General features: G+C 69.2%; 54 protein-coding genes, 1 tRNA gene and 1 pseudogene (1 of these 56 cut by a window edge). 35 read left to right on the top strand and 21 right to left on the bottom strand.

The window, feature by feature from the left end:
- Positions 1-626: the 5' portion of a PadR family transcriptional regulator gene (locus EGM46_RS02755; RefSeq protein ID WP_125098626.1), read on the bottom strand. Its footprint begins 52 nt before the window's first position; only the first 626 of its 678 coding nucleotides appear in the window; the start codon lies at positions 624-626; the stop codon falls past the left edge of the window.
- 146 nt (positions 627-772) lie between these two features.
- Here EGM46_RS02755 and EGM46_RS02750 point away from each other — a divergent pair, with 146 nt between their 5' ends.
- The gene (locus EGM46_RS02750) at positions 773-1,969 is read left to right on the top strand and encodes an aromatic ring-hydroxylating dioxygenase subunit alpha (protein WP_125098625.1); all 1,197 of its coding nucleotides are present in this window, start codon (positions 773-775) and stop codon (positions 1,967-1,969) included.
- Positions 1,962-2,999 (top strand): PDR/VanB family oxidoreductase, encoded by a 1,038-nt coding sequence (locus EGM46_RS02745; RefSeq protein WP_125098624.1) that lies wholly within the window; start codon positions 1,962-1,964, stop codon positions 2,997-2,999. The genes EGM46_RS02750 and EGM46_RS02745 overlap by 8 nt, the downstream gene beginning before the upstream one ends.
- Positions 3,000-3,059: 60 nt before the next feature.
- Here the strand turns inward: EGM46_RS02745 and EGM46_RS02740 are convergent, their stop codons facing one another.
- From EGM46_RS02740 to EGM46_RS02720, 5 genes are all read right to left on the bottom strand, one after another.
- A complete protein-coding gene (locus EGM46_RS02740) occupies positions 3,060-4,646 on the bottom strand; it encodes an acyl-CoA synthetase (protein ID WP_125098623.1) in 1,587 nt (528 codons plus the stop codon).
- A 76-nt stretch (positions 4,647-4,722) separates the two neighbouring features.
- Positions 4,723-5,175, bottom strand: coding sequence for a MaoC family dehydratase (locus EGM46_RS02735; protein ID WP_125098622.1), 453 nt, complete (start codon positions 5,173-5,175; stop codon positions 4,723-4,725).
- A 37-nt stretch (positions 5,176-5,212) separates the two neighbouring features.
- Positions 5,213-6,421, bottom strand: coding sequence for an acyl-CoA dehydrogenase family protein (locus EGM46_RS02730; protein WP_125098621.1), 1,209 nt, complete (start codon positions 6,419-6,421; stop codon positions 5,213-5,215).
- Positions 6,418-7,311 (bottom strand): amidohydrolase family protein, encoded by an 894-nt coding sequence (locus tag EGM46_RS02725; RefSeq protein ID WP_125098620.1) that lies wholly within the window; start codon positions 7,309-7,311, stop codon positions 6,418-6,420. Before EGM46_RS02725 ends, EGM46_RS02730 begins: the two co-directional genes overlap by 4 nt.
- Positions 7,312-7,329: 18 nt before the next feature.
- Entirely contained in the window at positions 7,330-8,256 is a 927-nt protein-coding gene (locus tag EGM46_RS02720; RefSeq protein WP_125098619.1) for an SDR family oxidoreductase, read from the bottom strand.
- A gap of 90 nt (positions 8,257-8,346) precedes the next feature.
- On the opposite strand from EGM46_RS02720, the gene EGM46_RS02715 reads away from it, so the two are divergent.
- Complete coding sequence (locus EGM46_RS02715) at positions 8,347-8,829, top strand: MarR family winged helix-turn-helix transcriptional regulator (RefSeq protein WP_125098618.1); 483 nt, start codon at positions 8,347-8,349, stop codon at positions 8,827-8,829.
- A 38-nt stretch (positions 8,830-8,867) separates the two neighbouring features.
- Here EGM46_RS02715 and EGM46_RS02710 read toward each other — a convergent pair whose 3' ends face one another.
- Complete coding sequence (locus EGM46_RS02710) at positions 8,868-10,109, bottom strand: MFS transporter (RefSeq protein ID WP_241156140.1); 1,242 nt, start codon at positions 10,107-10,109, stop codon at positions 8,868-8,870.
- A 174-nt stretch (positions 10,110-10,283) separates the two neighbouring features.
- Here EGM46_RS02710 and EGM46_RS02705 point away from each other — a divergent pair, with 174 nt between their 5' ends.
- The 8 genes from EGM46_RS02705 to EGM46_RS02670 all read left to right on the top strand — a co-directional run bounded on the left by EGM46_RS02705 (position 10,284) and on the right by EGM46_RS02670 (position 17,397).
- Positions 10,284-11,264: an ABC transporter substrate-binding protein gene (locus EGM46_RS02705; protein ID WP_125098617.1), complete on the top strand. Its 981-nt coding sequence runs from the start codon at positions 10,284-10,286 to the stop codon at positions 11,262-11,264.
- Positions 11,265-11,362: 98 nt separating this feature from the next.
- Entirely contained in the window at positions 11,363-12,187 is an 825-nt protein-coding gene (locus tag EGM46_RS02700) for an ABC transporter permease (protein ID WP_125098616.1), read from the top strand.
- Entirely contained in the window at positions 12,184-13,008 is an 825-nt protein-coding gene (locus EGM46_RS02695) for an ABC transporter permease (protein ID WP_125098615.1), read from the top strand. The genes EGM46_RS02700 and EGM46_RS02695 overlap by 4 nt, the downstream gene beginning before the upstream one ends.
- Positions 13,001-13,801 carry an ABC transporter ATP-binding protein gene (locus EGM46_RS02690; protein ID WP_125098614.1) on the top strand — a complete coding sequence of 267 codons (801 nt, stop codon included), beginning with the start codon at positions 13,001-13,003 and terminating at the stop codon, positions 13,799-13,801. The genes EGM46_RS02695 and EGM46_RS02690 overlap by 8 nt, the downstream gene beginning before the upstream one ends.
- 14 nt (positions 13,802-13,815) lie before the next feature.
- Positions 13,816-14,667: a PaaX family transcriptional regulator gene (locus EGM46_RS02685; protein WP_125098613.1), complete on the top strand. Its 852-nt coding sequence runs from the start codon at positions 13,816-13,818 to the stop codon at positions 14,665-14,667.
- A gap of 149 nt (positions 14,668-14,816) precedes the next feature.
- Positions 14,817-15,584 (top strand): 3-oxoacid CoA-transferase subunit A, encoded by a 768-nt coding sequence (locus tag EGM46_RS02680; RefSeq protein ID WP_125098612.1) that lies wholly within the window; start codon positions 14,817-14,819, stop codon positions 15,582-15,584.
- A complete protein-coding gene (locus EGM46_RS02675) occupies positions 15,581-16,231 on the top strand; it encodes a 3-oxoacid CoA-transferase subunit B (protein WP_125098611.1) in 651 nt (216 codons plus the stop codon). Before EGM46_RS02680 ends, EGM46_RS02675 begins: the two co-directional genes overlap by 4 nt.
- The gene (locus EGM46_RS02670; protein ID WP_125098610.1) at positions 16,228-17,397 is read left to right on the top strand and encodes a thiolase family protein; all 1,170 of its coding nucleotides are present in this window, start codon (positions 16,228-16,230) and stop codon (positions 17,395-17,397) included. The genes EGM46_RS02675 and EGM46_RS02670 overlap by 4 nt, the downstream gene beginning before the upstream one ends.
- 13 nt (positions 17,398-17,410) lie before the next feature.
- On the opposite strand, the gene EGM46_RS02665 is transcribed toward EGM46_RS02670, so the two are convergent.
- Positions 17,411-18,424 carry an aldo/keto reductase family protein gene (locus EGM46_RS02665; RefSeq protein ID WP_125098609.1) on the bottom strand — a complete coding sequence of 338 codons (1,014 nt, stop codon included), beginning with the start codon at positions 18,422-18,424 and terminating at the stop codon, positions 17,411-17,413.
- A gap of 56 nt (positions 18,425-18,480) precedes the next feature.
- Here EGM46_RS02665 and EGM46_RS02660 point away from each other — a divergent pair, with 56 nt between their 5' ends.
- Positions 18,481-19,290 (top strand): IclR family transcriptional regulator domain-containing protein, encoded by an 810-nt coding sequence (locus tag EGM46_RS02660; protein WP_125098608.1) that lies wholly within the window; start codon positions 18,481-18,483, stop codon positions 19,288-19,290.
- A 27-nt stretch (positions 19,291-19,317) separates the two neighbouring features.
- On the opposite strand, the gene EGM46_RS02655 is transcribed toward EGM46_RS02660, so the two are convergent.
- Positions 19,318-20,148 carry an aldo/keto reductase gene (locus EGM46_RS02655; RefSeq protein WP_125098607.1) on the bottom strand — a complete coding sequence of 277 codons (831 nt, stop codon included), beginning with the start codon at positions 20,146-20,148 and terminating at the stop codon, positions 19,318-19,320.
- A gap of 121 nt (positions 20,149-20,269) precedes the next feature.
- On the opposite strand from EGM46_RS02655, the gene EGM46_RS02650 reads away from it, so the two are divergent.
- The 3 genes from EGM46_RS02650 (at position 20,270) to EGM46_RS02640 (ending at position 24,234) form a co-directional block, all read left to right on the top strand.
- Positions 20,270-20,797, top strand: coding sequence for an HPP family protein (locus tag EGM46_RS02650; protein ID WP_125098606.1), 528 nt, complete (start codon positions 20,270-20,272; stop codon positions 20,795-20,797).
- A 201-nt stretch (positions 20,798-20,998) separates the two neighbouring features.
- The gene (locus EGM46_RS02645) at positions 20,999-23,167 is read left to right on the top strand and encodes an ATP-dependent Clp protease ATP-binding subunit (protein ID WP_125098605.1); all 2,169 of its coding nucleotides are present in this window, start codon (positions 20,999-21,001) and stop codon (positions 23,165-23,167) included.
- Positions 23,168-23,274: 107 nt separating this feature from the next.
- On the top strand, positions 23,275-24,234 hold the full coding sequence (locus EGM46_RS02640) for an aldo/keto reductase (protein WP_125098604.1): 960 nt from the start codon (positions 23,275-23,277) through the stop codon (positions 24,232-24,234).
- Here EGM46_RS02640 and EGM46_RS02635 read toward each other — a convergent pair.
- Positions 24,231-25,436 (bottom strand): glycerate kinase, encoded by a 1,206-nt coding sequence (locus EGM46_RS02635; protein ID WP_125098603.1) that lies wholly within the window; start codon positions 25,434-25,436, stop codon positions 24,231-24,233. The genes EGM46_RS02640 and EGM46_RS02635 overlap by 4 nt on opposite strands.
- A 94-nt stretch (positions 25,437-25,530) precedes the next feature.
- On the opposite strand from EGM46_RS02635, the gene EGM46_RS02630 reads away from it, so the two are divergent.
- Positions 25,531-26,184 carry a TrmH family RNA methyltransferase gene (locus tag EGM46_RS02630; protein ID WP_241156144.1) on the top strand — a complete coding sequence of 218 codons (654 nt, stop codon included), beginning with the start codon at positions 25,531-25,533 and terminating at the stop codon, positions 26,182-26,184.
- Between the two features lie 130 nt (positions 26,185-26,314).
- Here EGM46_RS02630 and EGM46_RS02625 read toward each other — a convergent pair whose 3' ends face one another.
- The 5 genes from EGM46_RS02625 to EGM46_RS02605 all read right to left on the bottom strand — a co-directional run bounded on the left by EGM46_RS02625 (position 26,315) and on the right by EGM46_RS02605 (position 31,468).
- Positions 26,315-27,142: an ABC transporter permease gene (locus tag EGM46_RS02625; RefSeq protein WP_125098601.1), complete on the bottom strand. Its 828-nt coding sequence runs from the start codon at positions 27,140-27,142 to the stop codon at positions 26,315-26,317.
- Positions 27,139-28,080 (bottom strand): ABC transporter ATP-binding protein, encoded by a 942-nt coding sequence (locus tag EGM46_RS02620; protein WP_125098600.1) that lies wholly within the window; start codon positions 28,078-28,080, stop codon positions 27,139-27,141. The genes EGM46_RS02625 and EGM46_RS02620 overlap by 4 nt, the downstream gene beginning before the upstream one ends.
- Before the next feature lie 174 nt (positions 28,081-28,254).
- A complete protein-coding gene (gene solA / locus EGM46_RS02615; protein WP_125098599.1) occupies positions 28,255-29,436 on the bottom strand; it encodes an N-methyl-L-tryptophan oxidase in 1,182 nt (393 codons plus the stop codon).
- 42 nt (positions 29,437-29,478) lie between these two features.
- Entirely contained in the window at positions 29,479-30,633 is a 1,155-nt protein-coding gene (locus EGM46_RS02610) for a tyramine oxidase subunit B (RefSeq protein WP_241156138.1), read from the bottom strand.
- Between the two features lie 298 nt (positions 30,634-30,931).
- Positions 30,932-31,468, bottom strand: coding sequence for a TetR/AcrR family transcriptional regulator (locus tag EGM46_RS02605; RefSeq protein ID WP_125098598.1), 537 nt, complete (start codon positions 31,466-31,468; stop codon positions 30,932-30,934).
- A gap of 170 nt (positions 31,469-31,638) precedes the next feature.
- On the opposite strand from EGM46_RS02605, the gene EGM46_RS02600 reads away from it, so the two are divergent.
- The 3 genes from EGM46_RS02600 to EGM46_RS02590 all read left to right on the top strand — a co-directional run bounded on the left by EGM46_RS02600 (position 31,639) and on the right by EGM46_RS02590 (position 34,475).
- Entirely contained in the window at positions 31,639-33,207 is a 1,569-nt protein-coding gene (locus tag EGM46_RS02600) for a DNA-3-methyladenine glycosylase 2 family protein (RefSeq protein WP_206427479.1), read from the top strand.
- Positions 33,204-33,755, top strand: a complete 552-nt coding sequence (locus tag EGM46_RS02595; RefSeq protein WP_125098597.1) for a methylated-DNA--[protein]-cysteine S-methyltransferase — start codon at positions 33,204-33,206, stop codon at positions 33,753-33,755. The genes EGM46_RS02600 and EGM46_RS02595 overlap by 4 nt, the downstream gene beginning before the upstream one ends.
- A 264-nt stretch (positions 33,756-34,019) precedes the next feature.
- Entirely contained in the window at positions 34,020-34,475 is a 456-nt protein-coding gene (locus tag EGM46_RS02590; RefSeq protein WP_125098596.1) for a DUF3817 domain-containing protein, read from the top strand.
- A gap of 67 nt (positions 34,476-34,542) precedes the next feature.
- Here EGM46_RS02590 and EGM46_RS02585 read toward each other — a convergent pair.
- Positions 34,543-34,616, bottom strand: a tRNA-Gly gene (locus tag EGM46_RS02585).
- A gap of 98 nt (positions 34,617-34,714) precedes the next feature.
- Positions 34,715-35,974 (bottom strand): serine hydrolase domain-containing protein, encoded by a 1,260-nt coding sequence (locus tag EGM46_RS02580; RefSeq protein ID WP_125098595.1) that lies wholly within the window; start codon positions 35,972-35,974, stop codon positions 34,715-34,717.
- A gap of 201 nt (positions 35,975-36,175) precedes the next feature.
- Between EGM46_RS02580 and EGM46_RS15130 the strand changes: the two genes are divergently transcribed.
- Positions 36,176-37,213: a biliverdin-producing heme oxygenase gene (locus EGM46_RS15130; protein ID WP_346773386.1), complete on the top strand. Its 1,038-nt coding sequence runs from the start codon at positions 36,176-36,178 to the stop codon at positions 37,211-37,213.
- Positions 37,214-38,326: 1,113 nt separating this feature from the next.
- Here EGM46_RS15130 and EGM46_RS15170 read toward each other — a convergent pair.
- A pseudogene (locus EGM46_RS15170) lies at positions 38,327-38,731 on the bottom strand (RNA polymerase sigma factor); the annotation flags it as partial.
- Between the two features lie 480 nt (positions 38,732-39,211).
- Here EGM46_RS15170 and EGM46_RS02565 point away from each other — a divergent pair.
- From EGM46_RS02565 to EGM46_RS02535, 7 genes are all read left to right on the top strand, one after another.
- Positions 39,212-39,838: a hypothetical protein gene (locus EGM46_RS02565; protein WP_125098594.1), complete on the top strand. Its 627-nt coding sequence runs from the start codon at positions 39,212-39,214 to the stop codon at positions 39,836-39,838.
- A gap of 67 nt (positions 39,839-39,905) precedes the next feature.
- A complete protein-coding gene (locus EGM46_RS02560; RefSeq protein ID WP_125098593.1) occupies positions 39,906-40,517 on the top strand; it encodes a hypothetical protein in 612 nt (203 codons plus the stop codon).
- On the top strand, positions 40,514-41,101 hold the full coding sequence (locus tag EGM46_RS02555) for a hypothetical protein (protein ID WP_125098592.1): 588 nt from the start codon (positions 40,514-40,516) through the stop codon (positions 41,099-41,101). Before EGM46_RS02560 ends, EGM46_RS02555 begins: the two co-directional genes overlap by 4 nt.
- Complete coding sequence (locus EGM46_RS02550; protein WP_125098591.1) at positions 41,101-41,718, top strand: hypothetical protein; 618 nt, start codon at positions 41,101-41,103, stop codon at positions 41,716-41,718. The genes EGM46_RS02555 and EGM46_RS02550 overlap by 1 nt, the downstream gene beginning before the upstream one ends.
- Positions 41,715-43,001: a hypothetical protein gene (locus EGM46_RS02545; RefSeq protein WP_125098590.1), complete on the top strand. Its 1,287-nt coding sequence runs from the start codon at positions 41,715-41,717 to the stop codon at positions 42,999-43,001. The genes EGM46_RS02550 and EGM46_RS02545 overlap by 4 nt, the downstream gene beginning before the upstream one ends.
- Positions 43,002-43,039: 38 nt before the next feature.
- Complete coding sequence (locus EGM46_RS02540; RefSeq protein ID WP_125098589.1) at positions 43,040-43,699, top strand: hypothetical protein; 660 nt, start codon at positions 43,040-43,042, stop codon at positions 43,697-43,699.
- A 75-nt stretch (positions 43,700-43,774) separates the two neighbouring features.
- The gene (locus tag EGM46_RS02535; protein ID WP_125098588.1) at positions 43,775-44,341 is read left to right on the top strand and encodes a signal peptidase I; all 567 of its coding nucleotides are present in this window, start codon (positions 43,775-43,777) and stop codon (positions 44,339-44,341) included.
- Here EGM46_RS02535 and EGM46_RS02530 read toward each other — a convergent pair.
- Positions 44,313-45,587, bottom strand: a complete 1,275-nt coding sequence (locus tag EGM46_RS02530; RefSeq protein WP_125098587.1) for an ATP-dependent DNA helicase — start codon at positions 45,585-45,587, stop codon at positions 44,313-44,315. The two genes, EGM46_RS02535 and EGM46_RS02530, sit on opposite strands and share 29 nt — an antisense overlap.
- A gap of 41 nt (positions 45,588-45,628) precedes the next feature.
- Positions 45,629-46,972, bottom strand: a complete 1,344-nt coding sequence (locus EGM46_RS02525; RefSeq protein WP_125098586.1) for an MFS transporter — start codon at positions 46,970-46,972, stop codon at positions 45,629-45,631.
- A 264-nt stretch (positions 46,973-47,236) separates the two neighbouring features.
- Between EGM46_RS02525 and dnaK the strand changes: the two genes are divergently transcribed.
- From dnaK to EGM46_RS02500, 5 genes are all read left to right on the top strand, one after another.
- Positions 47,237-49,099, top strand: a complete 1,863-nt coding sequence (gene dnaK, locus EGM46_RS02520) for a molecular chaperone DnaK (protein WP_125098585.1) — start codon at positions 47,237-47,239, stop codon at positions 49,097-49,099.
- A 2-nt stretch (positions 49,100-49,101) separates the two neighbouring features.
- A complete protein-coding gene (locus EGM46_RS02515; RefSeq protein ID WP_125098584.1) occupies positions 49,102-49,707 on the top strand; it encodes a nucleotide exchange factor GrpE in 606 nt (201 codons plus the stop codon).
- Positions 49,700-50,656, top strand: a complete 957-nt coding sequence (locus EGM46_RS02510) for a DnaJ C-terminal domain-containing protein (protein ID WP_125098583.1) — start codon at positions 49,700-49,702, stop codon at positions 50,654-50,656. The genes EGM46_RS02515 and EGM46_RS02510 overlap by 8 nt, the downstream gene beginning before the upstream one ends.
- 67 nt (positions 50,657-50,723) lie before the next feature.
- Positions 50,724-51,146 (top strand): heat shock protein transcriptional repressor HspR, encoded by a 423-nt coding sequence (locus EGM46_RS02505; protein WP_241156136.1) that lies wholly within the window; start codon positions 50,724-50,726, stop codon positions 51,144-51,146.
- Positions 51,134-52,336 (top strand): class I SAM-dependent methyltransferase, encoded by a 1,203-nt coding sequence (locus EGM46_RS02500; RefSeq protein WP_125098582.1) that lies wholly within the window; start codon positions 51,134-51,136, stop codon positions 52,334-52,336. The genes EGM46_RS02505 and EGM46_RS02500 overlap by 13 nt, the downstream gene beginning before the upstream one ends.
- On the opposite strand, the gene EGM46_RS02495 is transcribed toward EGM46_RS02500, so the two are convergent.
- Positions 52,302-52,613, bottom strand: coding sequence for a helix-turn-helix domain-containing protein (locus EGM46_RS02495; protein ID WP_125098581.1), 312 nt, complete (start codon positions 52,611-52,613; stop codon positions 52,302-52,304). The genes EGM46_RS02500 and EGM46_RS02495 overlap by 35 nt on opposite strands.
- A gap of 123 nt (positions 52,614-52,736) precedes the next feature.
- On the opposite strand from EGM46_RS02495, the gene EGM46_RS02490 reads away from it, so the two are divergent.
- The 3 genes from EGM46_RS02490 to EGM46_RS02480 form a co-directional block, all read left to right on the top strand.
- Positions 52,737-54,017 carry an MFS transporter gene (locus EGM46_RS02490; RefSeq protein WP_125098580.1) on the top strand — a complete coding sequence of 427 codons (1,281 nt, stop codon included), beginning with the start codon at positions 52,737-52,739 and terminating at the stop codon, positions 54,015-54,017.
- Positions 54,018-54,235: 218 nt separating this feature from the next.
- The gene (locus EGM46_RS02485) at positions 54,236-55,423 is read left to right on the top strand and encodes a glycosyltransferase (protein ID WP_125098579.1); all 1,188 of its coding nucleotides are present in this window, start codon (positions 54,236-54,238) and stop codon (positions 55,421-55,423) included.
- A gap of 2 nt (positions 55,424-55,425) precedes the next feature.
- Positions 55,426-55,899: glycosyltransferase (locus EGM46_RS02480; RefSeq protein WP_164512792.1), on the top strand; the 474-nt coding region annotated here is incomplete at its 3' end.

Here is a 55,899-nt window from a genome sequence, read left to right as displayed (position 1 = left end):
GCGCCAGCGGCCCCGGGCTCGACGGGCGTCCCGGGGCCGTCGAACGGGCCGAGCGTCGCGAGCAGCTCGAGGCCGCGTTCGGCCCACGCGATCTCGGCGTTCGCGCGTGTGATTTTTCCCTCGTAGGCGAAGAGTTTGAACGCTGCAATGCGATCCCACTCTGACTCACGTGTAACCTGCAGGCGTCGGGCGAGGGTCGCGCTGCTGCGCTCGCGAATCTCGCGTGCCTGCTGCTCCGCTGCCGCGCGCGCCTCCGTGTAGAAGGCAATGTGCTCCCGGAGCCGCTCGGCCGCGGTCTCGTGCGAGCCCCACTCAAAGTACGCCGCGATGAGGTGGGGCTGATCCCGCTCTGGCGCGTACCCGAGCGGGCTGGCCTGCCACTCGCACAGCGCTGCTCGGCCTGCGTCGGTGAGCTCATACCGGGTCTTGGTGGCCTGTTTGCGTCCCCAGGGAACCTCGGTTGCGGAGAGGAGCCCCTCTGCCTGCATCTTGCGGAGCTCGGGGTAGATCTGGGAGTCGGGCGCGTGCCACAGATGGCCAACGGAGCTGCGGAAGTGCTTCACGGCGTCGTAGCCGGTGAGCGGGCCGCCGGAAATGAGGGCGAGCAGGGCGGAGCGCAGACTCATGGGCGATCCTCCTGGCGTTCTCGTGTGGTGTCTTGGCAAGGCTACCCGGTGCGGGTAGAGTATGCCGAGAGAACTAACTATGTAGATAGTTAGTTTGGCTCGGTGTTCCACACACCGGCACGCTGACGGACACAAAGGAGTGCACCATGCTTGATCGCGATGTCTCAGCCACCGCGGCCCAGACCACCTCCAGCGCGAAGCTGCTGACCTACCCGCTGAACGCCTGGTATGTCGTCGCCTGGGATCACGAGGTCACGGGGAAGGGGATCCTGGCGCGGACCATCGCCGGCCGCCCGCTCGCCCTGTACCGCACGCAGGATGGGACCCCCGTTGCGCTCGCCGACGCCTGCTGGCACCGGCTGGCCCCGCTCTCGCAGGGGAAACTCGTCGGTACCGACGAGATCCAGTGCCCGTACCACGGCATCCGCTACAACCCGGCAGGGCGCTGCACGTCGATGCCAGCGCAGGAGACGCTGAACCCCTCCGCGCTGGTGCCGTCGTTCCCCATCGTCGAGCGCTACCGGTACCTCTGGGTCTGGCTCGGCGATCCGACGCTCGCCGACCCTGCGACGATTCCCGACATGCACCAGCTCGACTCAACCGAGTGGGCAGGCGACGGCGAGACGATCTACGCGCCGTGTAATTACCAGCTCGTCCTCGACAACCTGATGGACCTCACGCATGAGGAGTTCGTCCACTCGTCGTCGATCGGGCAGGAGGAGCTCAGCGAGTCGGAGTTCCAGGTGAGCCACGACGGCAGCACCGTCACCGTGAGCCGCTGGATGCTCGGGATCGATGCGCCCCCGTTCTGGCTGAAGAACATGCGCGACAAGTTCCCCGGATTCTCCGGCAAAGTCGACCGCTGGCAGATCATCCACTACACGTTCCCCTCGACGATCTGCATCGACGTTGGGGTCGCCGAGGCGGGCACTGGAGCCCCGGAGGGCGACCGATCGCGCGGCGTGAACGGCTATGTGATGAACACGATTAGTCCAGAGGAGGATCGCAGCTGCCACTACTTCTGGGCGTTCATGCGCAACTATCGGCTTGACAGTCAACTCATCACGACACAGCTGCGCAACGGCGTTCACGGCGTGTTCGGCGAAGACGAGGCGATGCTGAAGGCCCAGCAGGACGCGATCGATGCAAATCCCGACTACGAGTTCTACAACCTCAACATCGACGCTGGCGGCATGTGGGTGCGGCGCCTCCTCGAGCGCGCGCTCGAAGCTGAGGGGCGCGGGCCGGCCGCGGCCCCGCTCGCGCCGGTCGGCACCGGATCCGACTATCGGCTCACGCCCTCGGCGGCGCGCGCGGCGATGGCGGAGGCAGCGCGTGGTTGACAAGCAACTGGACTGGCAGACAGCGCGCGTCGTCGCATGCGGCGAGGTCGCAACTGGGATCCTGCGCATCGAACTCGCGCTCGAACGCCCCGCGCCCGCGCGGCCGGGCACGCACATCGACGTCGAGGTGCAGCTCCCCGACGGTCGCACCGATGTGCGCTCGTACTCGATCGTCGGCGCGAGTGAACGCGGCGACCGGATTGCGATCAGTGTGTTCCGCGCCCCCACGTCCCGGGGCGGCTCGCGCTACATGCACGGGCTCCGGCCAGGAGACGAGATCGCCGCAACCGCGCCCGTGCAGGACTTCCCGCTGAGAATCGGCGCACCGGCCTACGTGCTCGTTGCTGGCGGGATCGGGATCACCGCGATCCGTGGCATGGCATCGCTCCTGCGGCGGCTCGGGGCAGACTACGAGATCCACTACGTCGGGGCATCCGCTGAGCGCATGGCCTACCTGAAGGAGATGCGGGAGGCGCACGGTGCGCGGCTCATCGAGCACATCACCGACGTGCACGGCCGGATGAGCGTCGAAGCGCTCGTGGCCCAGGTTCCCGCCACTGCGGAGCTCTACATGTGCGGGCCCATCCGGCTGATGGAGGCCATACGCCGAGCGTGGGTGAGCGGCGAGCGAGACATCACCGCGCTGCGCTACGAAACCTTTGGAAACTCCGGGTGGCACGAGGCTGAGCCGTTCGAGGTCGCGGTGCCGCAGTACGACGTGACGGTTGAGGTGCAGCCGAACGAATCAATGCTCGAGGCGCTCGAACGGGCGGGTGTCGACATGATGTTCGACTGCCGGCGCGGAGAGTGCGGGCTCTGCGAGGTGCGGATCCTCGATCTCGATGGGCGCGTCGATCACCGCGACGTGTTCTATTCGGAACGGCAGAAGGCGCCGAACTCGAAGATGTGCGGGTGCGTCTCGCGTGTCATCGCGGGGGAGCCGGGAGCATCGTCCGCGGAAACTGAGACGCTGGCCGCGGGCTACCGGCCAACGGGCAAGCGCGCGCGGGTGGTCGTTTCCGTCAGCTAGCCGGTGACCCCGGTGGAGAGGCGGTGCGGGAATTCGCTCCTCCACCCCCCCGCAGCCGTCTCACTGCCGGTACTGCTCGCGCAGATCGGCTTTCCTGATCTTGCCTGAGGCGGTGCGCGGGAACTCATCGATCACGATCACGCGCTTCGGGAGCTTGTATCGCGCGAGCTTCCCGTCGAGCGCTGCGCGCACCGCGTCGGTCGCGGCGATGGCAGGGTCGGTGCCGGGAGCGAGCGTCAGCACGGCCCACGGGACCTCGCCCCACTGCTCGTCTGGCACGCCGATTACCGCGGCACCGGAGACCCCTGCGATGCTGTTGAGCTGGTCTTCGATTTCCGCCGGGTAGATGTTCTCACCGCCGGAGATGATCATGTCCTTCAGGCGGTCAGCAATGAAGAGGTACCCGTCCTCATCGAGATACCCGAGGTCGCCCGAGCGGAACCAGCCGTCGGGGGTGAACGCGTGCGCCGTTGCCTCGCTGAGCCCGTGGTATCCGAGGAACACATTGGGACCGCGCACCTCGATCTCGCCCACCGTGCCGCGCGGCACCATCATCCTCGGTGCGGAATCAGTGTCTGGTGTCGCGGCGCGGTCGCCGTCTGGGGTCTCCGCCTGTGTCGCGATCCGCACCTCGGTGAAGAAGTGGGGGAGTCCGACGCTTCCCTGTTTCGCACGCGTCATCGCGGGGGCGAGGCTCGTCGCACCAGGGGAGGTCTCGGTCATGCCGTACCCTTGCGAGAACGAGAGGCCGCGCGCCTCAAACGCGGTGAGGATGCGGCTCGGCACCGCGGAACCACCGCAGGTGAGCTTCGCGAGTGAGGAAATATCGGTGCTTGCCCAGTTCGGGTGATCGGCGAGGAGCTGGTAGGTGGTCGGCACACCACTGAGCATGGTAACGCCGTAGCACTCGATGAGTTCGAGCACTCTGCCGGCTTCAAAGCCGCGTTCGAGCACGATCGTGCCGCCCTTGAGGAGCACGGGCAGCGCCCCCATCCCGAGCGCCGCAGCGTGGAAGAGCGGCGAGATCATGAGCGCGACGTCGCTCGACACGATGTCGTAGTCGATGACCGTGTTGATCGACACCCAAGTGAGGTTGCCGTGGCTGAGGACGGCGCCCTTCGCCTTGCCCGTCGTGCCCGAGGTGTAGAGGATCGCGGCGGGATCGTCGAGTGTGACGGCAGCGTCGACGTGACCGCCGATGCTCGCCTCGAGCAGCCGCGACAGGCTGCGTGCTTCCGGGTGGTCCTCGTGCCCGAGCTGGAACCGGTGCGCGATGCCGAGCTCGGCAGCGATGGGGCTCAGGAGCTCGGTGAACTCGGGTCCGTTGATCACCGCTCGCGCGCCTGAGTCGCCGAGCACGTGCGCGATCTCTGGCGGAGCGAGCCGAGTGTTCACCGGCACAAATACTGCCCCCAGTTGCGCGCACGCGAACAGTGCGGAGAGGAACTCCGGGCTGTTCTCGCCGAGGTACGCGACGGCCTCTCCTGGTCGGATACCGTGCTGCCAGAGCACCCCGGCGAGCGCGTCGGTGCGGTCGGCGAGCTCACGGTAGCTCACCTCCTCGCCGTCGCCATGGATCAGCGCGACCTTGTCCGGGGTCTTCTGCTTGCGCGTGGTGAGCCAAGTGCCAAGTCCGTGGTTGTGCATAGTCTTCTCTTCATTGAGGAATGCTGGTGTGATGCTGGGTGGGGGGGGTGAGGGCGGTGGCGTACCGCCCTCACTGCTACGCGTAGAAGCGGTAGATGCCGCGCGCGACGAGCGCCGGCTTCGCGCCGCCCTCGACCTCGATGACCTGATCGACGGCGAACTGGTAGCCACCCGGCACCTCGGTCACCTCTGCGATCACCGCGGTCATGCGCACCCGTGCCCCCACCTTGACCGGTGTGATGAAGCGTACCTTGTCGAGGCCGTAGTTCACCTTCGTCGTGACGCCATCGAGTTCGAAGAGCTCCGTCCAGAACTTCGTCGCGAGTGACAGCGAGAGAAAGCCGTGCGCGATTGGGCCACCGAACGGGCCGGTTGCTGCGCGCTCCGGGTCGACGTGGATCCACTGCTGATCGTCGACGGCGTCGGCGAAGAGGTTCACGCGATCCTGCGTCACCTCGAGCCACTCGGTGGTTCCGAGGTCGGTTCCCGTGAGGCTGAGTGCGTCGGCGTATGCGGCTGTCGTGGTCATGGCTACTCCTGTTGGGTGATGGTGGTTCTGTGTGTGGTCAGGCGAACGCCGAGGCGCCGGTGAGCGCACGCCCGACGATCAGTGAGGTGATCTCGTGGGTGCCCTCGTACGAATACACGGCCTCGGCGTCGGCGAAGAATCTTGCGGCGTCATGCTCGAGCAGGATCCCGTTGCCGCCAGCGATCTCTCGGCCGAGCGCGACGGTTTCCCGTGCGTGCAGCGCCGTCCACATCTTGGCGAGCGATGAGTTCTCGTCCCGCCGTGTTCCGCGATCCTGATGGATCGAGAGCTGCACGACGAGACCGAGCGATGCGGTGAGGTTGCCGAGCATCCGCGCGAGCTTCTCCTGGATGAGCTGGAACCCGCCGATGGGGCGCCCAAACTGTTCGCGGGAACCGGTGTACGCGAGTGCGGCGTCGAGGGCCCCGGCCTGCAAGCCGGTCGCGATCCAAGCGACGTCGGATCGCATGGCCCCGAGGATCCTGGCAACGTCTCGCCACGAGTTGACCCCGTGGAGGCGACTCGACTCGGCGACGCGCACTTCGGCGAGCTCGATCGTCGAGTTCTGCATCGGGCGGAGCGCGACCTTGCCACCGAGCGTGGTGAGGTGGACGCCCGGGGCCTCGCGCGGCACGAGGAACGCTTTCACGTGTCCGTCTGCGGTGTCGCGGGCGAAGACCGCGAGCACGTCAGCGGACACTGCGCCGCCGATCCACTTTTTGGCGCCGGAGATGACCCAGTCATCGCCGGTGCGGTGCGCGGTCGTTGCGAGCCCGCCAGCGATGTCCGAGCCATGTTCCGGCTCGGTGAGCGCGAAGACTCCGCGCAGCGCGAAGCTGCGCACCTCCGGGTCGAGTTCCGCGACCTGCTCCGGGGAACCACCGAGCCGCACCGTTGTGCGAAACAGGCCGGTCTGCGCGTTCACGAGTGTGGCAACGGAGACGTCGGTGCGTGCGAGCACGTAGTTGCGGAAGCCAGAGTAGAGCGACGAGTCCGCCTCGGCCTCACTCACCCCCGCCGGTCTCGTGAGGGAGAGCGGGAGCAGCGACTCGAGGATCTCCGTCGGCATCGTCGCGGTCTCCCACGCTTCCGCCAAGTGAGGGCGCACCTGCGACGTGAGCGTCGCCTGGAGCTCGCTGAGCGCTGTCTGTGCCGCCTCGCTCAGATGGCTCTCGGCGAACCCGAGCGGATCGATGCCGATCGCGCTCGTTGCCGTGATGCTTGGTGCCCCGTGCCCCGCACTCATGAGGCACCTCCCATCCCGAGCAGGCGTGCCGCGTTGTGCTTCATGATGCCCGGCAGCGCCTCCGGCTTGAGGGAGGTTGTCTCGATGTCGCGGAGCCAGCGATCCGGGGTGATGAGCGGGAAGTCCGACCCGAAGAGCACGCGGTCCTTCAGTACGGTGCCCGCATAGCGCACCAGCTCTGCGGGGAAGTACTTCGGGCTCCAGCCCGAGAGGTCGATCCACGTGTTGTGCTTGTGCGTGGCGACCGAGAGTGCCTCCTCCTGCCAGGGCACCGACGGGTGCGCCATGACGATCTGCAGCTCGGGAAAGTCAGCTGCGACGCCGTCGAGCAGGATCGGGTTCGAGAGCCCAAGCCGCAGGCCGCGCCCGCCGGGGAGCCCAGCTCCGATGCCGGTCTGCCCGGTGTGGAAGAGTGCGATACTGCCGGCGGCCTGGAGTTCGGCATAGAGCGGGTAGAACCGTTCGTCGCTGGGATCGAAGCCCTGCACGGTCGGGTGGAACTTGAAGCCGCGCACGCCCGATTCCTCGATCAGCCGCTTCGCGTCGTCGAGCGCTGCGGTGCCGCGAAGCGGGTCGACGGAGCCGTACGGGATGAGGACGTCGCTGTGCCGCGCTGCGCCGGCAGCGATCTCGCTGCTCGGGATCGGCTCCTGCCCCAGATTGGTGCGCGCGTCGACCGTGAACACGACGGCAGCCATGTTTCTCGCTCGATAGTAGTCCGCGATCGCGTCGAGCTCCGGGCGTGGGCCGTCGGTGCGAAAGTACGCGCTCGCGGCATCGGCGAGGTCTGCGGGGAGTGACGAGTGATCGTGCGCTCCGATCTCAATGTGGACGTGGGTGTCGATCGCGACAATGCGGTCAAGATCGATGGTCGACTCGTAGCGTGACATGATGGCTGCCGAGGTCGACTACGCCTGCGGGGGCCGCAGCTCGTCGGGGAGCGGCGGGAACGACTCACCGACCGATTGGAGCTGTGCGCCGATCGTGCCGGGGAATGACGCGGCGAGGGCATCGACGCTCCAGCCGCCCTCGTGGTACTCGCTCAGCACCGGCTCGGGGTGCGACCAGAGCTGCAGGCGATCTCCACCAACGCCGATCGCCTGGCCGGTGACCCCGGCAGCGGCGTCCGAGGCGAGGTATGCGACGAGCGGGGCGACGTCGGCGGAGGTGCCGAAACCGAGACCGTGGCGGAAGAAGCCTGGCATCGCCTCGCCCTGTGCGTCCGCCTCAACGGCAGCGTGGAAGTAGGGAACGGTCGCCGTCATGGCCGTTGCCGCGACCGGAATCACGGCGTTCGCGGTGATGCCGGCCTTCTTGAGTTCGAGCGCCCAGGTGCGCACCATGCCGACGATGCCGGCCTTCGCCGCGGCGTAATTCGTCTGGCCAAAGTTGCCGCGCTGGCCGGTGGGGGAGCCGATGCAGATGATGCGGCCGCCCTCGCCCTGCTCGCGCATGCGCGTCGCTGCCTCGCGCACGCAGGTGAACGTGCCGCGCAGGTGCACGTTGATCACCGTGTCGAAGTCGTCGTCGCTCATCTTCCAGAGCACGGTGTCGCGCAGCACGCCGGCGTTCGTCACGAGGATGTCGAGCCTCCCGTAGGTGTCCACCGCTGCGGCGACGAGCTGCGCTGCGGTCTCGCTCGGCCCGACGGGTGCGACCACCGCGGTTGCGGTGCCGCCGAGCGCTTCGATGCTCGCCACCGCTGCAGCCGCGGTGGCTGCGTCGACATCGTTGATCACGACTGACGCCCCCTGCGCGGCGAGTTCCTGAGCATAGGCGAGGCCGAGGCCGCGGCCGGATCCGGTGACGATGGCGACTTTGCCTGCGAGTGACATGGGTGCTCCTTCTGCTTGTCGCTCAAGTACACCGAAATTAATTGAAGAAGTCAATCATTATATTTTTCAAGGGTTGCTAGACTGGGGTGCATGAAGGACGCCGAACGGGACGCACCCGGATACGATCGCGACTGGGAGCGCCACTCGCTCTCCGACGACCTGAGCTTTCTTCTCGCCCGCGCAAACGCGCTCTCGCTCGCCGCGGGAAACGCCGCGCTCCGCCCGTTCGGGCTGCGCGTTCGCTCGTACCCGGTGCTCGCGCTCGTCTGCGATGGACTGCGCCCTACGCAGCGCGAACTCGCAGACTTCCTCCGCCTCGACCCGAGCCAGGTCGTTGCGCTCATCGACGGCCTCGAAGGGCGAGGGCTCCTCGAGCGCCGCCCGGACCCCCGCGATCGCCGATCAAAGGTGCTCGTCGCGACTGCGGAGGGACATCGCCTGTACGAGGCGGCGCACGCCGCAGTGCTCTCCGCGGACGGGGATCCGGCCGCGCAGCTGACGCCAGCCGAGCGCGAGACGTTGACGGGGCTCCTCCGGCGCGTGGCGTTCGGGCCGCCGCGCCCGGCCGACTAGGCCGCGGGGCTGGGCCAGGCTGCACGCTGATCGCTGCGCTACGGTCGCTCGAACACCAGGCGGTCGCGGCCGAGCACGGCGCCGGCGATGAGCTGGGCGAGGCCGACCGCGAGGAGCAGCGCCAGCGGCGCGAGCCACTCTCCGCTCGCCTCGTGCACGGCACCGAACGCGATGGGGCCGGTGGCGGCGATGAGGTAGCCAACCGACTGCGCCATGCCGGAGAGCGCGCTCGCTGACGCGTGATCCGGGGCCTTGACCGCCATGAACAGCAGCGAGATGCTCAGTGACGCCCCGGAAGCGCAGCCACCGAGCAGGATCCAGGGCAGCGGCGTGTCCGGGGTGAGCACGAATCCCGCGAACGCGCCGGCGATGATCGCCGGGATGAGCGCGGGCAGGATCCGCTTGAGGCGGCCGCGGTACAGCAGTGGGACGAGGAGCGAGCCGCCGATCGCGACGATCTGGTACAGCATGGATTCGATGCCTGCCTCGACGGGGGAGCGCCCGGCCGTGGTGGCGATCGGTGCGAGCCAGGTTGAGATCATGTAGAACAGCGCGGCCTGGAGCCCCATGTAGACCCCTACCCACCAGGCGACGGGATCGCGCCAGATCGCGCGGCCCGATCGCGCCGCGGCGCCCGCCAGTGCCGGGGTCGCCTCGAGGAGTGGCGACGCAGGCTGCTGCGGGACGCGCGGGGCCCTCGTAGCTGCGATCCAGACGACGAGGGCGACCGGGATCAGCGCCCCCGTGGTGAGGAGCGCGACGCGCCAGCCAAGTTCACCGCTGCCGGCGTCGAGGTGCGAGATCGGAACGACGACGCCGGCCGAGACGGCGCCGAGCCCGCCGAGCAGCGCGGTGTACACGCCCATCACGAGCGGGACGCGGTCGCTGAAGTCGCGACGAATCACCGCGGGGAGCAGCACGTTGCCGACCGCGAGCGCCGCGCCAATGAGTGCCGTACCGAGCCACAGTGCGAGTGGGCCGCCGGGGATGGAGCGCCACACCGTGCCGATCATGAGTGCGACGAGCGACCAGGTGACGGTGCGGGACAGGCCCAGTCTGACGCTGAGGCCGTGCGCGAGCGGTGAGACGAGTGCCCAGGCAAGCAAGGGCACCGATGCGAGGCCGCCGAGCACGGCAGGACTGACGCCCTGATCTGCGGCGATCTGTTCGAGCAGCGGCCCGACACCCGTGATGGTCATGCGCATATTGATGGCCACGAGGCAGACCGCAACGAACAGCAGGCCCCAGGGGCGTGCGGTGGTCGGCTCAGGGGTGGTCACGCCTGGACCCTATCGTGCTCGAGCCACATGACTGGAAATTTTGCGCGCGTACTGAATTCGCGAATTCGTGACGATCGTGCAGAAAGAGTTGACAATCTATTCGGTGTGATCCACGATGAGTGAGATCGGCCCGCGAGAGCGGGAGTCAAAGATGACTCAAGAGAGGTCTGTTCAATGAAGAAGAGAATCGCGCTACTGGGAGCCCTTGCTGCTGCGACCCTCGCCCTTGCGGGGTGCTCCGACTCCGCCGCTCCAGCGGCAAACGACGGCTCATCGACGCCCGAGAGCGGCGAGCTGCGAGAGGTACGCGTCGCCGCGCTGCCGATCAGTGACTCGATCGCGGTCTGGGTGGGCATCGACGAGGGGATTTTCGAGAAGCACGGCCTCGATGTCGAGATCCAGCCGGCGCAGGGCGGCGCACAGGCCATCCCGGCGCTGCTGAGCGGCGACATCCAGTTCGCGATCGGCCAGCCGTTCGGGCCCTTCCGTGCCGGGCTGCAAGACCTCGGCATCACGGTGTTCAGCAACTTTTCGAGCAGCCAGCCGAGCGGTGACGATGTGAACGGGGTCGTCGCGCTCGCCGACTCTGGGATCGAGCGGCCAGCGGACCTCGCGGGTAAGAAGGTGGCGGTCAACAGTCTCGGCGCGGCCGGGGATCTCACGATCAAGGCGGCGGTTGACGCGGACGGCGGCGATTCGTCGACCATCGAGTTCGTTGAGGTCGCGTTCCCCGATGCGGCGGCGCAGCTCGATGCCGGCAACATCGACGCCGCGTGGGTGCCGGATCCGTTCCAGAAGCAGATCGCTGCCGAGGGCACCCTCGTGATGCACCCGTACCAGCAGGTGCTGCCCGGGCTCACCGTGCTGACGAACTTTACGACCACCGAGCTGATCGAGAGCGATCCCGAGCTGGTGAAGTCGTACGCGGCTGCGATGGCTGAGGCGCTCGAGTTCACGAACGAGAACGAGGACGTGACGCGCGCGGCCATCGAGACGCACCTCGACATCCCGAAGGAGGTCGCCGCCGGACTGACGCTGCCGAACTATGACGCGGAGCTCGACCTTGAGCAGATCGGCGAGCTCGCTGACCTGGCGGTGAAGTACGGCGTGCTCGACAAGCGCCCGGACATCGACGCGATCTTCACTCAGTACTAGGCCGCACGCGTAGCGTCTGAGCGCCGCCGATCGCGGTGGTGCTCAGACGCGTCCGCGCCGCCGCCGCCTCACACACCCAGCTCCACTGAAAGGGAGATATGGCTCTCGCCGCAACGGCCCAACCGCGACAGCGCTCAGCGCGAGCGCGGCAGGCCACTCGAAAGGCAGCACTCGGCGCTCTCGGTGTCGTCGGGTTCCTCGCCACCTGGCAGCTGCTGCCAGCACTTGGGGTGGTGAACCCGGCACACTTTCCGAGCGCCACCGCCACGATCGCGCGTCTCGGGGCCGAGACGCTTGACCTTGAGTTCTGGCGAAACGTTGGCCGCACGCTCACCGCGTGGGGCCTCGGCCTCGGCCTCGCTACGGTGCTTGCGCTGATTGTCGGCACCGTGGTCGGGATGGTCCCGTTCCTGCGCCGCGCCACGCACACCGTGGTCGAGTTTCTCCGCCCGATCCCCTCGGTCGCCCTGATCCCGCTCGCGGTCCTGAGCTTTGGTATGCGGCTGGAGGCGGCGCTCGTCATCATCGTGTTCGCGAGCTTCTGGCAGGTGTTCGTGCAGGTGCTCTACGGGGTTGCCGACGTTGACTCGGTCGCGCGCGATACGGCGCGCAGCTTCTCGCTCACGCGGAGTCAGGTGCTCGGCAGGGTGGTCCTGCCGACCGCGCTGCCGTACCTGATGACCGGGTTGCGGCTCGCGGCCTCCGTGGCTCTCGTCCTCGCTGTGACCGCGGAGATGACGATCAGCAACCCCGGTCTCGGCAATCGGCTGATGCTCGACTACAGCAACGGGGATCAGACCGGGGTCTTCGCGATCGTGATCGTGACCGGGATGCTCGGTCTGATCGTGAACCTCATCTTCGGGGTGGTCGAACGTCGCGCGCTGTTCTGGCACCAATCAGTTCGCGGGGAGGACCCAGCATGACGCTGTACACCAGCACACTCGTGGTGCCACGGCAGAAGTCTCGCGTCTGGGCGAAGCTCGGCGAGAACACGCTGTACGCACTCGGGCTCCCGCTGATCCTGCTCACGATCTGGGGCGTCTGGGGCACGGTTGCACCCGGCCGCTTCTTCCCCAGCCCGTTTGTCATCGCCGAGGCGTTCGTGCAGACCTGGGTGGGCCCCGCGTTCACCGCCGATGTGCTGCCGAGCCTCGGGCGTCTCGCCCTCGGCATCGTGCTGTCGGTCGGTGTGGGCGTCGCGGCGGGCACGCTCATCGGCCGGGTGCGTTGGCTCCGCGAGCTCCTGACACCCGTGCTCGAGTTCTTCCGCGCGATCCCGCCCCCGGCGCTCATCCCCATCATCGCGGTGCTGATTGGCGCGACCGACTCGATGAAGATTGTGGTGATCGTCGCCGGCTCCATCTGGCCGGTCCTGCTCAACACGATCGACGGCGTGAAATCGGTTGATTCGGTGATGCAGGAGACTGCGCGTTCGTTTTCGCTGACTCCCGCGCAGCGGCTGCGGTACCTGATCCTGCCCGCCGCGAGCCCGCGGATCATGGCCGGGGTGCGGCAGACGCTCTCGATCGCGCTCATTCTGATGGTGATCTCCGAGATGTTCTACTCCTCCTCGGGGCTCGGCTATCAGATCGTGTTCTTCCAACGGAACTACCTCATCGCTGAGATGTGGAGCGGCATCGTGCTGCTCGGACTCATCGGGGTGTTCCTCGCAGCAATATTCGGTGTGGTTGAGCGGCGCGTCTTGCGCTGGTACCACGGAACTCGGGAGGTGGAGCGTGCCTGACACACTGCTCACAGTAGAAAACTTGCGTAAGGTCTACGAGTCCTCGACCGGCAGCGTCGAGGCGATCGGTGACATCAGCTTCTCGATGAAGCGCGGTGAGCTCGTCTGCATTGTCGGCCCGTCCGGCTGCGGCAAGACGACGCTCCTGAAGTGCATCTCCGGCCTGTTGCGCCCAACAAGCGGCCGCGTTGCGCTCGACGGTGAGGCGGTGACTGCGCCACCGGCGAACATGGCGCTCGTGTTCCAGGAGTACGGGCGCAGCCTGTACCCGTGGCTGACGGTGCGCGGCAACATCGAGCTGCCGCTCAAGCACCGCCGGATCAGCGGACCGGAACGTACGCGTCTCGTCGACGACGCGCTCGTTGCGGTTGGCCTGGAGCACGCGGACACGAAGTACCCGTGGCAACTCTCCGGCGGCATGCAGCAGCGCGTCGCGATCGCCCGCGCGGTCGCGTATCAGCCGGAGGTGCTCATCATGGATGAGCCCTTCGCTGCGGTCGACGCGCAGACACGAGCCGATCTCGAAGACCTCGTGCGTTCGCTGCACCTCGACCGCGGGATGTCGATCCTGTTCGTCACCCACGACATCGACGAGTCGGTGTATCTCGGCGAGCGGGTCGTCGTGCTCTCCAAATCCCCGACCTGGGTGCAGGAGGATCTGGCGATCGACCTCGCCCCGGAGCGGGACCAGATCACCACGCGAGCGCTCCCACGCTTCACGGAGCTGCGCACGCACGTGTACGAGCAGATTCAGCGCGCGAAGCGCGGCGAGGCTGCGCGCCCGAGCGTGTGAGATATAACCGGAGTATGAGCGCAGCGGACGTGGCACCCGAGTCGGGTGCGGAAGGCGAGATTCGCTACGCGCATCCACGGCGGTTCGTGCTCTCGTTGCTCGGTGAGCTGCGGCGGTTCGGCTACGAGGGGCCGTTCCGGGCGGTGACGCTGATCCAGGTGCTCGCCGGCGCAGGAATCTCAGCGTCCGCCGCGCGCGCCGCGCTCGACAGGTTCGCGGTGCGCGGCCTCCTCGAGCGCGAACGTGCCGGCCGCGGTGTCAACTACCGAGTGACTGAGCTCGCGAAGGAGACGCTCGATGACGCGTCCTCCCGCGTCCACGCGCCGCAGCCGTTCGCGCCGAGCGGTCCGGGATGGACGCTGGTCACGTTCTCGGTGCCAGAAGGGAAGCGAGGGGTGCGCCACCAGCTGCGCTCGGCGCTCACCTGGGCGGGGTTCGCGCCGCTCCGTGATGGGCTCTGGATTGGGCCGGGACAGCAGGATCCAGAGTGGTCGTTGCGGCGGGTGCGCGCCGAACTGCAGGAGGCTGATGTGGTTGCCTTCCACGCGCTCGATCTGGCGAGCTTTCCCATGGCAAACCGCGTGAGCGTCGCCTGGGACCTTGCAGCCATCCGGGCCGCGCACGAGTGGTTCCTCGACCGGTGGGAGGACACGGATGCTCGTGCGGACGACGTGCCCCCGCTCTCGCGGCTGACGCATCTCGTCGCGGACTGGCTGACGCTGCTGCGGCGTGACCCAGGTCTTGCGTGCGAGTACCTGGGCGAGGACTGGCCTGCGGAACGCTCGGCCGCCGTCTACCGTGCGCGGCGCGCGGAGCTCCAGGCGAGCGCCGGGGCCGAAGCGGCGCGTCTGCTCGAGTCGGACTAGTCACCGGGCACCGGCCCGCTGTTCCGCCGGGGAACCGCCCCCAGGGCTTCCGTCGGGGACGTCAGTGGCGTACGCTATTCGTAAAGCGAAAGATATTTCGCAAAGCGAATTTCTGGCACGAGGGCTGGAACGACAGAAACGGGGCACCGATGATCGACAAGACCGTCACGTCCGTCGAGGCGGCCGTCGCGGGGATCCCCGACGGGGCGACCGTGATGATCGGGGGGTTCGGCCGCGCCGGGCAGCCGGTCGAGCTCATCGACGCGCTGATCGCGCAGGGCGCGAGCGAGCTCACGATCGTGAACAACAACGCGGGCAACGGCGATGTTGGGCTCGCCGCGCTGCTCGCGAAGCGGCGGGTGCGCAAGATCATCTGCTCGTTCCCGCGTCAGTCCGACTCCTGGGTGTTCGACGGCCTGTACCGCGAGGGCGCGATCGAGCTTGAGCTCGTGCCGCAGGGCAACCTCGCGGAGCGGATCCGGGCGGCGGGTGCCGGCATCGGCGCGTTCTACACCCCGACCGGGGTGGGCACGCAGCTCGCTGACGGCAAGGAGACCCGCGAGATCGACGGCCGCGTGTACGCGCTCGAGTACCCGATCAGGGCAGACTTCTCTCTGATCAGCGCTCGGGCGGCCGACCGCTGGGGCAACCTCGTCTACCGCGAGACGGCGCGCAACTTCGGCCCCATCATGGCGACGGCTGCGAAGACCACGATCGTGCAGGTGGACGAGATCGCGCCGCTCGGGGCCATCGACCCGGAGACCGTGGTCACGCCGGGGATCTTCGTCGATCGCGTGGTCGCCGTTGGCGAGCGGCGCTGGCTCCGCGACGGCGAGTTCGTCGGCGGCGTCGACCTCGAGGGGCAGCCGCTGCCGGACACCGACATGGGACACGCTGAGCAGGAAGGCGCACGATGAGCACCGGAATCACCCGACAGGAGCTCGCCGCGCGCATCGCGGCGGATATCCGCGAGGGCGCAGTCGTCAATCTCGGGATCGGCGCGCCCACCCTCGTCGCCAACTATCTCCCCGCCGATCAGGAGATCATCCTGCACACGGAGAACGGGATGCTCGGGATGGGGCCGGCGCCAGCGGCCGGGCTCGTCGATCCCGATCTGATCAACGCCGGGAAACAGGCGGTCACCGCCGTCGCCGGCGCCGCGTACTTCCACCACGCCGATTCGTTCGGCATGATGCGCGGCGGGCACCTCGACGTGTGCGTGCTCGGCGCCTTCCAGGTCGCGGAGAACGGCGACCTCGCCAACTGGTCGACCGGGGCGCCCGGCGCGATCCCTGCGGTGGGCGGCGCGATGGACCTCGCGATCGGCGCGAAGGACGTGTACGTGATGACCGACCTCCTGACCAAGCAGGGGGAATCGAAACTCGTTGCCGCCTGCAGTTACCCCCTTACCGGGGTGGGCTGCGTGTCGCGCGTGTACACCGATCGGGCGATCTTCGACGTGACCGCGACGGGGTTCGCCGTGCGCGAGCGCTTCGGAGACACCACCATGGCCGAGCTGCGTGAGCTGACCGGACTGACACTGCATGAAGGAGCACAGGCATGACCGAGACGGTGATTTACGATGCGGTGCGCACGCCGTTCGGCCGCGCGGGCGGGGCGCTCGCCGGGGTGCGCCCCGACGACCTCGCGGCGACCGTGATGCGCGCCACGGTCGAGCGCACCGGCGTCGACCCCGCCGTGATCGGCGACGTGATCTTCGGCGACGCGAACCAGGCCGGCGAGGACAATCGGAACGTTGCGCGCTTCGGCGCGCTGCTCGCCGGGTTCCCCACCACCGTGACCGGTGTGACCGTGAACCGGCTCTGCGCCTCCTCGGTGGAGGCCGTGATCCAGGGCGCGCGTGCGATCGAGACCGGCGACGCCACGGTCGTGCTCGCCGGCGGCGTCGAGTCGATGAGCCGCGCGCCGTTCGTCGTGGAGAAGTCGGCGAAGCCGTGGCCGGCGGTCGGCAACCAGACCATGTGGAACACCGCGATCGGCTGGCGCATGATCAACCGCGAGCTGCCGACGCACTGGACCATCTCGAACGGCGAGGCGGCGGAGCAGACCGCGCGCAGCTGGGGGATCACCCGCGCCGCGCAGGACGAGTTCGCGGTGCGCTCGCACCGGCTCGCCGCTGAGGCGTGGGCCGCCGGGGTGTACGACCCCGAGATCGTGCAGGTCCCCGGCGCCGAGCTGGCCCGCGACGAGGGGATCAGGGACGACTCCTCGGTCGAGAAGCTCGGCGGCCTGCGCCCGCTCTTCGCCGCGGACGGCACCGTGACCGCGGGCAACGCGTCGCCGATCAACGACGGCGCCTCCGCGGTGCTGCTCGGCGCCGAGGGTGCGCTGCCAGGCGAACCCCTTGCCCGGATCACCGGGCGCGCGGCGCACGGCGTCGATCCCGATCAGTTCCCCACCGCTCCCATCGAGGCCGCCAACCGAGCGCTCGCCCGCGCGGGCAAGACCTGGGCCGACGTCGACGTCGTCGAGCTGAACGAGGCGTTCGCGTCGCAGGCGCTCGCCTGCCTGGCGGGGTGGCCGGAGCTCGACCCTGCGCGCCTCAACATCCACGGCGGTGCGCTCGCGATCGGCCACCCGCTCGGGGCGTCAGGCGGCCGGATCATCGGCCACGCCGCGCACGAGCTGCGTCGCCGCGGCGGCGGGGTCGCCGTGGTGGCGATCTGTATCGGCGTCGGGCAGGGCCTCGCCGTGGTGCTCGAGCGCTGACGCGCCCACGCGGCTACACGAGGCGTCGCTTCGGCGACACCCCGTACGTGTCCTCGGGGTCGCGGTTCGGGGTGTCGCCGAGGGCCGCGTCGATGGCGCGCAGCGTGTCGGCGTCGAGGGTGACGCCCGACGCCTGCACGGTGTCGGCGAGCTGCTCGGGGCGCGAGGCGCCGACGAGCGCCGCGGCGACCCCCGGGTTCTGTAGCACCCAGGCGATCGCGAGCTGCGGCATCGTCAGCCCGGCCTCGGCGGCGATCGGCCGCAGCCGCTGCACCGCCTCGAGGATGTCGTCGCGCAGATACTTCTGAATGAAGTCGGCCCCCGACTTCTCGTCGGTGGCCCGCGAACCGGTGGGCGCCTGCTGCCCGGGCAGGTACTTGCCGGAGAGCACGCCCTGCGCCATCGGCGACCACACGATCTGCGAGATCCCGAGCTCCTCGGACGCGGGGATGACGCGCTCCTCGATCACCCGGTGGAGCATCGAGTACTGCGGCTGGTTCGAAATGAGCTGCACCCCGAGCCGCGTCGCGATCTCGTGCCCGGCGCGGAGCTGCTCGGCGGTCCACTCGGAGACGCCGATGTAGAGCGCCTTCCCCTGGCGCACCACGTCGGCGAACGCCTGCATGGTCTCCTCGAGCGGCGTTTCGTAGTCGAAACGGTGCGCCTGGTAGAGGTCGACGTAGTCGGTGCCGAGCCGGGTGAGCGAGCCGTCGATCGACTCGAAGATGTGCTTGCGGCTGAGCCCCGTGTCGTTCGGCCCCATCGGGCCGGTGGGGAAGTACACCTTCGTGAAGATCTCGAGGCCCGCGCGACGCTGGCCCTGCAGTGCGCGGCCGAGCACGGCCTCCGCCGCGGTGTTCGCGTACGTGTCTGCCGTGTCGAAGGTGGTGATTCCGGCGTCGAGTGCGGCGTGCACGGTCTGCACCGCAGCGTCGTCGCCCACCTGCGACGCGTGGGTCACCCAGTTGCCGAACGTGATCTCCGAGATCTTGAGCCCGCTGTTGCCGAGGAAGCGATAGTTCACCATGTCCTCACTGTACGGCCGCGAGCCGCTAGCTCGCCCGAGCGGCTAGTCTGATTCTCGTGACTGACAGTGAACGCGCAGGTGCCGAGCCAGCGCCGGCCCCCGAGCAGGGCGGCGGCGACTTCGTGCAGTCCCTCGCGCGCGGCATCGCCGTCATCCGGGCGTTCGACGCCGAATTCCCCGAGCTGACGCTCAGCGAGGTCGCGCGGCGGGCCGAGATGCCTGCGGCGGCGGCCAGGCGGTTCCTCCGCACGCTCGAGGCGCTCGGCTACGTCCGCGCGACGGGCCGCTCGTTCGCGCTCACCCCGCGGATCCTCGAGCTCGGCTTCAGCTACCTCTCTGCCCTCTCGCTGCCCGAGGTGATGCAGCCCCACCTCGAACGGCTGTCGCGCGCGCTCGACGAGTCGGTGTCGGCCGCGGTGCTCTCCGACACGGACATCGTGTACGTTGCGCGGGTGCCAACGCGCAGGATCATGACGGTGGGCATCACGATCGGTACGCGTTTCCCCGCGTACGCGACGAGCATGGGGCGCGTGCTGCTTGCCGCGCTCCCCGCGGCGGAGCAGGCGACGCTCCTGAGTGAGAGCGGAGTGACGGCGCTCACGCCGCGCACGCTCGCCGAGACGCCCGAGCTGCGCGGGGAGCTCGACCGCGTGGCGGAGCAGGGCTGGGCGATTGTCGACGGCGAGCTCGAGGTGGGGCTCCGCTCGGCCGCGGCCCCGATCCGCGGCCGCGATGGCCGGGTCGCCGCGGCAATCAACGTGTCGACGAGCGCCAGCCGCGAGACGGTGGCGCGCCTGCGCGAGCACCACCTCCCGCAGCTGCTGGAGACCGCCGCAGCGATCGAGGCGGACCTCAGGCTGCTGTAGCCGGGTGTGGGCTGGCCGCCGTGCCGGCTAGTGCCCGAACTCGTCGGCGTCGTGGTGCAGCGGCGCCCCAACGTCGAGCGCGCTGATCGCCGCCATCTCCGCCGCCGTGAGCGCGAAGTCGAAGATGTCGAGGTTCTCCCGCTGCCGCGCGGGATCAGCGGACTTCGGGGCGGCAGCGTTGCCCTGCTGCACGTGCCAGCGCAGCGTGATCTGCGCTGGTGTCTTCCCGTGCGCCGCGGCCGCGTCGGTGATGGCGGGGGCGGCGAGGAACGCCCCGCCGCGGCCGAGCGGCGTGTACGCGGTCGTGACGATGCCGTGCGCCCGGTTCGCCGCCTGCACCTCCGGCTGCGTGTGCTCGGGATCGAGCTGGATCTGGTTCACCTCCGGTACGACGCCGGCCTCGATGACGCGTGCGAGGTGCGCCGGCGTGAAGTTCGAGACGCCGAGCGCCCGGATGCGTCCCTCCTCACGGAGCGCGGCGAGGCCGCGCACGGCGTCGACGTAGCGATCCTGATCCGGGTTGGGCCAGTGCACCAGGAACAGGTCGATCGTGTCGACCCCGAGGCGCTCGCAGCTGGCCTCGAACGCGGTGCGCACACCGTCGACGCTGTGCCAGGCGCGATTGAACTTCGTGGTGATGAACACCTCATCGCGGGGGAGCCCGGAGCGCCGGATCCCCTCGCCGACCCCGCGCTCGTTGCCGTAGTTCTCAGCCGTGTCGATGTGGCGGTAGCCGGCCGCGAGGGCCGCCGCGACGGCCTCCGCCGTCTCCGCGTCGTTCATGGGCCAGGTGCCGAGTGCCAGAGCGGGCATCGCGGCACCGCCGGTGAGCTGGATGGTGGGGGCGAGCGTGACCATGTGACTCCTTCGCGTCGGGTACTCCCACCATACGAGGCGCCGCCGACACGCGCCCGCATGACCGGCTCGGTAGGATACGCGAGTGCCGCGGCGGCGGTGCGTGAAGGTGAAGGAGTGGTCGATGCGTGGTCTCTGGCGTTCGGGGCAGCCGCGGCTGCCGTGGCGGCGACTCCTGCTCGCGGCGCTCGGCGTCGCGCTCGCGGTCGCCCTGCTCGGACTGCTCGGCGACACGGTCGACCTGACCCTGCTGTTTCTCGGCTTCGCCCCCAGCTGTCTCCTCGTGTACCTGCTGCCCGAGGCGCCCGTGTCGCAGCCGAGCGCGGTGATCGGTGGGCACGTCGTGTCGGCCATGGTCGGGGTCGGGGCCGCGCTGGTCGCGCCGATGGCGTGGTGGAGCGCGGCGCTCGTCGCGGGGCTCGCGACGGCGGCGATGGCGGTCGCGCGCATCATCCACCCGCCGGCGGTCGCGACCGCGGTGGTGGCGCTCGCGACCGGCGCCGGCTGGCAGTTCCTGCTGCTCCCGGCGCTCGCCGCACCCGTGCTGATCGTCGCGGTGGCGCTCGTGGTGCACCGCGTCACGGGTGTGCAGTACCCGGCGCCCGGCCTGATGGGCGGGGGCCGCGTGGAGCGCCACCCGCGGGAGCCCTAGCCCGGGAGCCCGAGCCCCGGAACCGGAGCCCGGGAGCCCCGGCCCTGCGCGGCGAGCGTTCATCGCACGTTCAGGAGTTTCTCTGGCGTGATTCGCGCCCGTCGGTTAAACTTGAGTCAACAACACTCAAGTTTGCGGCGAACGTCCGGCGCAGCCGCCCGGACGCCGTGCCGCGTGGCTCTGCGAACGGAAGGGACCCACATGCAGGCAAACTGGCAGCCCGCCCAGGGCGAGGGCGAACAGTCCGCCCTCGAGCAGTTCGGCGTCAACCTCACGGAGGTCGCCCGCTCGGGCAAACTCGACCCGGTGATCGGACGCGACTCCGAGATTCGCCGCGTGAGCCAGGTGCTCACCCGACGCACCAAGAACAACCCGGTGCTGATCGGCGAGCCGGGCGTCGGCAAGACCGCCGTCGTCGAGGGCCTCGCCCAGCGCATCGTCGCTGGCGACGTCGCCGAGTCACTGAAGGACAAGGAGCTCATCTCCCTCGACATCTCCGCGCTCATCGCCGGCGCGAAGTACCGCGGCGAGTTCGAGGAGCGGATGAAGGCGGTGCTCGCCGAGATCAAGGAGTCCGACGGCAAGTTCATCACCTTCATCGACGAGCTGCACACGCTCATGGGCGCTGGCGGCGGCGAGAGCTCCGTCGCGGCCTCGCAGATGCTGAAGCCCATGCTGGCCCGCGGCGAGCTGCGCCTCATCGGCGCGACGACCCTCGACGAGTACCGGGAGTACATCGAGAAGGACGCGGCGCTCGAGCGACGATTCCAGCAGGTCTATGTTGGCGAGCCGTCCGTGGAAGACACCGTGGCGATCCTGCGCGGATTGAAGGAGCGCTACGAGGCGCACCACAAGGTGACGATCGCCGACTCGGCGCTGGTCGCCGCGGCGGCGCTCTCCAACCGCTACATCACCGCGCGCCAGCTGCCGGACAAGGCGATCGACCTGATCGACGAGGCGGCGAGCCGCCTGCGCATGGAGATCGACTCGGCGCCCATGGAGATCGATGAGCTGCGCCGCGCCGTCGACCGGCTGAAGCTCGAGGAGCTCGCGCTCAAGAAGGAGAAGGACGACGCCTCGAAGGAGCGCCTCGCGAAGCTCCGCGAAGACCTCGGCGAGAAGCAGGCCGAGCTCGACGTGCTCGAGGCCCGCTGGGAGCGCGAGCGCGCGAGCCTCAACCGCGTCGGCGAGCTGCGCGAGAAGCTCGACCAGCTGCGCATGGCCGCCGAGGTCGCGCAGCGCGAGGGACAGCTGGAGAAGGCGTCCAAGCTGCTCTACGGCGAGATCCCCGTGATCCAGAAGCAGCTCACGGAGGCGGAGAACGCAGAGGCGGCCGGCGAGGTCGGCGGCGAGCCGCGCATGGTCAACGACCAGGTGACCGACGAGGACATCGCCGGCGTCGTCGCCGCGTGGACCGGGATCCCGGTCGGCCGGCTGCTGCAGGGCGAGACCGAGAAGCTGCTCGCGCTCGAGAGCGAGCTCGGCAAGCGCCTCATCGGGCAGGGGGACGCGGTCGCCGCGGTCGCCGATGCGGTGCGGCGCACCCGGGCGGGGATCGCGGATCCCAATCGACCCACCGGCTCGTTCCTGTTCCTCGGCCCGACGGGTGTGGGCAAGACGGAGCTCGCGAAGGCGCTCGCCGAGTTCCTCTTCGACGACGAGCACGCGATGGTGCGCATCGACATGAGCGAGTACGGCGAGAAGCACTCCGTGTCGCGCCTCGTCGGCGCCCCTCCCGGGTACGTCGGCTACGAGCAGGGTGGGCAGCTCACTGAAGCGGTGCGACGCCGGCCCTACTCGGTTGTGCTGCTCGACGAGGTGGAGAAGGCGCACCCCGAGGTGTTCGACGTGCTGCTCCAGGTGCTCGACGATGGGCGGCTCACCGACGGGCAGGGCCGCACGGTCGACTTCCGCAACGTGATCCTCATCCTCACCTCGAACCTGGGCAGCCAGTACCTCGTCGATCAGGATCTCGCCTGGCCCGAGAAGGAAGCCGCCGTGCGCGAGACGGTGCGGCGTGCGTTCAAGCCCGAGTTCATCAACCGCCTCGACGAGATGGTGATCTTCCACCCGCTCTCCGAGGAGAACCTTGCACAGATCGTCGAGCTCGCGATCGACCGGATGCAGCTGCGCCTCGCGGATCGCCGCCTCACCCTCGCGGTGACGCCGGAGGCGCGTGGCTGGCTCGCCGCGCGGGGCTACGATCCGAGCTACGGTGCGCGCCCGCTGCGTCGCCTCATGCAGAAGGAGATCGACGACCGCCTCGCGCGCGCGATCCTCTCCGGTGAGGTGCGCGACGGCTCGGCCGTGCGGGTCGACGTCGCGCCGGATCGCGGCTCGCTCGCCCTCGAGGTGATGCCGGAGCACTAGTCGCACGGGCGCGGCGCGGACACTCCGAGGAATGTCCGCGCCGCGCCCCGCGTTGGGGTGGGTGTGGCGCCGCCTGGGCGCCGCGCCCATTCCCCGAAGGAGTCGACATGGCAGAGCCCACCCGCATCAGCATCGGCACGTCCGAGCTCGAGATCACGCAGCTGGCACTCGGCGGCAACGTCTTCGGCTGGACCGCGGACCGCGACGCCTCCTTCGACGTGCTCGACGGGTTCGTCGCCGGGGGTGGGAACTTCGTCGACACCGCCGACGGCTACTCGCACTGGGCCCCAGGGCACACCGGCGGCGAGTCGGAAACGATCCTCGGCGAGTGGTTCGCCGCGCGCGGCGCACGGGACCGCGTCGTGCTCGCGACGAAGGTGTCGACGCACCCCGAGTTCTCCGGCCTCGCCGCCGCGAACGTGCGCGCGGCAGCCGACGCCTCGCTCGCCCGCCTCGGCACCGAGCACATCGACCTCTACTACGCGCACTTCGACGACGCCGACACCCCGCTCGAGGAGACCGTTGCCGCGTTCTCCGGGCTCGTCGACGCCGGGAAGATCCGCGCGATCGGGATCTCGAACTACACCGCGGAGCGGGCGGCCGAGTGGTTCAGCATCGCCCGCGCTGGCGGCTACCACCTGCCCGTCGCCCTCCAGCCGCACTACAACCTGGTGGAGCGCGACTTCGAAACGAACGGTCTGCGCGCGGTCGCCGAGGCCGAGGGGCTCGGGGTGTTCCCCTACTTCTCGCTGGCGAGCGGGTTCCTCGCCGGCAAGTACCGCGCCGCCGCCGACGCGACCGCGCCGGGCGCGAGCGACCGCGCCTCTTCCGCGATCGGCTACCTGAACGAGCGCGGGCAGGCCGTGCTCGCTGCCCTCGACGAGGTCGCCGCGGCGCACTCGGCCGAGATCTCCACGATCGCGCTCGCGTGGCTGCGCCAGCAGCCAACGGTGGCCGCCCCCATCGCGAGCGCGCGCACTGCGTCGCAGCTGGGCGCGCTCCTCGCCTCGCTCCGCACGGAGCTGTCGGGCGCGGAGCTTGAGCGGCTCGCGGCGGCGTCCGCCTAGTTCACTCGCGCGGGATCGCTGCGCCCCGGCGTTTCGGGCGGTCCCGCGGGGAACGCGAGCGCGCACGCGTGCGCCGCGGCCTCCGCGAGGAGCTCGCGTGCGTCGCGCTGGAGGGCGTCGAGCGAGGCCGGGCCCTGCGCGAGCGACAGCGCGGCGGTGATGCCGGCGGCGCGGCACTCCGCCGCGCTGAGCGCGACGGAGCCCGCGATCACCACCGTGCGCGGGCGGGAGGCGTCCGCCCGCGCGCTCCCCGCGAGCACGCGCGACACCACCTTGCCGGTGAGGGACTGCGCGTCGAGCCTCCCCTCCCCGGTGAGCACGAGGTCGGCCTCGCGGAGCGCGGCGTCCAGGCCAACGGCGTCCGCCACCAGCTCCGCCCCCGGCACGAGCTCCGCGCCCCACAGCGCGACCGGCCCGAGCGCGAGGCCGCCCGCCGCGCCGAGCCCGGGGAGCCGGGTGAGGGGCGGGCTCGCGTTCGGCGCGGCGAGGAGCTCGGCGAAGCGCCGCAGCCCCGCGTCGATCACCCCGATCTCCGCGGGTGTCGCGCCCTTCTGCGGGCCGAACATGGCGGCGACGCCCCGCGGGCCGACCACCGGGTTCTGGACGTCAACCGCGATCCGCCACCGCGCCTCGCGCACAGCGGGGAGCAGCCCGGCCGCGTCGATCCGCGCCAGCTCGGTGAGCCCGCGCGCCCCCGCCGCGATCGGCGAGCCATCCGCGCGCAGCAATCCCACGCCGAGCGCGCGCAGCATGCCGGCGCCGCCGTCGCTCGTCGCCGAGCCGCCGACGCACAGGAGCAGCTCGCGCGCACCCGTGCCGAGGGCGGCGCGGATCAGCGTTCCGACCCCCGCGGAGTCCGCGTCGAGCGCGCGCAGCGGTGCGTCGGCGACGTGCGGCAGCCCGTTCGCCTCGGCGGCCTCGATGATCGCGCGCGAGCCGTCGGCGCTCAGCCCGATCCGGCCGCTGCGCGGCCGACCCAGCGCGTCAGTGGTGGGCACCGTGGCGATGTCCCCGCCCCAGGCCGCCGTGAGGGCCTCGAGCGTGCCCTCGCCGCCGTCGGCAAGCGGCAGCTGCCGGATGCGGGCGGCGGGGCCGAGCGCAGCGCGCGCCCCGGCGGCGAGCGCGTGTGCGGCATCGGGTGCGGCGCAGCTCCCCTTGAACGAGTCGGGCGCGATCAGCACACGGACGGTGGGGGCAGGCATGCGCTCAGCATACGGGGCGGCGCGCGCCGCGTGCGCGGCCTGGGAGAATGGGCGGGTGAACCACATCGCTGATCCCGATCCCGCACGTGCCGCTGTGGCGGAGCCGGCCGCCCCGCACCCCGAGCGCACCACGGCCGGCGTCGGGCCGTGGCCGGGCGGGCGCGACGCGTGGCCGGAGGATGAGCGGTACGATCCCGAGCTGCTGGAGCACGGGGACACCCGCAATGTGATCGACCGGTACCGGTACTGGCGGATGGCCGCGATCGTGGCTGATCTCGATGAGCACCGGCACCCGTTCCACGTGGCGATCGAGAACTGGCAGCACGACATGAACATCGGCTCGATCGTGCGCAGCGCGAACGCGTTCGCCGCCGACACCGTGCACATTGTCGGCCGCCGCCGCTGGAACAAGCGCGGCGCGATGGTGACGGACCGCTACCAGCACGTCGAGCACCGCGAGGACATCGACGCGCTCGTCGCCTGGGCGCGTGCGGAGGGCGTGCCGATCATCGCGATCGACAACGTGCCCGGCTGCGTGCCGATGGAAACGTTCGACTGGCCGGAGCGGTGCGTCATGCTGTTCGGCCAGGAGGGGCCCGGCCTCACCGCCGAGGCGATCGCGGCGGCCGAGGCGGTCGTGGAGATCACCCAGTACGGCTCGACGCGCTCGATCAACGCGTCGGCGGCGGCCGCGGTGGCGATGTTCAGCTGGGTGCAGCGGCACTCCCCGCTGGTCCCGCGCGCCTGATCGCTCTCCCCGCCCCGGTCCGGGGCTCCGCCCCCTTCATTCGGCAAAATGCAGCGAGTCTGATCCGGATTCCGCGTGCGGAAACGGATCAGACTCGCTGCAATCCCGGCGGGCCGGGGGCCCGGACCTCTTACGCCACGTCTCGGCGCCAGCGCGTCAGCCAGCCGAGCAGCACCGCGACCACGCCGTAGGCGATGAGCACGGCAAGGCCGGCCCAGATCCCGAGCGGGGCCGCGCTCGCTGGCGCGGTCGGATCGATCGCCGACATGCTGTTCATCACGCTCGCACCGACGAACGCGTCGCTCGCGGCGCCGGGCAGGTACTTGGCGAGCTGCGCGCTCCAGTCCCAGAACCCGGCAGCCATCCGCAGCACCGGCTCGAGGAACTGCGTGAACACGAGAGTGATCACGATCGCGAAGGCCTGGTTGCCCACGAGCAGCCCGACGCCGAAACCGATTACCGCCCACACGCCGATCGCGACGATCGTGCGCGCGAGGAGCGCCCAGGTGTCCGCCGTGCCGAGCATCGGATCGCCCCCGGTCGCCGCGAGGATGCCGCCGCCGGCACTCACCGCGCCGATGACCCCGGCGACGCCGAGCAGCAGACCAACCCCGAGCAGCACCTTGACCTTGCCGAGCAGCACGATGCCCCGCCGCGGCTCAAACGTGAACGCGAGGCCCAGCGTGCGGTGGCGGATCTCGCCCGTCGCCATGAGCGCGCCGAAGATGAGCGGGATCACGTAGCCGAACGTCGCCACCCCCGAGTACACCAGGCCGGCCGTCTCCTGCGCCGGGAGCGCCACGCCGCCCATCTGGTCGGCCAGCGAGCCGAACATGAAGCCGAACGCCCCGGCCATCAGGGCCGAGTATGCGGCGAGGACGAGCGCGAGGATCCACCACAGCTTGGTGGCGCGGACCTTCCGCCACTCGGCGGAGACGCTGCGAATGATGCGGGTCATGCGAGGCCTCCCTCGGTGCTGCCGTTGATCAGGTCGAGGAAGCGCTGTTCGAGCTCCCCGGCTTCGGCGCTGAGATGCGAGAGCGGAACGCCGGCGGCGAACGCGATCTTCCCCACGGCGTCGGGATCCAATCCGGTGACGCGGAGGGCTGCGCCGTGCTGGCTGTGCACCTGCGCGCCCGCCTGCTCGAGGGCGCGCGCGAGCGCGGCCTGGTCGCTGCCCGCGACGCGCACGGGGGCCTGCTCGGCGCCGCGCTGCAGTTCGGCGAGCGTGCCGGCGAATGCGAGCTCGCCGCGCCGGATGACGATCACGTCGTCGACGGTCTGCTGGACCTCGCTGAGCAGGTGCGACGAGAGCACGACGGTTTTGCCCTGGCTGGCGAGGTGCCGGAGGAACACGCGGATCCAGCGGATCCCCTCGGGATCGAGGCCGTTGATCGGCTCGTCGAGGAGGAGCACATCGGGATCCCCGAGCAGCGCCGTGCCGAGCGCGAGCCGCTGGCGCATGCCGAGCGAGTAGCCGCCGGTCTTGCGGTCGGCGGCGTCGCTCAGACCGACGAGCGTGAGGATCTCCTCGACGCGCGCTTCCGGCAGGCCGATCGCGCGGCGGGCGATGTCGAGGTGCGCGCGCCCGGTGTGCGCCGGGTGGAAGTCGGCGGAGAGCGCGGCGCCAACCGTGAGGGCGGGGCGCTCCAGCGCCGCGTAGGGCGCATCACCGATGGTCGCGCTGCCGCTGTCGGGCCTGACGAGGCCGAGCGTCATGGCGAGCGTGGTCGTTTTGCCTGATCCGTTCGGCCCGAGGAAGCCGGTGACTCGGCCCGGCTGCGCGGTGAAGCTGAGCGCGTTGACCGCGCGCACCCTCCCGAAACTCTTGCTGAGCCCATCGACTCTGACTGGCAGTCCCATGCGCGTCCTCTCGTCTGGTGATGCGGTCGTCATGAATAACCCTACCCGAAGTAGAACTAATGGGACACCTGTGCTCTGGTCCCGCCCCCACCCCTGGCCCCCAGCCCACCCACCCCCAGTGAAAAGTGGCAAAGCGACCCTTCACGCGCGTGAAGGGTCGCTTTGCCACTTTTGGAATGGGGGCCAGGGGGGCAGGGGGCCAGGGGGCTAGTGGCCGCCGCCCGTGTAGGGGCCCGTCACCGCGAGGCGCTCCATGTGGGCGGGGAGCGCGAAGCGCGGATCCACCCCCGCCGCGTCAGGAGAGAAGCCCGCCGCGAGCTGGGCCGCCCACTCGCCGACCTTCGGCGCGAACTTGAAGCCGTGACCCGAGAGCCCGGTCACCGTCACGATCCGGCCGCTCGCGCTCTGGTCGACCACGGGGAGGCGGTCCGGCGTGTACGCGCAGTGGTGCACACTCTCGCGCACCGGCTCAAGGTTGATGCCCTCGAAGAGTTCGGCGGCGCGCTGCCCGATCCTGATCAGCTCTTCCCTGGTGTGGTGCGTCGGGACCTCGCTCACGTCGCGGAACACCGGCCACTCCGGGTTCGTGCACGCCTTGAACGCGTAGCCGTCGAAGCTCGGGGCGCCGAAGAAGTGCACCGAGCCAGCGTCGCGCAGGAACGCCGGGAACTTTTCCGGTACGAACAGGCTCGGGTCCTGTGGCATGAACCAGGTGAGGCCGAGCACCTGCAGTCGCAGCAGCTCGTCGAGCTCGGGGGACAGGCGCGTTGACCAAGATCCCGAGGCGACGACCACGGTGCGCGCGAGCCAGGCGCCCTGCGTGGTGCGCACGACGACCCCGTTCGGGCGCTCCTCAACGTCGATCACCGGGGTGTTGAAGAAGAGCTGCGCCCCGTTCGCCTCCGCGATGTCGAGCGCGCTCATGATCGCGACCTCGGGGCGGAGTCCGCCGCCGTGCGCGTCGAGCAGGCCAATATCGCCGTCCTGCACGCGGTGCTGCGGGTACTCAGCCCGCAGTTCCTCCGTGCTGAGCAGGCGGTGCTCGAGCTCGAACTCGCGCACCGTGCCGAGCGCGGTCACGAGATCGGGGAAGCCCTCGGGGGCGATACTGAGCGCGCCGACCTCCGCGTAGATGTCGCGGCCCGACTCGCGCTCGAGCTCGCGCCAGAGCTCACGCGAGCGCTGGATCATGCGCACGTAGGTGCCGCCCTCGTGCACCGCGGTGCGGAAGACGCGTGATTCGCCCGCGTAGGAGCCGTGCGAGTGCACGCGCCCGTACTGCTCGATCCCGACCACCTTCAGGCCCTCGCGCTTGCTGAGCTGCCAGAGCGCCATCGCGCCGACGGCGCCCGCTCCGATCACGATGACGTCGGTCTGCTGCAGATCCATGTGTGCTTCCTTCGTTGGAGGGGTGATGTTGGCGGGACTTCGCTAGGCCAGCGCCGGGGTGTCCCAGAGGTTGAGCTTCGTGCCGATGCCGTCGCGCACCGCGTTGCGGTAGACGTGCGTTGCCCAGGCAACGTCTTCGACGGGCATGCCGCCGACGGAGTAGATGAACACCTCGTCGTCGCTCGTGCGGCCGGGGGTCTTGCCCTGGATGATCTCGCCGATGTCTTCAAACTGCTCGGGGGTCATGCGGCCGTCGGCCACCCGATCGACGAGGTGCATGCCCCAGATCCCCACGGTTTCGTGCGCGGGGGCTGGGAGCTCCTCGGCCCAGGCCTGGTAGATTCTGCGGGCGTCGGCGACGTGGCGTGAGCGCACGGTGAGCGACTCATCGAGCGCGAGGTGCGCCGAGCAGCAGATGAAGGCGCCCGGCTTCACCCACTCGTCGCGCACGTGCGGGTAGTGCTCGGATCCCGAATCGCTCGGAACGGCGATGCTGACAATGTCGGATCCGCGCACCGCGGCCTCCATGTCGGCGACCTGCTCGATCGTGGTGATCTGGGGGAAGCGCTCCGTCGCCCAGGCGATAAACGCGTCGATACCCGCCTGGCCGCGGCCGGAGACCTTCACGGTGGTGATGCCGGGGCGCACGGCCATGAACGACTCGAGCGAGGTCCGGTTCATGGGGCCCGGGCCGACGATGCCGACGGTGGTGGCGTCCTCGCGCGCGAGGTAGCGGGCGCCGACGCCGGGGATCGCGCCGGTGCGGTATGCGCTCAGCAGGTTCGCCGACATGATGGCGAGCGGCGCGCCGGTGTCCTTGTCGTTGAGCGTGAACATGAGGATCGAGCGGGGCAGGCCGCGCTCCTTGTTCGCCACGTTCGAGCCGTACCACTTGCAGCCGGCCACCTGGTAGTCGCCGCCGAGGTACGCCGGCATGGCCATGAATCGGCGGTCGGGCCCGTCCACCGGCATGCCGGGGAACTCCTCGGTCTCGGGGAAGTAGATCTGCGCGCCGTGCGAGTTGTTCTCGGTGCCGGCCATGCGGTAATCGCCCGCGGCGAAGAGGGCGAGCATATCGGTCATGGTGTCCACGCAGGCCGCCATGTCGGTGACGCCGGCCCGGATCATGTCGGGTTCGTTCAGGTACAGGAAGTTGATCTGAGTGTCGGGGGTCGCGTCGCGCGTGGGTTCGGTCACGTCGGTGTGTCTCTTTCGCTGGCTGACCCGGGCGGCCGCGCCCGGGCACGGGCACCGCCGGTGGCGTCCGTGAGTGCCGCCAGCCTAAAACTATCCAAATGGATAGTCAAGTGCGGCGTGATTCGGGGGGAGCGCGCTGGCGCTGTCACCGCCCCCCCTCTCACCGGCCCCCTGGATCGGGGCCACTTGGGCAGGGTGTCGCCGCGCCTGCTCGCGCGACACCCTGCCCAAGTGACCCCGATCCAGGGGGCGAGGCGAGGGCGGAAAGAAGGAGGGAGGGAAAGGGAGGGAGGGAGGGCTACGCCGCCTGCGCGGAGACGAGCTTGCGAATGAGGCGGACGGCCGGCGTCACGTCCTCGGGCACGACGAGCTGCTTGAACACGATCCCGTCGAGCGCGAACCAGATGAGCTCGGTGAGCTCCGCGTCGGAGACGCCGAGCCGCGTGAGCTGCCGCCCGATCGCCTCGCGGTACGAGGAGTAGTGCAGCGCCGCGAGCGAACGCAGCTCGGGTCGGCGGCGAGACTCGAGCAGCAACTCGTACTGGAACGACTGGATCTCCGCCTCGCGGGCCGCGAGCGACTCGATGCCCGCGGCGAACTCGTCGCTCGTCAGCTCGGCCTGCAGCATGTTCGACTCGCGGAGGCTCTCGTGGATCGCGTACTCCATGGCCTCGGCGATGAGCTGATCGCGCGTCCCGAAGTGATGCCGAACGAGTCCGTGCGACACGCCAGCCTCGGCGGCGACCGCGCGGTAGGTGAGCGCGCGCAGCCCGCCCGCCGCGACGACCACCACGGTGGCGCGGATGAGGGCGGAGCGGCCGGTCGCGTCGTTCATGCTCTCGAGCGTACGCGAGATCGTGGCGCGGCCGGTGCCGCCAACGGCTGCGAGCCTCGGGGCGGCGGCACACAACCCGCACGCGCCCACGCCCCCACCCACCCCAAGCGATCCACCGCGTTGTCCGATTTCCGCGTGCGCACGCACCGGCCGCGCGGAACAATGGACGAGTGAGCCTCTCCCAGCCGATCCTCCCGCTCGACGCGGACGCGTGCTACCGCGCCGCCTCGGGCCGCGACGCGCGCTGGGACGGCCGCATCTATCTCGGCGTGACCAGCACGGGCATCTACTGCCGGCCATCCTGCCCTGCCAGGAAGCCGCGCCGCGAGAACTGCCGCTTCTTCCCGAGCGCGGCGGCGTGCGTCGCCGCCGGCTTCCGCGCGTGCAAGCGCTGCCGCCCCGAGGCGGTGCCCGGCACCCGCGACTGGGACGCGCGCGGCGACCTCGTTGCCCGCGCCATGCGCCGCATCCGCGACGGCGCGATCGACGAGGCCGGGGTGGCGGGGCTCGCGGCCGAGCTTGCGGTGAGCGAACGGCACCTGCGGCGCGTGCTGCTCGACTCGATCGGCGCCACCCCCGTGCAGCTCGCGCGCACGCGCCGGGCCCACGCCGCGCGCTCGCTGATCGAGGAGACGGAGCTGCCGCTCGCCGACATCGCCTTCGCCGCGGGCTTCGGCAGCGTGCGTCAGTTCGGGGACACGATGCGCGAGCAGTTCGGTGTCGCCCCCTCGACGCTTCCCCGCCGCCGCGCCCAGGCGCTCCCCGGGACACGCAGCGCGGGATCCGGGGAGCGGCCGCGCATCGCGCTGCGGCTGCACACCCGCGCCCCGTTCGACGCCGCCGCGATGCGCGCGTTCCTCGCGGCGCACGCGATCCCCGGACGCGACGAGATCGCCGCGGTCCCGAGTTCCGCCACCGCACACGCGGTCGATGTGCCGGGCGGCACGGCGGTCGCGCGGATCGACTGGGGCGCGGTCCCCGAACTCGCCGCGCAGCGGGGCGACCGCGCCGGCGGGACGGTGGGGATTCCGCTCGAGCTTGAGCTGCCCGGCCTCGCCGACACGCTCCCCGCAATCCAAACGCTGCGGCGCATGCTCGACCTCGACGCGGATCCCGCGCAGATTCAGGCAGCGCTCGGCGCCGATCCAACACTGGGTTCCCTGATCGCGGCGCGGCCCGGGCTCCGGCTGCCCGCCGCGCGGGATCCGCACGAGTTCGCGCTCGCGACGGTGCTCGGGCAGCAGGTGTCGCTCGCGGCGGCCCGCACGCTGCAGGGGCGCCTGGTGCGGCGCTTCGCCACAGCGGACCTCCCCGACCGCGGCGCCGCTCCCGGGTTCGTCGCGCGCATCGACGTGACGCGGGTGGCCGCGATGCCCGTCGCTGAGCTCCGCGAGGAGCTGCGCATCACCGGGGCACGCGCGGCGACGCTCTCCGCGCTCGCCACAGTGCTTGCGGGTGGCCTCGACCTCGGGCCGGGAGCAGATCGGGATCGTGCCCGTGCCGAACTCGCCGCCATCCGCGGCATCGGGCCGTGGACCGTTGAGCTCGTCGCGATGCGCGCGCTCGGCGATCCCGACGCGTACCCGGCCGGGGATCTCATCCTGCGGCGGGCGCTCGGCGTGGACGCGCCGCGCGATGCCGAGCGGCTCGCGGAGCCCTGGCGGCCGTTCCGCGGCTACGCCACGCAGTTTCTTTGGGCAGACTTCCTGGCCACGCAGTCGAGAAAGGACACACCATGAGCAACGCAGCGCCCCTGGCCACCGTCACGATCGACGTTGTCGGGCACCCGTTTCGAGTGATCTGGACGCCCGAGGATGGGCTCGTGCGGGCCGCGGGCTTCGCCACCGCGGAGGATCCGCTGGCGCACAGCCTGCTGGAGCGCTTGGTGCGGCTCGATCCTGCGCTGGGCGGGCGCGGGCTGGCCGCGGAGGAGACACCGGACGGCCCGATTCCCGACGCCGTGCGAGCTTACGCAGCCGGGGATCTCGGCGCGCTCGACGCGATCCCCGTTGCGCAGCCCGAGACGCCGTTTCGCGGGGAGGTGTGGCGCGCGCTGCGCCACGTGGCGGCGGGGGAGGCGGTCACGTACACGGAGCTCGCGGCGCTGGCGGGGCGGCCGAGCGCCGTGCGGGCGGCGGCGTCCGGGTGCGCTACGAACCTCGTTGCACTGATCGTGCCGTGTCACCGGATTGTGCGTCGGGATGGCGGACTGGGCGGGTACCTGTTCGGGGTGCCGGTGAAGGAGCGGCTGCTCGTGCACGAGGGTGCGGTGCGGCCCGCGGAGTAGCCGGCCCTCGTGGGCGCCACCCCCCCCGCCGGAGATGCACCCCACCGGAGAAACAGGCCCCCCACCGGAGAAATTGGAAATCTCGGAGCCCTTCGCGCGAAAGCGTCCGAGAAATCAGATTTCTCCGAAAAAGAAGGGGGAGAGGTGCGAGGAAGAGGGGGGAAGAGAGGGAGGGGAGGGCGGGGGAAAGATCATCCATTCGGATGACAGGAATCCGCCCAAACTCTGGTGAAACCCCAGCTCCCGCCAGATACGGTAAGGACTATGTCACCCCGTCTCCTGTTTCGGATCTTCGCGTTCGCTGAACTTGTCACCTGGGCGGGGCTCATCACCGCGCTCATTCTCCGCGGAGCGGGGGTGACCGACGACCTCGTGCGGCCAGCGGGCGGCGCGCACGGCTTCGTGTTTCTCTCGTACTGCGTGGTGACCGTGTTCGTCTGGGTGAACCAGCGGTGGCGCACCGGCGTCGGCGTGCTCGGCCTCGTGCTCGCGATCGTGCCGTTCGCGACGCTTCCGTTCGAGCTGTGGCTCGACAAGCGGGGGCTGCTCGCGGGCGACTGGCGTTTGGCGCCGGGCAAGGACGCGCCGAGGGGCTTCGTCGAGCACGTGCAGGCCTGGGTGCTGCGCCACCCGTTCTGGTCCGTGATCATCCTGCTCGCTGGCGTCACGGTGGCGTTCAGCGTGCTGCTGTGGCTCGGCCCGCCCATCCCGAAGGGGTAGCCGGCACCGGCGCCGCACCCCCGCTCCGAACACGCAAAAGGCCCCGCACAGTGCGGGGCCTTTTCAGTGGAGGGACCGACGGGAATCGAACCCGCGTTCTCAGCTTGGGAAGCTGATGTCTTACCATTAGACGACGATCCCAGGGTGACGCCGGACCAACTATAGCAGGAAGCCCGACGCCGATTCACACGCGCGCGCAGCCGGGTGTGGCACGCCACGCGCGGGCGCACCGCCCCGTGCTACTGGCAGACGGCCCGCTCCGCGAGCGCTGCCGCCGAGTCCTCCGCAGACCACGAGACCTCGGGGGCCGCGCCGGCGCCGGCTGCGATCGCGGTGAGCTGCATCGCGAGCTGCTTCGCGAACTCCGCACCTGCCGTCGAGTTGTTGAGCGTCACTACAACCGAGTACCCCGACTCGGGATCGTGGTACGCAGCGGTGAGCGTCCCCGTGATCGCGCCGGAGCGGCCATACAAAGGACCAACCTTCTCCATGCCGAAGGCCCACTGGCGGCCCTCGGTGTCGGGATCCTCGGTGGGGGTGCCCTCCTCGTCGCGCTTCGGGTTCTTCGTCGGCTGCAGCTCGGTGACGACACCGGCGGCATCGCCGCCGAACGCGCCGTCGAGGTACTGCTCGTAGAAGGCACGCAGATCCCCGACGGTGGTCACGGTGGCCCCGGCGCCGCCGAGCATCGTCGGCGACACCTCCGGCACCTCAACGGGGCCGGCGTCGCACACCGGCTTCCCGCCGCTGCGCGGGTACGTGAGCGAGCCGAGCGTGGATCCCGCGATGGTGGTCGCGTCGTCCTCGGGGTAGTACGTCGATCCCAGCTTGGCCGGCGCGAACACGTGCTCTTCGAGCAGCTGCGGCACCTCCTCGCCGGTCTTCACCTTGAGTACGCGCTCGAGCAGGATCGCGTTGGTGTCTGACTGGTGGAAGTCGAGCCCCGGCCACGACTCGGGGGAGTGCGCAAGGCCCTGCGCGAGCAGCTCCTGCTCGGGCCAGGGGCGGGTGGGGTTGTTCGCGAAGAGGTCGCCAAACCCTGCCTTGAAATCGGCGATGCCCGAGCGCATGTCGCACAGCTGCCGGTAGGTGATGCCCTCGATGCCCGACTGGCGGGTCAGATCCTTCGAGATCTCGCGGTCGAGGTCGACCTTGCCGTCGGCGACGAGGTCGAGCAGGAGCGCGCACATGACCGGCTGGGTGGCCTGCGCGCCGCGGATGCGGGTGTTGCCGTCGATCTCGTCTGATCCGAATCCCTGGACGTAGCTGCCGCCGTCGCCCGAGCTCCACACCCCGACGATCGCCTCGGTGGACTGGCTGAGCGCGAGCGCGGACTCGATGGCGCTGTTGATGCTGCCTGCGAGCCCCTCGTCGATCGTGTTGACGTTGCCGGCCGAGGAGCCGCTGGTGCCGCCGGAGCAGCCGGTGAGGCCGAGGGCCGCCGCGGTGACGAGGCCGACGAGTGCGAGGCCGGTGCGATGCGCACGTTTCAGGATCAAGCTCGACCGCCAATCTTCGCGGGATACCTCAGAGGGATTACAGAACAGTAGGGAAGTCTACTGCGTTGTCGGTGCGGGGACGCTCAGGGAAGCGCCCGCGAGCCTGAGCGCCCGGTCATACATGAGATGTGGACCCGAGTGACAGCCGTGAGAAACCGCATCAGCGCGCCGAAGTGAGGTTGCCCTTACTAGACTGATGCGGTGACGATCTTTACGGACAAAGTGGTGGCGGCTGTAACTGGGCACATGAACGGTGACCATACAGACGATAATCTCCTGATCGCGAAAGCGTTCGGTTACCCGGAGGCCACAGCAAGCACGATGGTCGGGGTGACGGGCGACGCCGGGGTGTGGCGCGTCAGCGACTCGGCAGGGGAGCACGAACTCTCGGTGGCGTGGCCGGCAGGGCCGATCACGGAGCGCCCGGAGATCCGGCGCGAGGTCGTTGCGCTGTACACCGCCGCGTGCGAGAAGCTCGGCGTACCGGCGCGCGAGGAGCACGCCCCGGCGGCCGACGGGGATCATCACCACGGCGCCGGCCACCACGGTGGAGCGCACCACGGCGCGGCCGAGGAGCCCGCGGATGGCGAGAAGCCGTTCTCGCGCGTGATCCGCGAGAGCTCGTGGGGCGACCACTCCGACAGCGAGGGCGCCACGTTCATGGAAGACATCATGCGCGGCAAGGGCACGCGTCAGGACTACATCGACCTCGTCGCGCAGCACTTCTTCATGTACGAGGCGCTCGAGGCCGCGGCCGAGCAGCTGGTGCGGGATCCGGCATTCGCCGGGTTCCACCCGAGCGGGCTCGTGCGCATGGCCGCGCTCGAGGAGGATCTCGCGCACCTGATCGGCGCCGACTGGCGCGAGCGCATCGCGCCAGTGCCTGCCACCGCGGCGTATGCTGCCCGCATCCGCGAGATCGCTGACGAGGGGTGGGCCGCGGGGATCGTCGCGCACCACTACACCCGCTACCTCGGTGACCTGTCTGGCGGCCAGATGATCGCGAAGCGCGTGGCGAAGCAGCACGAGCTCGCGCACGCCGGCATCGCGTTCTACGACTTCGCGGCGCTCGGCTCGCTCCCCGAGTTCAAGGACGCCTACCGCGCGGAGCTCGACGCGCTCGGCGAGCGGCTCGACGAGGCCGAGCGTGCGCGCATGCTGGAGGAAGTGCGCACGGCGTACGCCTTCAACACCGCGGTGTTCGTCGACCTCGGCGCGGCGAAGGCGGCCGCGGCGTAGCTGGGGTCTGGCCCGGGATATACCTGGCTGCGTTGGGCGCCGCCGGGTTCCCCTTCCCCCGGTCCGTTGAGCGGGTTCTGAAGCAGTTCGACTGTCGTGCGGCGTGCTACTGAGGCGGTCCTTGCCCCGGTCATCGGCAACGATGGCGGTTGCGAGCACCGTGACGGAGCCAGCAAGAGTCTGATCCTCGTCAGATCGCAGTCTGTGGAGCTTCAACGTCACCGTCTGCACGTCGTGCGCCTCGAGCGGAATCAGTTCGATGAGCGCGTGGCCCTCCGTCTCGATCGGGATCGACACGACATGTTCTTCGCTGTTGATGGTCGCGGTGAGCTGTGGTGTCTCTCTCGGGAGTGCGGTCAGTTCCGAATGAAGTTCAGCGGTGACCGCAAGGCTGAGCGACACCTCCTCGTCCGCCGAATCGTTCGCCACCAGGAGTGACCATTCGGTGCTGTGGCCAGGTGCTGGCATCGCCAGGACGATCTCCTGTGGAGTGAGCGTGAGACCCTCTGGCGAGATCGTGACCTCTGACACGGACCGCTCTGCTCCGGAGTCTGCGCCCTGACCATCATCCCGGGGGGGAGCCCCGCCGTCCTGCGACCCATTGGTGGGAGCAAGTTCAGCCTGTGCGGAGGATTGCCCTGCAGCCGAGCTCTGTGACGCGGAACGATTCGTATCAACTGCTGCGAACGTCGCGAAGGTGAGCAGCACGCCGCTCAGGCTGATGGCGATAAGCCCAATCATCTCCTGCCACCAGCGGAGCAGGATCGCCGAGATTGGCGTTCCTCCGGTCTGCATCTTCAGCATGCTCGCTGATGCGCCTGCGCCGGTCAGGATCGCGGTCGGGAGCACCGTGGGAAGCCGACGGATGAGCGCTGCCTCGTCTCGCATCTCGTGCACTGCCCGTGTGCAGTGGGTGCAGGTGTCGAGGTGGCGAGTCAGTTTTCGGTGCTGCGTCCGTGAAGTCGAGCCCAGAATGAAGCGGGCGAGGACAGGAAGGTACTTGCGGCAATCAGGATCCGAGCTGCGACTCACTGCGAAGTGTTCGAGATAGTGCGTCCGGAACTGTTCGCGTGCACGGCTGACGCGCTTGCGCAGTGTCGCGGCGGTGAGTTCCAACCGCGCCGCGAGTTCGCTCTGCGGGACCTGCTCGACTGCGACAGCCCAGATGAGTTGCTGCTCCGAATCAGCCAGCGCCAGAAATGCGCGCGTGGTGATGAAATGCTCAAAGTTTTCCGTCAGGTGATCCGGCGATTCCTGGAGCGGATCGCTGGGGAGCTCATTGAGCGGTGCTGTGTGGCGATTGCCGCGCCACTGGGAGTACAGGTTTCGCTTCGCCACCGTGTAGAGAAACCCCGTTGGATTTGTGTGCGGAGGGTTTCCCTCGTCCACCGCTGCGACCAGCGTCTCAAACGCGGTAGCGACGGCATCCTCTGCCTCTTCCATTGAGGCTCCGAGCGTACGGAGGTAACTGCGGAGTTTGGGGCTCACCTCCCGGTAGAGCGTCCCAATAGCGTCCATTGGTGGGTTCCTTTGTTGCGGGGTGTGCTGAGGAGTTCCCGCGGAGTGCGTCAGGGGGCCACCCAGGAATCGCGAGTGCCGTGAACCGGCACCGGGATTGACGGTGCCCTCGGCTGGGCTCAGTACCCCGGAGGGGAGCGCACTCGACGCTGCGTGACGCGACCGAGTGCCCCAACGTCTCTGTGCTGTTTCTCGGTCTTCAACCTAAGCCAGCCGGATGGCTTCTGCAACGAGACCGAGGGGCCGCCGCACCCAGTTGATGCCAGGTTTCGCGCGCCCGACCCGGTGTTTCGCGGCTTCAAAAAAAGTTGAGAAAACTGGTCACGCTTCTGTTCGGTTCGCCACTACACGTGTGAGCGGCGTCAGTCGCTCGCCGAACTGGGCGCCGTTGCGTGGGTCCCAATCGCGCAGATGTCGTCCCGGTGTTCCCCCATCCGTCATGATCCCCGTCATGACTCACGAAAGGACCAAGTACTGAATATGTCGCATCTGAGCAGCCCAAGCCTCGGCCGTAAACGTGCCGTCATCGCTGGTGGCGCCGTTCTCATTGTGGCTGGTCTGGCCACTGCCGCGGCCTTCACTGACTTTGCCAACCTCAACATCGGCAATGGCACCGATGATTCCGGCATCGGCGGAAACAACCGTTTCAACATCCAGGTCGTCGGCACCGACGGAGACGGGCTGCCAGTGCCCGGCACCTGGCAGGAGGCGAATACCGTGGAGGGCGTCAACGTGAACGTCCCGGGTGCAGACGTGCTGACCCCGGGTGACACCGTGAGTGTCGAGATTCCATTCCGCAACGAGAGCCCTGTGCTGAGCGCTGACATGGACTTCACGCTCCAAGATCGCCCAGGGAAGACCTCAGATCCGCTGATCCGAGACCTCCTCGAGTACACGGTGCTGCTGAACGGGACTCCCCTCGTTTCCGGCGCTGATCAAGACGCAGTGAATTCTCTTGATCTCGGGATCTACACCACAGGCGCTGAAGGCGTTGTGACGCTTTCTGTCACGCTGCCCAACCAACCCACTGAGTCGGAGAACAACGCGCTCCAGGGTCAGGTGTCCTACGTGCAGGCACATTTCGACGCCAGCTCCGTCCAGCCGTAGGCCGTGAAGTTCGGTGTGGGGTGCGGCAGTGCCCCGCGCCGAACCTGACGAATAGGAAACAGTGCAGATGACTCAACCTCCCATTCGAAGAACGTTGCTGGCCGCGGGCGTGGTGCTCGGCGTGAGCGCCTTAGTCACCGCAGCAATGCTGGTCGACACAAAGGAAAGTATCGCGATTCTCGACGGTACTCAGAATCGGTTTGACATCGTCACGATGGGCTCCGCCGACCCCGCCTGGGAGCCCGCCGCAGCAAATTGGCAACAGGGAAACCCCGAAGCGTATCGAATTCGGCTGACTCAGGACGATTCTCCGTTCGTGGTGAGTCCCGGCGCCTCTCTCGACCTCAAAATCGCTGTAAAGAACGCGAGTCCGACGCTGGGTGGGCATCTGAGCTTGCGGGTTGAGGACCCCAACGACCGCAGCGCCGAGCGGGATCCAGAAACGAACAACTACGTCGACTTGTTTCCGGCTCTCGTCTTCACCGTGGCAGAAGGGGGAACCGTGCTCATCAACCGAGTGGCGGGACCCGACCTCCAGACGGTTGGTCTCGCGGGGGTCGTCGCGCCAGGCGAAGCGCGTGTGCTCGACGTCACCGTTGAAGTGCCGGAGGGACTTGGCAACGAGTGGCAGCTTGCCGCTACGGACGTCCAGTTCCGGTTTGATGGAGAGAACTCATGATCGCAAGGCGTCCGAGAGCACGTGTCTTGCTTGGTGCTGGGCTCGGTGCGCTGCTGCTCGTGAGCGCGGTTGGGGTGACCAGCGCCGCGTACATCGACCATGCCAACGTGAACCTCGCCTCCGGCGGCATAGGGAACCCGGTCGCATTCTCCGTGCAGGTGAAGGACACGGACGGGAACTGGCACGAAGCAGACACCCCCGAAGCGGCTGTGGTCTATCCGACCACGCCAAGCGCGGAAATCACCTTCTCGAAGCCCGTGGAGTTCACTGCCACCATGCGGATCGCCCCGGATGCACCGGGCGGTGATGTGACGCCGTCGCTGCAACTGCGAAGCGACTGCAGCGGTCCCTGCGCCGCACTATTCGAGGGCTTAGTCTTCGACGTTTTGTATGACGGCACAGCCGTGGCGAGTGGCGTTTCGGCCGCAGAGTTCAACGGCATCTCGGATCGCGCGTTCAGTGACGTGATCGCAGGTGAGGAGCACACCGTCACGCTCTCGGCAGTGCTCGACCCCGAGATCCCGTTCATGTGGAGCGGGAGCGAGACCGTAATCGGCCTGGTCTTCGAAGGGATGACGAACTGATGATCGCACGCATGATCGTAACGTGTGCCGCCACGCTGTCCTTGCTGTTCTCAGGGAGCCCGAGCGCTCAGGCTGTCACAAGCGAGCTGGTCGACGTCGAACCGGCGCAGGTCCGTGTCGCCGTTCCCGCTCCTGGTCATTCCTCCGAATGGAACATGACGGTGACGAACACCAGCGCGATGCCTGTGCCGCTCGCCCTTGCGGTGACCGGGGAGGGCGACCGGGCACTCTTCGACGGGGCGACTCCGCTCGAGGTCACGCTCACGGATGGGACCGGAGACGTATTGGCCGAGTCAGTGCCGCTTGGCGCCGTGCTGGGCACTGAACATCACCTGCCGGAGCTACCGGCAGGTGAAACCTACACGCTGATGGGTCACCTCGCGCTCCCCCGGGTCGCTGGTGACGAATACCAGGGCCTGAGCGGGTCGCTCGTCTTCGCCTACACCGCAACGCAGTCTGCGCCGGAGGGGCCGGATGTACCAGGGGTACCCGAAACAGTGACCCCGATAGAGCTCGCCATTACCGGAGCTGCCCCGCTGCTCGCGCTGCTGCTTGGCGCGCTGCTGATCGCGGGCGGCGTGACACTGGTACTTACGAGAAAGCGAACGCAACGATGATCACACGAACCTCGCGGCGCGCCGTTCTCGGCGTGTTCGCTACCACCGCGGCCCTCGCCTTCCTCGCCGGTGGCTTAGTGAGTTCTACGTCGGCGGCATACACCGATGCAGCACACGCGAAGTCGGAGCCGCTCACTGCGAAGATCGAAGTTCCGTTCGCTACGGGACTCGCACCCGGCCGATCCGTCGATACCGGTGTCGGACTGGGCAGCGATGGCAACGCATACGTGTGGGGTCGCACCGATATGAAGATGGCCGGTTCGAACGCTGGCGGTACCTTTCAGAATACGACGCAAGTTGGCGGGCTTCCCGCGGGCGAGACGGCCGCTGTGACTGGCGGTATCTACAACTTCAACGCGCTCCAACAGGACGGCCATGTCTGGGGATGGGGGATGTACCCATCTCGGGACGGGACTGAAGCCTCACGTCCGGACAACCGCGCCGAACGCGTGCGTATCGGGAGCGCGTGGAACGGCGGTGGCGAGCTCCTGGAAGACATCGCCGTGATCTCTTCTACGGAAATGGCTGGAGCGGGCATCCGTACCGACGGCACTGTTTGGGCCTGGGGGAGCAACAGCTACGGCGGGCTCGGGGGAACTGGTGCGACTCAGGTGCCCGGACTGCCAGACCCAATTGTGAACGACGGCGAGCGGTTCCCCGTCTCCCTGCACGGTGCCTACCGCAATTTCTGGGTGATCCTCAACAATGGCGAGGTGTGGTACTGGGGCAGCACAAGCTCCACCCCGGCCGGGGACGCCGGGAGCACTGGTGGTGCGGTCATGTCGCAGGCGCTGAGCCCGTGGTTCAAATCAAACGTTCCTGCGGGACAAGCGTTCATCGTCAGTGTCGCGGGCGGCATCAACATGGGGCACGCGGTCCTTTCAGACGGGACGGTGCTCACCTGGGGATCGAACGCGACGCGTATCGGGGGGAGGCCAGCTGGCGGTGGAGCGCCGGCCGCGGCCTCGCCCGGACTTGTCCCGAGCACACTCCTCTCAGGGATTACTCGTTCCGTCGCCGGCTTCACTGGGGCCGCGCTTCTGGACAGCGCGGGCAACCTCTACGGCTATGGCGCTTCTGATGATTATGGAGGCTTCCCACAAACAAGCGCACTGATTGACACCGAGGTGTCGCAAGTCCTCGCTGGACAGGGGTTCTACATCTGGGCCAAGTCAAACGGCGAGTACTGGGGACAGGGGTACAACCCAGCGGGTGCGACCGGGAGGCCAACTGGCGCAGCACTGCGCAAGATCACTTCCGTCGACTTCAGCGTGTTTCACTGATCCGCTGGTCCATCCGAACTGTGAGAGTAAGAGAGAAAGTGATGCAGAAACTGCGTGAACGATTCGGAGCCATCGGTCGTGCCTCCGGGAGGAAACGGGCGCTGCTCGCGGGCGGTACTTTGCTGCTGGTGGGGGCAGTCGCCACAGCAGCGGCGTTTACTGACTGGGCGAACCTGAACCTGGGCGGTGAAGGCATCGGGAACAGTAACCGGTTCGATATCGGGGTGGTCCTCGCCGACGACACGGTGGAGCAGGCTGACTCCGACGCCGGCTACGACTGGATCATCGACGGCTCGGACGGGCTCATCCCCGGCGGTGAGATCAGCACATCGATTCCAGTGTTCAATAACACTCGGAACATGCGCGCGATGGTGAGCTTCGAGACGCAGCTCCTGAACGGTGATGGTTCAGTGGGGAGCCAACCGAACATCACGAAGTTTCTCCGCTTCAGCGCAGCGATCGACGGCACTGAACTGTTCGCAGACCTGCCGTGGGACCAGGCAGGTGGGGAACTTGGCACGCTGGCTGCTCGCGGGAGCGATCCATTGAGCCAGGGCGGCGTGTACGTCGCAGGTGCCGAGGGGAGCGAGGCCACCCTCGACCTGACTATCGCGTACCTCGATGAGCCTGAGACGGTTGATTACAACGGTGGCCAGTCCGCCCTCCGCCTACGTTTTGACGCGGAGTCGGTGGCATAGTCCCGGCGCTCGGCTGTGGGGCGAGGCATTCGCGCCCCACAGCCGAGTACGTGTTTCGCAGAGGAGAGGAGGCTCATGCGACGCTTCTATTCAGTATTTCGGACAACAGTGCTGAACATCGCTGCGGTCATCGGCGGGCTCTGCATCGTAGTGTTCTGTCTGTCGGTGATACTCGGTGTGCAAGCGCTGAACGTGATGTCCGGATCGATGGAGCCCGACATTCCGACGGGCTCTCTCATCCTCACGAAACCCATCGCTGCGGCCGAGGTTCAGGTGGGTGACGTGATCACGACCGCACGGGTGAAAGGTGACGGGCTCATTACTCATCGCGTGACCGCGATTGAGCCAGTCGAGGACCACCCCGGCGTCTATACGATGCGGATGCAGGGTGACGCGAACGCGAGCGAGGACCCGAACCCCTACACCGTCAGTGAGGTGGGCAGGTACCTCCTGCATATCCCCGGGCTTGGGCTCGTGGCGACGCTCATCAAGACTCGTATGGGGGTGCTGCTTGGGATCGCGATAGTGGCACTGTTCGTGCTGCTGTTCATCTTTCCCGGCCAGACACGCGAGCGCGATGGTGCGGAGCCAACGGAGCGCGATGCGAGCGAGCCTAGCCGCGCACCTCGCGGTGCTGCATGAAGCGGACCACGTTCGGGTCAACGATGACGTCGCGCGGCTGCAGCGGTCGCTGCAGGAACAGCCCATCGAGTGAGCGGACGCGGCTGAGCGCGACGTAGGTCTGCCCGGCGCTGAACGCGCGCGGCCCCAGGTCGACCACGGCGGCGTCGTACGTGTGCCCCTGAGACTTGTGCACGGTCACCGCCCACGCGAGGCGCAGCGGGAACTGCTCGAACTCGGCGACGACCTCCTTCTCGAGCTTCTTCGTCTCCGCGTCGTAGCGGTAGCGGTAGCGCTCCCACACGGTGGGCTCGACCTCGTACTCCTCGTCGTCCACCTCCACCCAGACGGTGCCGTCGACGCGGGAGACCGTGCCGATGGTGCCGTTCACCCAGCGGCCGTCGGCGTCGTTGCGGAGGAACATGACCTGTGCGCCCGGCTTGAGCTCGAGCACCTCGTCGGCCGGATAGGTGTTCTCGCGGAACTCGCCGTTGATCTCCGCGACCGCGCGGAGCGCGCCGCCGCGGATCTCCGCGAGCCGCTCGGCGTTGATGCGGTTCACGGTCGCGTTGGTCGTCGCGAGCGTGATCACGTCGCGCGGCGCCGGGCGCGCGCCCGCGGCGTTCAGCTCCGCCGCCTGGTCGGCGGTGACGACGCCGTGCCGCACGGAGCCGAGGATCTGCTTGAAGCGATCGTCGCGCTGGCGGTGCACCTCGACGAGCTCGATCGTCGAGAGCTCCGCGGCCTGCCACACGTTCGCGTCGAAGAACCAGAGCGAGCGGTACGTGTCCGCGAAGTAGGCGCGCTCGTGCGGATCCCGTGGCGGCACGGGTGGCAGCTGATAGGGATCCCCGAACATGATGATCTGGGCGCCGCCGAACGGGTCGTGCCGCTTGCCGCGCGCCTGGCGGAGCGAGCGGTCGATTGCGTCCATGAGGTCCGCCGACACCATGGAGATCTCGTCGATCACGAGCGTGTCGATCGAGGCGAGCATCTTCTTCAGCTCGGCCGGCTGATCGAGCTCCTGGTCGGCGATCACGCCGGTGGGGAGTCGCAGCAGCGAGTGGATGGTCTGGCCGCCGACGTTGAGCGCCGCGACGCCGGTGGGCGCGCAGACCGCGATGATCTTGCTCGTGTTCCACGCCAGGTGGGTGAGGATCGTCGACTTGCCCGTTCCCGCGCGGCCCGTCACGAAAATGTGCTCGCGCGTGTGCTCGATCCGTTCGTAGACGGCGAGCTGCTCGGGGGACAGAGGGGGACGGGCCACCGATCCAGGTTAGCGGCTCGCGGCCCCCGCCGGGGCCTCGGTCACGCGCCTGTGGAGACGGTTGCCGTGCCGCGCTGCGCGCGGACGGGGAGGAGCAGGATCAGCCCGACGATGAGCACGAGCGCGATGCCGAGGATGCCGAAGATCGCCGCGCCGCCGAGCGCGACCGTGAGCGTGAACGCGCCGGGTGCGAGGAACGACACGGCGCGGCCGGTCGTCGCGTAGAGCCCGAAGATCTCGCCCTCGCGGCCCGCGGGGATGAGGCGCGTGAGGAAGGTGCGGCTCGCAGACTGCACCGGGCCGACGAAGATGCACAGGAGCAGCCCGAACACCCAGAACACCCACGTGCCGAGGTCGGCGAGGATGAAGACGAGCAGCGCCGAGAGGATCATGCAGGCGAGTGAGCCCACCATGATCGGCTTCGCGCCGATCCGGTCCTCCGCGAAGCCGGCGCCGATCGTCGCGAGCCCGGCGACCACGTTCGCGGCGATCGCGAAGATGATGACCGTGGTCGCGTCGAAGCCGAAGCTGCGCGCCGCGATCACGCCGCCGAAGGTGAAGACCCCGGCGAGGCCGTCGCGGAACACCGCGCTCGCGACGAGGAAGAAGAGCGTCTGGCGCGCGCTCGTCCAGAGCCCGCCGATCGTGCGGAACAGGGTGCCGTACGCGGTGAACACGCCGCGCATGCCGGGCTTCCGCGCGGGGTCGGGGGTGATTTCGGGGACCGCGAGGAAGACGGGGATCGCGCTCAGCGCAAACCATGCGGCTGACACGAGCATCGCGACGCGGATGTTCCAGCCGCCCTCGTGGGTGACGCCGAACCAGCCGGGATCGGGGAAGATGAAGCCGACGAGCAGGATCGCGAGCAGCACGATGCCGCCGAGGTAGCCCATGCCCCAGCCGAAGCCGGAGACACGGCCGACGTTCGCGTTCGTGGAGATCTGGCTGAGCATGGCGTTGTAGCTGACGGTGGCGAACTCGAACGCCACGTTGCCGATGGCGAGCAGCACGAGGCCGAGCATCAGGTAGTTCGGTTCGGGGGCGACGAGCGCGAGGAGCGCGGTGCAGCCGACGGTGGCGGCGGTCGTGATCCCGAGCCAGAGCTTGCGGCGTCCAGCGGCGTCGGAGAGCTGGCCCGTGATCGGGGCGACGAGCGCGACCGCGATGCCGGCGATGAGGAGCGCGGTGCCGAGCTGCGCGGTGACCTCAGCCTCCGGGCCGAACGCCGGCTGCGTGATGTACACGCCGAACACGAAGGTGGTCACGACGGCCTGGAACGCCGCGGATCCCCAGTCCCACAGCGACCAGGCGAGGATGCGCCCCTTCCCGGCGGGGGCGGCCGGGGGAGTCGCGGTGGGAGGGGCGGCCGGCGCGGTTTCGCTCATGCTGCTCACAGTAGTGGCAAGCGGGTCGCGGCGGGAGGGGGATTCGGGACCGCGTGTGGTCTGATCAGGGGAGAATCTGGCCGGATCGTGGCCATTTCCTGAAAGTTGAGTGTGATCAGCTCAAGTTTTGGTGAATCAACTTGACTCACTCGAGCCGCTCGGTAAACTTGAGTGCATCAGGCTCAAGGTCGGGCGATCCGATCCCGAGCGAGAAGACCCCGGTGCCGCACACGGCGCCGAATACACACATACAAAGGAGCGCACATGTCACGTGCAGTCGGTATCGACCTCGGCACCACGAACTCGGTGGTCGCCGTTCTCGAGGGTGGCGAGCCCACCGTCATCGCCAACGCGGAAGGCTTCCGCACCACGCCCTCGATCGTCGCGTTCACGAAGGACGGCGAGGTGCTCGTCGGCGAGACCGCCAAGCGCCAGGCCGTGACCAACGTCGACCGCACGATCGCTTCGGTGAAGCGCCACATGGGCACCGACTGGAAGAGCGACGACGTCGACGGAAAGCGCTACACCGCGCAGGAGATCAGCGCCCGCACGCTCATGAAGCTGAAGCGCGACGCGGAGACGTACCTGGGCGACAAGGTCACCGACGCCGTCATCACCGTCCCCGCCTACTTCAACGACGCTGAGCGTCAGGCCACGAAGGAGGCCGGTGAGATTGCGGGCCTCAACGTGCTCCGCATCATCAACGAGCCCACCGCTGCGGCCCTCGCGTACGGCCTCGACAAGGGCAAGGAAGACGAGCTCATCCTCGTTTTCGACCTCGGCGGCGGCACGTTCGATGTCTCCCTCCTCGAGGTGGGCAAGGACGACGACTTCTCCACGATCCAGGTGCGCGCCACCTCGGGTGACAACCGCCTCGGCGGCGACGACTGGGATCAGCGCGTCGTCGACTACCTGGCCGCGCAGTTCAAGTCCGCGACCGGCGTCGACGTGTCGGGCGACAAGATCGCGCTGCAGCGCCTCAAGGAGGCAGCGGAGCAGGCCAAGAAGGAGCTCTCGAACTCGATGAGCACCCAGGTGCAGCTCCCCTACCTCTCGCTCACCGAGAACGGCCCGGCGAACCTCGACGAGACGCTCACCCGCGCGAAGTTCGAGGAGCTCACGAAGGATCTGCTCGAGCGCACCCGCAAGCCGTTCCAGGACGTCATCGCCGAGGCGGGCGTCAAGGTCAGCGACATCGCGCACGTGGTGCTCGTCGGCGGCTCGACCCGTATGCCCGCCGTCACTGAACTCGTGAAGCAGCTCACCGGCGGCCGCGAGCCCAACAAGGGCGTGAACCCCGATGAGGTCGTCGCCGTTGGCGCAGCCCTCCAGGCCGGCGTGCTGAAGGGTGAGCGCAAGGACGTGCTGCTCATCGACGTCACCCCCCTGTCGCTCGGCATCGAGACCAAGGGCGGCATCATGACGAAGCTCATCGAGCGCAACACGGCCATCCCGACGAAGCGCTCGGAGACCTTCACCACCGCTGAGGACAGCCAGCCCTCGGTCGCGATCCAGGTGTTCCAGGGTGAGCGCGAGTTCACCCGCGACAACAAGAACCTCGGCACCTTCGAGCTGACCGGCATCGCCCCGGCGCCGCGCGGCATCCCGCAGATCGAGGTCACCTTCGACATCGATGCGAACGGCATCGTGCAGGTGTCCGCGAAGGACAAGGGCACCGGCAAGGAGCAGACGATCACCATCTCCGGTGGGTCGACGCTCTCGAAGGAAGACATCGAGCGCATGGTGCGCGAGGCCGAGGAGCACGCGGCGGAGGACAAGCAGCGCCGCGAGGCTGCCGAGCAGCGCAACAACGCTGAGCAGCTCGCGTACTCCGTCGAGAAGCTGATCTCGGAGAACGAGGACAAGCTCCCTGAGGACGTCAAGACCGAGGTGCAGGGCGACCTCGACGCGCTGAAGCAGGCGCTGGCCGGCGAGGACGAGGCTGCCGTGAAGACGGCTTCGGAGAAGCTCAGCCAGAGCCAGTCGAAGCTCGGCGAGGCGATCTACGCCGCGGCGCAGGCCGAGCATCCGGCAGCCGACGGTGCTGACGCATCGAACGATGATGACGTGGTCGACGCCGAGGTGGTCGAGGACGACGAGTCCGAGAACGCCGGAGAGCAGAAGTAACGATGACGAACTCGGAACAGCACACCCCGGGCTCGGACGACGAGTTCACCGGGAGTGAGGTTCCTGCTGCGGGGTCGGAGGCGAATGCCTCCGGCCCCGAGCCGCAGCAGGAGGACCTCACGGTCGACGACATCCTGAACGCCGAGCAGAACGACGCGGCCGCTGGCGCGGACGGCGCGGCAGACGACGCCGAGAACCCCTACCTGGAGGATCTCCGTCGCCTGACCGCCGAGTACGCGAATTATCGGAAGCGCACCGAGGCGAACGCCGCCCTCGAGAAGCAGCGCGCCATCGCGGCGGCGGTCACGCCGCTGCTCTCGGTGCTCGACGATCTCGACCGCGCCGAGCAGCACGGTGATCTTGTTGAGGGCACCGCGTTCGCGACGATCGGGCAGAAGCTGCGCAGCACGCTCGAGCGCTTCGGCCTCGCGAGCTTCGGCGAGAAGGGCGAGCCCTTCGACCCGCAGCTGCACGAAGCGATCGCGCAGGTGCCCGTGCCCGGCACCGAGCAGGACACGGTCCTGGACGTCATCGAGCGGGGGTACCGGCTTGGCGATGTTGAGCTGCGCCCCGCCAAGGTAGCGGTGGCGGTGGGGGCTGATGGCTAGTCAAGATTGGCTCGATAAGGACTTCTACCAGATCCTCGGCGTCTCCAAGACGGCGAGCGACGCGGAGCTGAAGAAGACCTACCGGAAGCTCGCCCGTACCTATCACCCGGACTCCAACCCGGGCGACGCGGCAGCGGAGGCGAAGTTCAAGGAGATCAGCGAGGCCTACTCGGTGCTCTCCGACGCTGAGCAGCGCGCCGAGTACGATCAGATCCGTGCGATGGGTGCCGGCGGCGCGCGCTTCACCTCCGGCGGAGGCGGCGCGCAGGGCTTCGAGGACGTCTTCGGCGGCATGTTCGGCGGCGCGGGTCGCGGTGGCCAGCAGTACACCTTCCAGCAGGGGGGTGGCCAGGGCTTCGAGGACATCTTCGGGATGTTCGGCGGAGCGCAGCGCGGCCCCCAGCCGGGACGCGATGTGCAGGCCTCCACCACCCTCGACTTCGAGACCGCGGTGCACGGCAAGACCGTCACGCTGCAGGCGCCGAGCGGCACCGTCAAGGTGAAGATCCCGGCAGGCGTGTCCGACGGGCAGAAGATCAAGGTGCGCGGCAAGGGCGAACCGAGCCCGAACGGCGGGCAGCCGGGGGACATCATTCTCACGGTCGCCGTGCGCAAGCACCCGGTGTTCGAGCGCGACGGCAACAATTTGCGGCTCAAACTCCCGATCACCTTCTCGGAGGCGGCGCTCGGCGCCACCGTCGAGGTGCCGACGCTCGGCGGTGACCCGGTGAAGCTGAAGGTGCAGCCTGGCACTCCGAGCGGGCGCGTGCTGCGCGTCAAGGGCCGCGGCGTCCAGACGGCGAAGGCCACCGGCGATCTCCTCGCTGAGGTGCAGGTCGTGGTGCCGAGCCACCTGTCGGCGGAGGCGCGGGCCGCGCTCGAGGCCTTCCGCGACGTCGAACCGCAGGAGAACCCGCGCGAGGACCTCCTCGCGCGCGCACGCGGCTAGCGTGCCGGGCCGGCCGCCCAGCGCGGCCGGCCCACACCGACCACCGGGGACGAGAGGACCGCACATCATGGCAACACCCCAGATGGACCGCTTCACACCCGTTTTTGCGATCGCGGCAGCAGCGGAGCTCGCCGAGATGCACCCGCAGACGCTGCGGCAGTACGACCGCATCGGCCTCGTGTCCCCGCAGCGCACGCGCGGCAACACCAGGCGCTACTCGCTGCACGACGTGTCCCGGTTGCGCGAGGTGGCGCGCCTGTCGGCCGAGGGGCTGAGCCTCGAGGGGATCCGCCGCGTGCTGCAGCTGGAGGACCGCGTTGAGCAGCTCCAGCACCAGGTGCGCGAGCTCGAACGTGCGCTCTCCGAGGAGCGCATGCAGCGGCCGGATCGGCGCGTATTCGCCGCGGGCGGCGCCGGCGGCGAAGTCGTCACGCTCCGCCGCGGCACCCGCGTGCGCCGCAACGCGGAAGTGGTCGTGTGGACGCCCTAGCCGGGGCAGCCGACTTCTTCGCCGGGCTCTCGCGAGCACCCGATTTCGACGCGGAAGAGCTGCAGGCCTACGACGCGAGCGATGAGCTCCTGCTCGCCACCGCGGCGGCGGAGATCGCGGCGCTCGGCGCTGGCGAGCTCGCGGTGATCGGCGATCGCCACGGCGCGCTCACCCTGGGCGCGGCGGCGCTGCTCGGTGCGCGCGGCATCCGCGTGTTCCAGGATCCGGTGCTGGGCGAGCGCGCGCTGCACCGGAACGCGACGCAGCTCGGGATCGCGGCAGGCCAGGACGGCGCGTTCGCCTCGCACCAGCTCGACGCCGCACTCCTCGCCGGCGCGCGCGTGGTGCTCGTGCAGCTGCCGCGCGGTCTCGACGCGCTCGACGAGATCGCGTGGGCGATCGCCGCGTACGCGCACCCGGAGGTGCGCGTGGTTGCCGGCGGCCGCGTGAAGCACATGACGCTCGCGATGAACGAGGTGCTCAGGCGGCGCTTCACCGAGGTGTCGGCCGGGCTCGCGCGGCGGAAGTCACGGGTGCTCTCGGCGAGCGGGCCGCGCGCGGCAGCGGAGCTGGGCCAGGCCCCCTTCCCTCGGTTCGGCACGGATCCCGATCTCGCGTTTCCGGTCGCGACGTTCGGGGCGACGTTCGGTGGAGCCACCCTCGACCACGGCAGCCGGCTGCTGCTCACCGGCCTCGGCGGTGTGGACGCCGGCGTGCGCCGCGTCGTCGACCTCGGCTGCGGGAACGGGGTGCTCGCGGTGTCCGCCGCGCGTGCGCTGCCTGCGGCCCACGTCATCGCGACCGATCAGTCGGCCGCAGCGTTCCAGGCCACGACGCTGACGGCGGAGCGCGCTGGCGTCCTGGCCGCCGGGTGCGCCGACGGGGATGCCGAATCGCCTGCCGGCGTGTGCGTGCACCGCGCCGACGCGCTCGAGGCGGTGCCAGACGGCTGGGCCGAGCTGATCCTGCTCAACCCGCCGTTCCACACGGGGGCGACGGTGCACGCCGGGGTGGCGCATCGCCTGATCGCGGCCTGCGCGCGTGCGCTCGCGCCCGGCGGCGAGCTCCGCATCGTCTTCAACTCGCACCTGAGGTACCGCCCGCTCGTTGAGCGGACCGTCGGCCCGAGCCGGCAGCTCGCCCGGGATCGGACGTTTACCGTGCTGTCTGCTCGGCGGCCCGCGCCCTGATCAGGTCGCGCGCGGTGAGCCGATGGGCGCGATCCCCGTAGTCGTCCGGGGTGACGCCGACGAGGAGCGTGCCTGGCTCGACGCTCAGCGCCGCCGCGAGCCGCACGAGGGTCTCCACGTTCGGGCTGGACACGCCACGTTCGATCTTGCCGATGCTCGTCCAGTTGATCTCGGAGAGCTCGCCCAGATCCTCCTGCGAGATGCCCAGCTTCAGCCGGACCGTACGGATGTGCGTTCCGATCTTGGCGGCTGCAGGGGAGTGGATCTTTGGCGCCATTCCAGCGTGGACTCATCAGGCATTCTTCACCAGAGCGTCCACGCACAGTGAAAAAATGCCGCATTACGGTACGGAGTTGCGGCGTCGCGCGCTGGGTGCTCGGCGCACTAGTCTGAAGCCGCTATGACACACCCGACGCGCACCCTGCTCACGCGGATGGCCCCCAGCATCTACGGGCCGACCATCCTCTTCACGCTCGGGCAGAACGCGCTCATGCCGCTCATCCCCGTGGTGGCGGTCGGGATGGGGGCGAGCCTCGCGCTATCCGGCGTGATCGCCTCGGCGCTCGTGGTCGGGCAGCTGCTCGGCAACCTCCCGGCCGGGTGGGTCGTCGCCCGCGCGGGGGAACGCATCGCGATGCTGCTTGCGAGCGGCGTCGCGCTCGTCGGCGCACTCGGCGTCGCCCTCGCCCCCAGCTCGGCGCTGCTCGGCATCGCCGTACTGGTGATCGGCTTCGCCGCCGCGACCTTCGGCCTTGCGCGACACTCGTTCATGACGACGCGTGTGCCGGTCAGCTTCCGCGCACGCGCGCTCTCCCTCATCGGGGGCTCGCACCGGCTGGGCCGTTTCGGTGGGCCGTTCCTCGCGGCCGGGCTGCTGGGCGTGACCGGCTCGCCGCGATCCCCCGTGTGGGCGTTCGTCGCCTGCCTCGCGCTCTGCGCGGTGCTCGTGTGGTTCGCACCGGATCCCGAGCGGGTGCTGCCCGCCGCGCCGGTCGCGGGAGCGCGGTCCGGCGCCGCGGCAGGCACCGGCGCCGCCACCGAGGACGCCGCGCCCGCCGGCGGCGTGCGCGCAGCGATCCGGGATCACGGCGCCCCGCTCGTGCGCGTCGGCGGCTCGGCGGCAGTGCTGTCGGGGCTCCGCACCGTGAAGGACGTGCTGCTGCCGCTCTGGGGCGTCTCGATCGGGCTCGACGCCTCAGCCGTCGCACTCATCATGGGGATCTGCGGCACCGTCGACTTCGCCCTGTTCTACCTCAGCGGCCAGGTGATGGACCGCTACGGGCGGCTCTGGGCGGCGCTGCCCGCCACCATCGGCATGGGGATCGCGTTCGGGACGCTCGCGTTCACGCACGACGGCCCGAATGCCGCGGCGTGGCTGCTCGGCTGCGCCGTGGTGGTCGGCCTCGGCAACGGCCTGTCGAGCGGCATCGTGCTCACGCTCGGCGCAGACCTCGCGCCGCAGGCGCACCCCGCGCCGTTCCTGTCAGCCTGGCGCACCCTCGTCGACCTCGGCGGCGCTGCCGCCCCGCTCGCGATCTCCGCGCTCGCGGCCACCTCGCTGCCGATCGCGGCGGGAGCCGCCGGCGCGCTCGCGGTCCTCGGGGCCGCCGGCTTCGCGCGCTGGGTGCCGCGCTACATTCCTCGCGCGCGGCCTTCCACCGAGGCACAGGAAACCCCCTGATCCGAGCCCCAGATCTCGGAACGAGCACGGAGCCCGGTGCCCACAGCGCCGCATTCCGGGCTCCGACATGGCACCTGGGTACCGACTTCGCTCATTTCGGTACCGCAGTGGGGGCGAACACCGCGTCCGAAGGGGACTTCGTGGTGCGGGAAGCCTAAACTTGAGCGTGATCGCCCACCGGCGACCATCCCTCCCCGACCGAAGGACTCCCGCACACCGTGAGCACCACTGAGCGCCCGGCTCCGCTTCGCATCCTGATCGGCTGCGACACCTTCCTCCCCGACGTGAACGGCGCAGCCCGGTTCGCCGAGCGGCTCGCCGCAGGCCTCGTCCGCCGGGGCGACGAGGTGCACGTGGTCGCGCCGTCGGTGGGGCACAGCAACACGGGAAGCTTCCTCGAAACCATCGAGGGCGAGCAGATGACGGTGCACCGCTGGGCCAGCTGGCGCTGGTACCCTCACGACTGGCTGCGCTTCGTGCTGCCGTGGCGCGCACGCGGCTACGCCCGCAAGCTGCTCGATCGGGTACGCCCCGACGTGATCCACATCCAGTCGCACATCGTGATCGGCCGCGCGCTCGCGCACGAGGGCGCCAAGCGCGGGATCCGGATCGTGGCGACCAACCATGTCATGCCCGAGAACGTGCTCGACTTCACGCTGCTCCCCGAGCGCGCGAAGCGCCTGTTCGTGCGCTGGGGCTGGCGGGACGCCGACCGGGTGCTGCGGCACGCCGCCGAGGTGACGACGCCGACCCGTCGCGCGGCGGACTTCCTCGAGCGCAACACGCACCGCCGCGGTGTGCTGCCGGTGAGCTGCGGCCTGCGGGCCACCGACTACACCGCCGACCTGACGCCGCGCACCGAGCACACCCTCGTCTTCGTCGGGCGCGTGACACTCGAGAAGGAGATCGACGTGATCCTCCGCGCGATCCCGCGCATCGATCCCGAGCTCCGCGTGAACTTCACGATCGTCGGCGACGGCGATCAGCGCAAGAACCTGGAGAAGCTCGCCGGCGAGCTCGGCATTCGCGACCGCGTGCACTTCACCGGCCGGGTCACCGACGCCGAGCTGCGTGCGCACCTGACCGGGGCGAGCGTATTCGTCATCGCGTCGATCGCTGAGCTGCAGTCGATCGCCACGATGGAGGCGATGGCCTCGGGGCTGCCGATTGTGGCCGCCGACGCGATGGCGCTGCCGCACCTCGTGCACGAGGGCGAGAACGGCTACCTGTTCCAGCCCGGCTACGACCGTGAGCTCGCGGAGCGCGTCGAGCAGATCCTGCGCCTGTCTCCCGCGGAGTACCGGAAGATGCAGGAGGCCTCGCTCGAGGCGGTGCAGGTGCACGACATCGATCGCACGCTCGACACCTTCGAAGCGCTGTACCGCGGCGAGACCCCAGCGAGCTGATCATGCACGTGCTCGTCGTCACGGATCAGCACCCGGATTCGCTCGGCGGAGTGCAGGTGGCGATCCGGTTGCAGCTGCGCGCGCTCGAGCAGCTGGGGCACCGGGTGACGATCGCCGCGCCGGCCCTGCACCGGCCGGGTTTCGAGGTCGCGGCGGCGGATCGCGGCGTGTACCTCGATCTCCCCTCCCGCCCCATCACCCGCGACCGCGAGTACGGCATCAGCTGGCCCGGCGCGCGTACCGACCGCGCGCTCGCCGCGCGCCTCGCCGAGCTGCCCCCGGTGGATCTCGTCCACGTGCAGGGTGACTTCTGGGGTGCCATGATCGGGATCCGGGCCGCGCGCGGCCTCCGCGTGCCCATCGTGCACACCATGCACAACCACGTCGACGCCGGCACGCGCGCCGTGACGCCGCTCGCGCCGGTCGTGTTCCAGGCGCTCCGCGTGTGGCGCAGGCTCGCCGTCGGGCGGCCGCGG

This window comes from Leucobacter chromiireducens (assembly GCF_003917135.1).
GTDB classification, from domain to species: Bacteria; Actinomycetota; Actinomycetes; order Actinomycetales; family Microbacteriaceae; genus Leucobacter; species Leucobacter chromiireducens_A.
This window is presented reverse-complemented; position numbering and strand designations above follow the sequence as displayed.

What these genes read in the sequence shown, in the direction of transcription:
- EGM46_RS02705 (WP_125098617.1), top strand. Translation starts at nt 10,284, where the DNA reads ATGAAGAAGAGAATCGCGCTACTGGGAGCCCTTGCTGCTGCGACCCTC.
- EGM46_RS02620 (WP_125098600.1), bottom strand. Translation starts at nt 28,080, where the DNA reads ATGACGACCGCATCACCAGACGAGAGGACGCGCATGGGACTGCCAGTC.
- EGM46_RS02675 (WP_125098611.1), top strand. Translation starts at nt 15,581, where the DNA reads ATGAGCACCGGAATCACCCGACAGGAGCTCGCCGCGCGCATCGCGGCG.
- EGM46_RS02695 (WP_125098615.1), top strand. Translation starts at nt 12,184, where the DNA reads ATGACGCTGTACACCAGCACACTCGTGGTGCCACGGCAGAAGTCTCGC.
- EGM46_RS02535 (WP_125098588.1), top strand. Translation starts at nt 43,775, where the DNA reads ATGCGACGCTTCTATTCAGTATTTCGGACAACAGTGCTGAACATCGCT.
- EGM46_RS02680 (WP_125098612.1), top strand. Translation starts at nt 14,817, where the DNA reads ATGATCGACAAGACCGTCACGTCCGTCGAGGCGGCCGTCGCGGGGATC.
- EGM46_RS02560 (WP_125098593.1), top strand. Translation starts at nt 39,906, where the DNA reads ATGACTCAACCTCCCATTCGAAGAACGTTGCTGGCCGCGGGCGTGGTG.
- EGM46_RS02685 (WP_125098613.1), top strand. Translation starts at nt 13,816, where the DNA reads ATGAGCGCAGCGGACGTGGCACCCGAGTCGGGTGCGGAAGGCGAGATT.
- EGM46_RS02490 (WP_125098580.1), top strand. Translation starts at nt 52,737, where the DNA reads ATGACACACCCGACGCGCACCCTGCTCACGCGGATGGCCCCCAGCATC.
- EGM46_RS02715 (WP_125098618.1), top strand. Translation starts at nt 8,347, where the DNA reads ATGAAGGACGCCGAACGGGACGCACCCGGATACGATCGCGACTGGGAG.
- EGM46_RS02550 (WP_125098591.1), top strand. Translation starts at nt 41,101, where the DNA reads ATGATCGCACGCATGATCGTAACGTGTGCCGCCACGCTGTCCTTGCTG.
- dnaK (WP_125098585.1), top strand. Translation starts at nt 47,237, where the DNA reads ATGTCACGTGCAGTCGGTATCGACCTCGGCACCACGAACTCGGTGGTC.
- EGM46_RS02555 (WP_125098592.1), top strand. Translation starts at nt 40,514, where the DNA reads ATGATCGCAAGGCGTCCGAGAGCACGTGTCTTGCTTGGTGCTGGGCTC.
- EGM46_RS02595 (WP_125098597.1), top strand. Translation starts at nt 33,204, where the DNA reads ATGAGCAACGCAGCGCCCCTGGCCACCGTCACGATCGACGTTGTCGGG.
- EGM46_RS02565 (WP_125098594.1), top strand. Translation starts at nt 39,212, where the DNA reads ATGTCGCATCTGAGCAGCCCAAGCCTCGGCCGTAAACGTGCCGTCATC.
- EGM46_RS02655 (WP_125098607.1), bottom strand. Translation starts at nt 20,148, where the DNA reads ATGGTCACGCTCGCCCCCACCATCCAGCTCACCGGCGGTGCCGCGATG.
- EGM46_RS02645 (WP_125098605.1), top strand. Translation starts at nt 20,999, where the DNA reads ATGCAGGCAAACTGGCAGCCCGCCCAGGGCGAGGGCGAACAGTCCGCC.
- EGM46_RS02640 (WP_125098604.1), top strand. Translation starts at nt 23,275, where the DNA reads ATGGCAGAGCCCACCCGCATCAGCATCGGCACGTCCGAGCTCGAGATC.
- solA (WP_125098599.1), bottom strand. Translation starts at nt 29,436, where the DNA reads ATGGATCTGCAGCAGACCGACGTCATCGTGATCGGAGCGGGCGCCGTC.
- EGM46_RS02510 (WP_125098583.1), top strand. Translation starts at nt 49,700, where the DNA reads ATGGCTAGTCAAGATTGGCTCGATAAGGACTTCTACCAGATCCTCGGC.
- EGM46_RS02700 (WP_125098616.1), top strand. Translation starts at nt 11,363, where the DNA reads ATGGCTCTCGCCGCAACGGCCCAACCGCGACAGCGCTCAGCGCGAGCG.
- EGM46_RS02635 (WP_125098603.1), bottom strand. Translation starts at nt 25,436, where the DNA reads ATGCCTGCCCCCACCGTCCGTGTGCTGATCGCGCCCGACTCGTTCAAG.
- EGM46_RS02590 (WP_125098596.1), top strand. Translation starts at nt 34,020, where the DNA reads ATGTCACCCCGTCTCCTGTTTCGGATCTTCGCGTTCGCTGAACTTGTC.
- EGM46_RS02605 (WP_125098598.1), bottom strand. Translation starts at nt 31,468, where the DNA reads ATGAACGACGCGACCGGCCGCTCCGCCCTCATCCGCGCCACCGTGGTG.
- EGM46_RS02650 (WP_125098606.1), top strand. Translation starts at nt 20,270, where the DNA reads ATGCGTGGTCTCTGGCGTTCGGGGCAGCCGCGGCTGCCGTGGCGGCGA.
- EGM46_RS02670 (WP_125098610.1), top strand. Translation starts at nt 16,228, where the DNA reads ATGACCGAGACGGTGATTTACGATGCGGTGCGCACGCCGTTCGGCCGC.
- EGM46_RS02720 (WP_125098619.1), bottom strand. Translation starts at nt 8,256, where the DNA reads ATGTCACTCGCAGGCAAAGTCGCCATCGTCACCGGATCCGGCCGCGGC.
- EGM46_RS02740 (WP_125098623.1), bottom strand. Translation starts at nt 4,646, where the DNA reads ATGCACAACCACGGACTTGGCACTTGGCTCACCACGCGCAAGCAGAAG.
- EGM46_RS02495 (WP_125098581.1), bottom strand. Translation starts at nt 52,613, where the DNA reads ATGGCGCCAAAGATCCACTCCCCTGCAGCCGCCAAGATCGGAACGCAC.
- EGM46_RS02750 (WP_125098625.1), top strand. Translation starts at nt 773, where the DNA reads ATGCTTGATCGCGATGTCTCAGCCACCGCGGCCCAGACCACCTCCAGC.
- EGM46_RS02735 (WP_125098622.1), bottom strand. Translation starts at nt 5,175, where the DNA reads ATGACCACGACAGCCGCATACGCCGACGCACTCAGCCTCACGGGAACC.
- EGM46_RS02725 (WP_125098620.1), bottom strand. Translation starts at nt 7,311, where the DNA reads ATGTCACGCTACGAGTCGACCATCGATCTTGACCGCATTGTCGCGATC.
- EGM46_RS02730 (WP_125098621.1), bottom strand. Translation starts at nt 6,421, where the DNA reads ATGAGTGCGGGGCACGGGGCACCAAGCATCACGGCAACGAGCGCGATC.
- EGM46_RS02625 (WP_125098601.1), bottom strand. Translation starts at nt 27,142, where the DNA reads ATGACCCGCATCATTCGCAGCGTCTCCGCCGAGTGGCGGAAGGTCCGC.
- EGM46_RS02505 (WP_241156136.1), top strand. Translation starts at nt 50,724, where the DNA reads ATGGCAACACCCCAGATGGACCGCTTCACACCCGTTTTTGCGATCGCG.
- EGM46_RS02515 (WP_125098584.1), top strand. Translation starts at nt 49,102, where the DNA reads ATGACGAACTCGGAACAGCACACCCCGGGCTCGGACGACGAGTTCACC.
- EGM46_RS02525 (WP_125098586.1), bottom strand. Translation starts at nt 46,972, where the DNA reads ATGAGCGAAACCGCGCCGGCCGCCCCTCCCACCGCGACTCCCCCGGCC.
- EGM46_RS02665 (WP_125098609.1), bottom strand. Translation starts at nt 18,424, where the DNA reads ATGGTGAACTATCGCTTCCTCGGCAACAGCGGGCTCAAGATCTCGGAG.
- EGM46_RS02545 (WP_125098590.1), top strand. Translation starts at nt 41,715, where the DNA reads ATGATCACACGAACCTCGCGGCGCGCCGTTCTCGGCGTGTTCGCTACC.